Origin of the sequence: Rhizobium sp. BK060, from assembly GCF_014193145.1 — a bacterium.
In the GTDB taxonomy this organism is placed as follows: Bacteria; Pseudomonadota; Alphaproteobacteria; order Rhizobiales; family Rhizobiaceae; genus Rhizobium.
Genome location: NZ_JACHYW010000012.1, coordinates 113,928 through 171,598, shown reverse-complemented (window position 1 = coordinate 171,598; position 57,671 = coordinate 113,928). Strand labels below are relative to the sequence as shown.

Sequence of the window (57,671 nt, the reverse complement as noted above, 5' to 3'; positions counted from 1 at the left end):
GCTTGACGCACACAACCCATGCCCATTCGATTGAGCGATGCGGTGATATGTTCATCGGACCAGCGGGCCGGCCATGCTGCCTTACAAGATCGCTCCCTCCCATCGGCTTTATGACTTGCCCCGCCGCGCTCCGCCCGGCAGGGTCTATTCTTTATCACCGCAGGATGCCGAAGCAGGTCAAAGAAAAGGCGGCAGAGTTGTTGCAGCGGTCACCATGCGCCGTGGCTTTGGCGGGCCCCTCGTCGACGCCTGGCGGCCGTAGTGTTGCGTCGGCTCTAAACGATTTCATCAAGAACATAGCCATCCTGATCAACGGATGACCAGAACCCAGCGCTTCTTCCTGGAAATCGTCACGATCACCTCATCCCACACGTGGCTGCGGCTCGGCGGGTTCCGCCGCATACAGCCGGCATATCTTAAGCGAAACTTCTTCATTAGCAGCCAACCGCTTCGACCGCGTTGGTCAGCTGAAGTTGGGATCACGCATGAATAGCCCTAGGCTTGTTGCGCCGGTCGGAATGACTATTTTCCATCCGTATTTCCCGATTGTTTTGTGGCTGCCTTTAGCACTCCTTCGTGCAAATCCGCCTCATCGGCAAGAATGGCGCCGGCCTCGTCCAGCAAAACGTCTCTTGCCTTCTTGCGGGCATTTTCAATGGCAATGTCAGCGCTTAGGCTGCGCTCGTTTGCCTGCAGACCATCATCTTCACCGGTATCTTCGCCATCGCTTGATTGCGCTCGAGACTTGAGACGATTTTCTCGAGCGGTCAATTCTCTGCGACGTTCGGCTTCGTTGAGAGAGACAATCCCTTTCTCACGCTGCGCCTTCAGATCAGCAATGTCTTGTAACAGGCGTTGGAAGTCCGGATCGCTCTTAACCCGGGCATCATGGCGACGTTGCAGTGTCGGCAGCAAGGTCGTTACAGTGTCGTCGGGCGCGTAGGTCGCGGGCGTGATCTGCGCCCACGGCAAGGCATTGTCATAGCTGGTCTCGCCAAAACGTGTCGGATCCGAAAGTCCCGGCAAGCTGATATCAGGCGTCACACCGCGCAGCTGCGTCGTACCGCCATTGATCCGGAAAAACTGGGCAATCGTCACTTTCAGTTCACCGAATTCGGGCTTGTTGTTATGAACCATCTGGTCAAGATTAACGACAGTTTGAACGGTACCCTTGCCGAAACTGGGTTCGCCGACAATCACGCCTCGACCGTAATCCTGGATTGCCGCAGCAAAAATCTCTGACGCCGAGGCCGACCCGCGATTGATCAGGACACCAACGGGACCAGTCCAGACAGGCGCTGGAAGATCAGCGCTTCTTACCGTGACCTTACCGTCGCTACCGCGTTGCTGGACGACCGGGCCATGGCCGATGAACAGGCCGGTCAAATCGATCGCCTCGTCCAATGAACCGCCGCCATTGTTGCGCAGGTCAATGAGAACACTGTCGACCTTTTCTTGCTTCAGCTCGCCGAGAAGCTTGGCGACATCGCGGCTTGCGCTTCTGTAGTCCTTGTCTCCTTTGTGCCGGGCTCCGAAATCCTCATAGAATGCTGGCAGAGTAATCAGCCCGATTTTACGTGTCGCATCGCCCACTTTCACGGGCAGCACGGCCTTGCTGGCCGCCTGTTTTTCGAGGCTGATTTTATCGCGCACCAGGCTGACAACACGATGGGTGCCATCTGCTCCGGCATCGGCCGGCAGGATGTCCAAGCGCACGACAGAGCCTTTTTTCCCTCGTATCAATTGCACGACTTCATCAAGGCGCGTGCCCACCACTTCTTTGATCGCCCCATCCTTGCCCTGCCCAACGCCGGTAATGCGATCTCCGACCGAGAGCTTCCCGGACAACTGCGCCGGCCCGCCAGGCACGAGCTCGCGGATCGTCGTGTAGTCGTCGCGTTCCTGCAGGACCGCACCGATACCAAAGAGCGAAAGCTTCATCGCGATATTGAAATCGGCCGAAGCGTTCGCGCCAAAATAGTCCGTGTGCGGATCGATCGAGTTTGAATAGGCATCCATGAACGACTGGAAAACGTCGTCGCTTTTGTACTTATAAACGCGCTCGAGGGCGTTCGCGTAGCGTTTGTCGAGCGTTTCGCGAATAGCCGCGTCGGTTTTGCCGCCCAGTTTCAACCGCAACCAATCGCTTTTGACGCGCTTGCGCCACAGGTCATTGCTCGCCGCTTCCGACTGCGGCCAAGGAGCTTTGTCGCGCAGCACGGAATACGTTTCCTGCGCCTCGAAATCGAAGTCCTGCTTAAGCAAGTTGCGCGCGTAGTTCATGCGGTCGACAACGCGCTGTTCATACACGTTGAAGATCGCAAACGGGATCTTCAAGTCCTCCCGATCAATCCCATCGTCGATCTCGCTGCGCTCCGTCATGAACCTGTCGATGTCCGCTTGCAGGAAGAGCACGCGGTCGGGATCGAGTGATTTAATGAACCGATCCATGATCCTCGCCGACAAAGCGTCGTCGAGTGGAACAGGCTTGTAGCTGAAACGCGTGAGAAATTGTGCACTCACCTGAGCGGCTTGTGCCTGCTGCTTTAGCGGCGCCAAAACAGGCGGTGATGCGACTTCGGCATTTGCGGACTGTACGAGTGCAACAAATGCACAAAGGAAGACGTATGATATGCGCATTCAGCGTTGATCCAATTCTTAAGGCCGAGTGTCGGTGTCCTTTTAGGTGAAGCAATTGTGGTTTTTTGGCAACCGGGTGGATCATACGCGAAAATTCGCATGGCCGAAAAATCCGTTTAAGCGACAGACGGGGAGCACCCAAAAGAAGCCGCCACCGCGGCCGCCGAGCCGTTGTCGAACGTCCTCGGGCGAACGGCCTCCGGAAACCGTCACCTGAATGCATAGGTTGGAGCCGTTCATGCGCGAGAAAGTGTCGGACATGACACCAAGTTAGCTACCTCCTCGGTAAAACACCGTGCCGCCGTGATGCAGCACGCCGTCGATGAACTCGCCGTCGGCGGGAAAGCCGGTATCGTCCCAATAGTCGATATGATTGCCGGGATGACGTTGCGTCCCTGAAAGGCGCTGGTGCGGCTGCCCCTTGGCTCGTCATCGTCGGCATGGATGAAAGCTTCCGGCCGTCAGTTGCGTGTGGTGAACTCGCGCCCTTGCTTGACGTATTCTGCCGGCGCTTGTCTGGCTTTATCTCCACTGTCCGGGCCGGTGCAAGATGACAACGAAGCGACGCGCGCTGATGGACCGCCTGCGACGCCCGTCGGCGCCGGCATAAGGCGAGGTCTTTTCAGCGACTGAGCGGCAAGCTCATCGTTTACAAGTGCGGTGCGGGTTATCCACAAGGCGGTAAGTCGAAGGGGTGTAACCGGCCCCATTTAAGGCACGGAATGGATAAGACCCAAGAGAATGGCTATCTTGTCGCGGGCTGAACCAGACTTGACCGCGTGCCATGCCTGACGCCTTACTGAACGATACCTCAGCTGATCCGCTGGCTTGGGAGGGCACCCATTGACCTTGAGACACCAAATCATTGCGCTGGCGATCATTCCGCTCGTGATTGCCATCCTGGCGATCACGGCATTCATCACCTGGCAATCGGCGCACCTTACCCGGGACAATATTGCGACATTCGAGCAGAATATGCTGAAGGCCAAGGAGACGGAGATTCTCAATCTCACCAACCTCGCGCTGTCTGCAATCCAGGCGACCTATGGTGGTGCCGGTGCAAACGACCAGGTCGCCAAAGACAAGGTGGCGGCGATCCTGAACTCGCTCGACTACGGAAAGGACGGATATTTCTTCGTTTACGACTATGACGGAAACAACATCGTTCATCCGCGCCAAGGCTTCCGGCATGGGCAAAACTGGCTCAACCTGACCGATCCCGATGGCGACAAGGTGATCGCGGAACTGATCGCCACGGCCAAATCGGGCGGCGGCCTGCACCAATACAAATGGCAGAAGCCCTCGAGCGGCCAGATGGCAGACAAGCTGTCCTTCGTCGTCAGCCTCGACAAGTGGCATTGGGTCGTGGGAACCGGCGTTTATCTCGACGACGTCTATGCCCAAACGGCAGCCGCGAATGCAAGCATGCGCGCCAACATCAAGCGGACCTTCGTGATTGTGGCGCTGATCGCCGTGCCCGCTGTGCTGGTCGTCTTCACCACCTGCATGCTGGTGACCTTCCACGAGCGACGCATGGCGGACGGCAAACTCAAGGAACTAACGCAGCGGGTGATTAACACCCAGGAGGAAGAGCGCGCCCGACTTGCCCGCGAGTTGCATGACGGCATTTCGCAAAATCTCGTCGGCGTGCGCTATACGATGGATCTCGCGGGACGTAAGGTCAGGGCAGATGTCGATGACGCCGCACAGATTATCAATCGTGGCATCGAGGCCTTGAATGGCGCGATCAAGGAAGTCAGGCGGCTGTCGCATGATCTCCGGCCACGCGTGCTCGACGATCTCGGCCTGACGGCGGCGATCGAGGCACTCTGCTGCAATTTCGTCGAGCGGACCGGTATTCAAGCCGATATCGAAGCTTCGGGCTTCATCGAGATGCTAAAGCCGGAAGCCAGCACCGCACTTTATCGCGTCGCACAAGAGGCCTTCAACAATGTCGAACGGCATTCCGGCGCAACAAGGCTTTCCGTCAAGCTCTGGAGCGAGAAAGGCCGCGCCCGCATGATGATTTCCGACAACGGTTCGGGCTTCGGCAGCGGCGGAGACGGCCCCCCCAACCGATCCGGTCTCGGCCTGCGCAACATGCAAGAAAGGATGGCACATTTCCGCGGCCTGTTGCTGATCAATAGTGATGCAAGCGGCACAGTGTTGACCGCGATGCTGCCAAAATCGGCCAATCGTCCCGCCAACCAGCAGGCCGAAGCTGCATGACCAAGGGCGACAAAATCAAGGTCCTGTTGATCGACAACCATCCGCTCGTGCTGGATGGGTTGAAGGCCGTCCTTGAGACATTCGACCACATCGAAGTCGTTGGAACAGCCGGCCTCGCCGAGACCGGCCTCGAACTCGCCTACAAGGTCCGGCCGCATGTTTTGCTGATGGATATCAACATGCCGAAGCTCAGCGGCATCGACGCGATCGAGCTTTTCAAGAAACGGATCCCGGAAACGCGAATCGTGATGCTCTCCATGCATGATAGCCGCGAATACATATCCTCCTCGGTGATACGCGGCGCCGCAGGCTATATTCTCAAGGACGTATCGACCGACGAGATCATTTCGGCCGTCGAGACCGTTGCGGATGGCGGAAAGTATTTCTCGTCCGGTGTCTTTGACGTACTGATGGAGGGGGAAGCCAGTAATGTCGCCGATCCCCTCACGCCGCGCGAGCGTGATATCCTCAGCCTGCTCCTTGCCGGAAAGGCCAACAAGGAGATCGCCGAGGCACTCGGGATAACGCAGGCCACCGCCGAAACGCATCGCAAGAATCTCAAGAAGAAGCTCGGTATCGCGACAACGGCCGGCTTGATCCGTTATGCGCTCGATCACGGGATCCAGACCAAAACGACCTGAACTTGCGTCTACCCACTTATGGGTAGTCCCTTGCATTTCACCCCTTCCCTCCTCTTGTCGCATGCAAGGCTTCGCCATAGGACTTGCGCACGGCTCGCCGAGCGCAGCCGTTGGGAGGACTTTCAAATGCACAACGCTCTCTTCCGCCTTCGCGGAAAACCCGTTGCGAGAAGGCGGTTCGGGCTCATTCTGTCCAGCGACTGACAAACCACATTCACCACCGACACCTGCAACTTGGCGCCGATCGCACGGCGCCCGAGAGGTATCCGTCATGGAAAAACCAAAGAACAGGGCAGCCTGCTGGCTGCTCGTCATTCCGTATATCGGGCTGCTCTGGCCACCTTTCTACAATATCCGCGAACCGGCTCTCTTCGGCTTCCCCTTTTTCTACTGGTATCAGCTTGCCTGGGTGCCGGTTACCGCTTTCCTGACCTGGATCGCTTACCGGAGCATGCGCGATGACGACTGAACTCAACACAACCGCACTTGCCGTCTTCATCTTCTTCTTCGTGCTCGTCACGGTCATGGGTTTCGTTGCATCCCGCTGGCGTAAACCCAAAACGCTTGACCATATCGACGAGTGGGGTCTCGGCGGCCGCAGCTTCGGCACCTGGATCACCTGGTTTCTGGTCGGCGGCGACTTCTATACCGCCTACACAGTCATTGCCGTCCCGGCGCTGGTCTACACCGTCGGCGCTTACGGCTTCTTTGCGCTGCCCTACACCATCGTCGTCTATCCCTTTGTCTTCATGGTCATGCCTGTGCTGTGGAAACGGGCGAGGGATTTCGGTTACGTCACCGCAGGTGATGTGGTTCACGGCCAATATGGTTCGCGCGGGCTGGAGCTTGCGGTTGCCGCAACCGGCGTGATTGCGACAATGCCCTATATCGCGTTGCAGCTCGTTGGCATGACCGCTGCGCTCAAGGCGCTCGGTCTCCACGGCGAAGTACCGCTGGCGATCGCCTTCATCGTACTGGCACTCTATACCTATTCGGCGGGCCTGCGGGCGCCGGCGCTGATCGCCTTCGTCAAGGACATCATGATCTACATCGTGGTGATCGCCGCCGTGGCGCTTATTCCCTCGAAGCTCGGCGGCTATGCCAATGTCTTTGCGGCCGCCGATGCGGCGTTCCAGGCAAAGGGCTCCGGCAGCCTGCTCCTGCAACCCAACCAGTATGTCGCCTACGCGACGTTGGCGCTTGGTTCGGCGCTTGCGGCCTTCATGTATCCGCATACGTTGACCGGCATCTTCGCCTCCAACAGCGGCAACACGATCCGCAAGAACGCTGTGCTATTGCCGGCCTATACATTGCTGCTCGGCCTTCTGGCCCTGCTCGGCTACATGGGCCACGCCGCGGGCTTGAAGCTCGAAAGCGCCAACGATGTCGTTCCGGCGCTCTTCCAGACGCTGTTCCCGAGCTGGTTTGCGGGCTTTGCCTTCGCGGCGATTGCCATCGGCGCGCTGGTGCCGGCGGCAGTGATGAGCATTGGCGCGTCCAACCTCTTCACCCGCAATTTCTGGAAGGCCTACGTCAACCCGGCGTTGACGGATGCTGGTGAGGCCAAGGTCGCGAAGGTGACGTCGCTCGTCGTCAAGGTCGGCGCGCTTCTCGTCATCGTCTTCCTGCCGACGCAGTTTGCACTCGACCTTCAGCTTCTTGGCGGTATCTGGATCCTCCAGACGTTTCCGGCGCTGGTTTTCGGTCTCTACACCAACTGGTTCCGCGCGCCGGCACTGCTCGCCGGCTGGTTCGTCGGCTTCATCGGCGGCACCTATCTCGTCTGGGATGCAGGCTGGAAACCGCTGCACATGATCAGCCTCGGTGGCGAACCGTTCACCATCTACACCGGACTGCTTGCCCTTGCCGCAAACATTCTAGTCGCGGTGGCGGCCAATGCCATCGTTCCAGCAAGAACTCCGGCACGCGCATAAGCCTGTCAAGAGCGAGGGGCCTCGACCCCTCGCTCTTGACGCTGCTGATGACGACAATATCAGCGCCCGGCGTCGCCATTAATGGTCGTTTCGAAATCCAACCCCACACGGCAATTGAAGTCGTCATTGCGGAGCGATATCGGCACCGTGACACTTGGGCGGGCCGATCAGCCCTTGATGAAAGAACGCACGAGCCGTGCAGACGGTGGCAAAATCGACCTGAAACAGGTTCCTATCAGGCAAATTTGCGCGCCGCAGCCACGCAGGCAATGACAGCGGCGGTTGCAGCAAACATCGTCCAGGTCACCGTTTCATGCAGCAGCGTGGCTGCCAGGGTCAGACCGAGGAAGGGTTGCAGCAACTGTAGCTGTCCGACGCTGGCAATGCCGCCCTGGGCAAGGCCGCGATACCAGAAGACAAAACCTATCAGCATGCTAAAGAGCGAAACGTAGGCGAGGCCCACGAGTGCTGGCGCATCAATGTTCGAGAAGCTTGCGGGCATGAACCAGATCGACGAAAGGATCATCAGCGGGAGCGACAAGACGAGCGCCCAGGATATGACCTGCCAGCCCCCCAGCGTTCGCGAAAGTTTGGCGCCTTCGGCATAGCCGAGCCCACAGACGATGATCGCCGCCATCATCAGCGCGTCTCCGACAGGCGCGGCAGTCAGCCCCTGCGACAAGGCAAAACTGCAGACCAATGCACTTCCCGTCACGGCAAAGAGCCAGAAGACCGGCTTCGGGCGTTCTCCGCCACGGATGACGCCAAAGACAGCCGTCGCAAGGGGCAACAGCCCGACGAAGACGACCGAGTGCGCCGACGTAACGTGCTGCAGCGCAAGCGCGGTCAAGAGCGGGAAGCCCACCACCACGCCCGCGGCGACCACCATCAGCGACAAGATATCGCGTCTTGCCGGTCGCTTTTCTTTGAAAAAGAGCAGCAGCAGAAGCGCCAGCGCGCCCGCGATCCCCGCCCGCGCGACGGTCAAAAACACCGGATCAAATTGCATCACCGCCAAACGCGTGGCGGGCAGCGAGCCGCTGAAGATCACGACGCCGATCATGCCATTAAGCCATCCAGATGCTGTGCGGTCCATTTACACTGCCTTTCTCTGCTGCCGTCCTTATCGGACACAAGCCATGGCCACACCAGCGACGATCTGATACAGTTTTAAAAAACTGTTATGCTTGAGGTAGCAGTACGGATGGACCAAAATACGGAACGTGCCATCACCCGGGTGGCGATGGTCATGACCACAGTCCGGCAGCGGATTGCCAGCCGCAATTTGACGCCAGGCGCAAAACTGCCATCGGTTCGGGCAATGGCCGCAGCAGCAGGCGTGTCCACCTCGACGGTCGTCGATGCCTATGAGCGCCTGGTTTCCGAAGGTGTGATCCTGTCTCGACCGGGCTCCGGCTTTTACGTCGCAAACCAGGTCGCTCCATTTTCGCTTGCCGACGTTGGCCCGAAGCTGGATCGCGCAGTCGATCCCTTCTGGGTATCCCGTCAGTCGCTTGAGGCTGGGGAAAGTGATTTAAAGCCAGGCTGCGGCTGGCTGCCGCCATCCTGGCTTCCGGAAGACGGTATTCGACGGGCGTTGCGAACACTTTCGCGCGCCGACAATTCCGCGCTTGCCGACTACGGCTCGCCGCTTGGATTACCGCCGCTGCGCCAGCACATCGCGCGGCGTATGGCGGAGCGAGGCGTGGAGGCCTCGCCGGACCAGATCATGCTGACGGAATCCGGCACGCAGGCGATCGATCTCGTTTGCCGCTTCCTCCTCGAACCCGACTCCGTCGTGCTGGTCGACGATCCCTGCTATTTCAATTTCCAAGCGCTGCTGCGAGCGCATCGTGCCAGGATCGTCAGTGTTGCCTATACACCGTCAGGCCCTGACATAGACCTGTTCACCCGGGTCGTTGCAGTGCACCGGCCGCGCCTCTACATCACCAACTCGGCCATCCACAATCCGACCGGTGCCACGCTTTCTCCTGTCGTCGCCCACCGGGTCTTGAAGATCGCCGACCAGTTCGACGTTACGATCGTCGAAGACGATATCTTTGCCGATTTCGAGCACACGCCGGCGCCGCGTCTTGCAGCCTTTGACGGCCTGGACAGGGTCATCCATATCGGAAGCTTTTCGAAAACCCTGTCGGCCGCCGCCCGCTGCGGCTTTATTGCCGCCAAGCGGGACTGGGTCGATGGGCTGATCGATCTCAAGATCGCGACCTCGTTCGGCGGCGGGCGGCTTTCGGCTGAGCTTGTCTACAAGGTGCTCAGCGATAGCGGCCACCGCAAACACATCGAGGCGCTGCGCAGCCGGCTTTCGAAGGCGATGTTCGAGGCTTCGGCCAGGCTAAAGAACCTTGGAATAAGGCCCTGGCTGGAACCTTCGGCCGGCATGTTCCTTTGGTGCCGATTGCCGGGAGATACTAGCGCCACCGATATCGCGCGCGCAGCACTGGAAAGGAAAATTGTGCTGGCGCCCGGGAATGCGTTCAGCCTTTCCCAGACCGCCACGAATTTCATGCGCTTCAATGTGTCCCAGATGCCGGATCCGCGGGTCTTCGATGTGCTGCGCGAGATCCTGAAGCACTAGATGGTTGGGATATTGGGGCGCTGTTCTCTTGGCCTCAGCGATCGAACATGTCCTGCCATTGCCGCTCGCCGATCATGCAGTCGGTTGCCGGTTGATCCGCAATTTTTCCAACCGTGGGCGAAGCGGGAAGCCCGCTGACCTCAAGGACCAGCTTTCGGCGCACCGCCACAGCGAAGTCCTCAATTTTATAGACCGGCAAGACAAATGATCCCGGGCCGCCGATTACGCAATCGGCATAATACTTGTCGAGCCCACCCGGTGCGCCAGAGGGGCGCAACATCAGCGTCAGCCCATTGATGATGATGCCGGCCTCCACCGCCTTGTCACGCGTTGGCGCGACCGGATTGCCGGAATTGTTTGTACCGTCACCCGAGACATCGATCACCTGACGAATGCCTGAATAGGGACTGGAGACGATCATTGCAGCGCCCTGGGCAATCGCGGTGGAGATTGACGTGCGGCGCTGGGTGATGATCGGTCGCTGTTCAAGCTTGCTGGCAAAGGCAATCGCATCCTGCTCCGTCTCAATCAGATGCCAGTCGATGACGGAATCCGGCACGACATAGCCGGCCCATTCAAAATAGCTGATCGCAATGCGCCCAGTGAGCCCGCCGGCCACCGCCTCAATGAATTCCCTGTGCTTGAGCGCCTCGACATAGCCCTCGCGCTGAATGCGGACCTCTTCCTGATCCATGGACCGGGAGGTGTCGACAGCGAGGACCAATTTCACATCAACGTCGCTCGCCCCCAGTTGCGCAGCAACCGGGGTTGCACCAGAGAGGGTCAAGAGCATCGCAATCGTCGCCAACATTGGCGTTCCAAGTCCCGCCTCATTCAAGGAATGAAAAATGTAGCACAGCTTGGTAGGCAGGCGACGTCGCCTTGCACGCTACAGGTCAATTTTCAGTGATGGACATGGCGCGATATCGGCGCGGCGGAGTCAAGCCAATGCGACAGCCGGGAGCTGGACTTGATTTGAGTTGCGCGCAATCTCATCTGAATAGGACTGTTTCAATCTGTCGAACCGACAGCCTCTCGCCTCTGCAGCCGCTGCCGTTTCCAAACACGACGCTTGCGCGTCGGAAGGGTCTTTTCATGGGATTCCTAGATCGTGACATCCAGTCGTCTCAAGACGCCAGCCTGCTGGATGCCTATTCCCATTCCGTCTCGAACGCGGTCGACCTCGTTGGACCCGCCGTCAGTCGCATTGAACGCGTCGGCGGTCGCGCCGGACATGGTTCCGGATTTGCGATTTCGCCGGATGGTCTTGTCGTTACGAACAACCACGTCGTCGACGATGCCAAGGCGGTTCGCATCAAAACGCCTGATGGCACGGTGATCCAAGGCAAGGTGCTGGGCCGCGACCCGGACAGCGACCTCGCGCTCATTCGTGCGAACGACTGGTCGGGCGCCTGGGCCAAGCTTGGAGACTCCAAGACCCTGAAGCGCGGGCATATCGCAATCGCAATCGGTAATCCTCTCGGCTTCGAGTGGACGGTGACGGCCGGCATCGTATCGGCACTCGGCCGATCGATGCGCGCCGCCAGCGGACGCCTGATGGATGATATCATCCAGACCGACGCTGCGCTCAATCCCGGCAATTCCGGTGGTCCGCTCGTCTCGTCGGCAGGTGAAGTCATCGGCGTCAACACGGCCGTGATTGAGGGCGCGCAAAGCATCGCTTTTTCCGTCGCATCCAACACAGCCAAACATGTTGTGTCAGAACTTTTGCGCTTCGGTCATGTCAGGCGCGCCTATATCGGCATTGCAGCCGATACAGTGGAACTGCATCGTCGTGTGGCCCTGGAAGCCGGGCTTGCTCAGACAACAGCCGTGCGGCTGCGCCGGGTGGAAGCCGAAAGCCCGGCAGCGCGAGCCGGACTTCGGGAAGGAGACTATCTGCTGGCGATCGACGGCCATCCCACTTCCGGCATTGATGACGTGGTCAGGCTTATGGACGGGGACAAGATCGATGTGGATGTCGAGGTCTTGATCTTTACGGTTGCCGGTCGGATCGAACGCCACACGGTTCGCCCGACACATCGACCGAAATTGGCGTAGCCGACAACCCATGGCCTCCGCGGAGAGAGGTCTCTGACCGAGCCGCGGATCGTTTTCGCGAGACAGGTCGAGTTGGTGACACCGCGGATATTGCCGATTTCCTGCGCTATGCAGACGGCGCAGTCCAAGACCGCGGTTACCGCTGAGATCGATGCCATCAATGCCAGATCGCGGGTCGAAACCGAACCGCGTTGCGGTCGACGAGCAAGCGCTGGCCTTGAGGACTATCACCTGTCAGCCTTAAGCTTCTGCTTTCCCGTATTGGCCGCCGTGCCGAAGGAGAGCACCGCTACCACGATCTCGGCAACCGCCAATGTCGCAATGACGGCAGGACGTTTGTCCTTGATTGCGGTGCCACCGATCGGGCAGACGAGGCGATCGAAAAGCTCTGGCCTTCCGACTTCGCGCGAGAGCCAACTCTTGAAGGTCGCACGCTTGGTCTTCGAGCCGATCATCCCGACATAGGCAGCATCCTCCCGATGCAGTGCTTCGGTGGCAATCAAAAAGTCGAGCGCGTGGTCGTGGGTGAGGATGACGAACGCGCTTCCTGCCGGTGCATTGCGCACGATCATCTCGGGCATTGCGGTCAGGCACGTTTCGATGCCCGAAGCGCGCGACGCGGCAAGCTCGTCTTCGCGGGTATCGACCAGCACGGTGCGCAACGGCGCCAGCGACAGGGCCGCGGCCAGTGCGTCACCGACATGACCCGCGCCAAAGACGTAGACATGCGGACTCCGGGCAATTTCGGCGTCTGCTCGCGCAATCAGGTCGTCGGCCAGTTCGCGCGTTACCGCGGTGAAGGAAAGCCCAACCCGACCGCCGCAGCATTGGCCGATCTCCGGCCCAAGCGGAATGCTCATCGCTGAGGTCGGCTGGGACTGGCGCAGCGCTCGTCGCGCCTGGTCGATCGCCATATACTCCAGTTGCCCGCCGCCGATGGTTGAAAAGGAGCGGCTTTTGGAAACCAGCATCCAGGCGTCGGTATCGCGCGGCGTCGAGCCGACTGCTCCCGTCACTGCGACGAGAATGCAATCGCGCTCTTCGCGCAGAAAGTCCCGCAAACCGACGCGAGCGGCAGGCATAGCGATCAACCTTTCCTTTCAACAGCACGCATGCGTTCGATGGCCATCAGCATACGCTCCGGCGTGGCGGGCGCATCGACGCAGGGAGGAACATGATAGTCCGCAATGCTCGCCGCCGCCATCGAGATTGGCGAGCAATGCGCCCGAGACGGCTCGGCTTGCCGGATCAGCCAGCTGCGGATGTCCTGTGACGGTAAGGAAGACGAAGATCAGGCCAACCAAGCGCCTGTTGCCAGGTCAAGCCGAGAGAGCTGCAACGACAGTGAAAGCGAAGAAAGCGTTGAGACCCATTCCGGCACCATGTCGATCGGCCAGTTCGCGACAAAGGCCATGATAACCGGAGCCGAGCGCTGCCATAATACAGGTCACGACGAAGATGGCGTGCGGTTCATGCCTGTGGCCGACAGGATGTGTCGGCGTTCACGAAGTTGATGTACGACATCGTTTGTGATTCATTGTGGCGCGCAATCGAACCTGCTTTCGAGACACCTCGTCCGTGATCGATGGTCCCCCTCTGCCAAGGGGTCGGAGCCAAACCTGCATAATCTGTACCCAGTATCGATAGTGAGGGATTTGCGTCGCAGACGCGGTAAAGTCGACGCCATGCACGGTCAGCAGGATCGATCGGCAAGGCGCTGAGATTCGCGCGCATGCCTCGCGGCTGCCGCAATGCAGGCCACTCGACTTAATCAGAATTAATCACTATGATTAACGACGATTGAAAAAAGGAGCCGTCCGATGGAAACCAAGGTGCTGACCGCGCACGTGCCGCTGCCGCTTGCGGAGAAGGTTGATCAGCTGGCGACCCGGCTTGAACGCTCGCGCGGCTGGATTGTCAAGCAAGCGCTCGCTGCCTGGATCGACCAGGAGGAGGAGCGCCGGCGCCTGACGCTGGAGGCGCTGGCCGAGGTGGACAGCGGCGAGGTCATCGATCATCAATCGGTCCAGGCCTGGGCCGATAGCCTCGACAGCGACAAGCCGCTATCGCTGCCCCGCTGATGGAGCTGAAGTGGACGAGCAAGGCGGTCTCAGACCTCGGACGCCTCTACGACTTTCTGGCTCCGGTCAATCGGCAAGCCGCGGCCCGGACTGTGCAGGCGCTGACAACCGCCGCAACACGCCTGCTCGAGCAGCCGCGTCTTGGCGAGCGGCTCGAGGAGTTCGAGCCTCGGGAGGTACGCCGTATTCTGGTTGGCCAATACGAGCTGCGCTATGAAATTCAACAGTCGACCCTCTACGCGTTGCGGCTGTGGCATACGCGTGAGGAACGCTAGGCGGATGCATGTCGTTATCGCAAGAACCTGCACATTTTTGCGCGATATGCTTTATGCATGGCCTGCACGTACCGGGATCACGTCTACGTGCGCTTTGCGCTCGCGGAGCGCTGTTTCAGGCGTTTCCAGATGACCCTGAGGAAAGTCGCTTTCACCGGGAACGAGAACGACGCGTGTTCCAAAAAGGGAAACGCTCGGGTGGGGTGCGGACCGTCGTATTGTGCTCACCTAGTTTGAAGAGCCGTTCGTCCCGAAGCCACGGCCGCCTCATACTCGGCAGGACAATAGTGCGGAACGCTATCGCCAGCAGTGTATTTTCATGCCGCAGGCGAAAGACTTTTGAATTTTCAGTGAAATTCACGAAGCGAGATCCGAGAGAAATTACGCATATTCCGCAGGTTATGTCCACGCTACCCGGAGGCGACACGGCCTTCACGCCGGAACGCGTCGGGGCTTTTCGACATCCATTTGCGAAAGGCGCGAAAGAAGGCGCTGGGCTCCGAATAGCCAAGCTGGGCGGCAATATCGCCTATCGTCTTCGACGTGTTGAGCAGCATATCGACCGCAAGATCACGCCGTAGGTCGTCCTTGATGCCGGCGTAGCTTTGCCCCTCGTCGCGCAGCCGGTGACGCAAGGTCGAGGGCGGCATGCGCATCTCCGCGGCGAGATCCGAGAAGCTCTTCCATGCGGCCGGAGGCACCTTGTCCAAGCGCCGCCTGACGCTGGAAGCGAGCCCCGCGTCATAACGATAACGCACCAGGATATTGGCCGGCGCTCCCCGTAGGAACTGCTTCAGCGCCTGCTCCGTGCGCGTGACCGGCAGATCCAGCATCGCGCTGTCGAAGCCAAGGCGGCTGATCGGCTGCGCGAATCTGACCGGTGCACCGAAAAAGAGCCGATAGTCGGCCTCCTGCTTTGGTTCGGCGCAGCGGAAATCGACAAGCCGGATCGGAATGCGCCTCCCAACCAGCCAGCAGGTTATCCCATGGATGAGGATCCAGTAGGTGCGGTAGGCAAAGGCTGAGCGTGGTCGGCCGGCATCGGCCAACTCGATCTGGGCAAGCCCATCCCTGACGACAAGTCTACCGCGCGGATCGTCCAACACGACGTCGAGGAAACGCAGGGCCCGGCGCAGCGCGTGGCCGAGTGTCGGCGCATGCAACACACAATGGCAAAGCAGGGTGAAGCTGCCGCTGCGCATCGGCCGCCCGCCCATCGCGAAAAACTCGTCATCGAGCTCTTTGGCAATGGCAAGCCAGAGGGCGCCATAAGTCTCGGCCGACACCGGTTGGTCGACGACGGGCGGCAACCCTAGCGAAGAAAGCAGCGGCGCCGTCGGTCGTCCCATGCGACGTAAACTGTCCAGCGCCTCCTCGACGAATGCCGGCGCGATCATGCGCCTCTCGATGTCAGCCACCAGATCCTCCACCTATGGCAAAACTGTCCGAAACAATGCAGCACTTTAGTCATCGCTTGCAATATGACGACAGAATAGAATCGACATACTTGGGTCGTGCCGGGAGGACGGCGCGCCCAGCAGACGATCGCAAGGTGATGGGAGCAGACCGATGCTGATCCGTGGAGGAACCTTTATCGTCACCGGCGGCGGGTCAGGCCTCGGTGCAGCAACGGCGCGCATGCTGGTTGAAAATGGCGCATGCGTGATCATCGCCGACCTCAACAGTGCAGCCGGAGAGGCGATCGCCGCAGAACTCGGCGCGGATGCCCGCTACCTCAAGGCCGATGTAACAAGCGCAGAGGACGGAGCCGCGGTAGTGGCGACCGCGCTGGAGTCTTTCGGCGGCCTGAGCGGGCTCGTGAACTGCGCCGGCGTGGCGCCGGGCGAGAAGATCATCGGCCGCGACGGCCCACATGGCCTCGACAGTTTCGTGCGGACAATCGGCATCAACCTCGTCGGCACCTTCAACATGATCCGCCTTGCGGCGTCCGCCATCCTGCATCAGCAGGCGGATACCGAGGGTGAGCGTGGCGTCATCATCAATACAGCCTCGATCGCTGCCTTCGACGGACAAGTCGGACAGGCGGCATACGCCGCGTCCAAGGGTGGCATCGCCTCGATGACGCTTCCGATCGCACGCGAGCTGGCGCGTCACGGCATTCGCGTCGTGTCGATCGCCCCTGGCATTTTCGAGACGCCGATGATGGCGGGTATGCCACACGAGGTGCAGGAAGCGCTCGGCAAGAGCGTGCCCTTCCCGCCGCGCCTCGGTAGGCCGGCAGAATTTGCCGCTCTCGTGCGCCATATATGTGAAAACAACATGCTGAACGGCGAGGTCATCCGCCTCGACGGCGCGCTTCGTATGAGCGCGCGCTGAGTGTTCGGCACAGGAGGCTTGAACATGGTTATGCAGGACCCTGTCGTCATTGTCGGAATGGCGCGCACGCCGATCGGCGGCTTCCAAGGTGAGCTCAAGGAGGCAACGGCGCCCGACCTTGGAGCGGCTGCCATCCGCGCAGCGCTTCAGCGCGCGAAGGTGGCCCCTGAAGCCATCGACGAGGTCGTCTTCGGCTGCGTGCTGCCGGCTGGTCAGGGTCAAGCGCCCGCCCGGCAGGCAGCGATCGGTGCAGGTCTGCCCTTCTCCACCGGTGCAACGACCGTCAACAAGATGTGTGGTTCCGGCATGAAGGCAGTCATGTTGACCCATGACCTCCTGGCGGCTGGCAGCGCCACCGTCGGCGTCGCCGGCGGCATGGAAAGCATGACCAACGCGCCCTATCTTCTTGATCGTGCCCGTGGCGGTTACAGGCTCGGCCACGGCCGCGTCATCGATCATATGTTCCTCGACGGGCTGGAGGATGCTTATGACAAGGGACGTTTGATGGGCACCTTTGCGGAGGACTGTGCCGAAGCTTACCAGTTCACGCGCGAAGCACAGGATCGTTACGCAGTGACGTCGCTCACCCGCGCTCAAAAGGCCATCGATGCCGGCTACTTCAACGCCGAGATCACGCCGGTGACAATCACTGTGGGAAAGGCCGAACAAACGGTCAGCCGGGACGAACAGCCAGGCAAGGCGAAGATCGACAAGATCCCCCTCCTCAAGCCAGCCTTTCGTGACGGCGGGACCGTGACGGCCGCCAATTCCAGCTCGATTTCCGACGGTGCCGCCGCTCTCCTGTTGATGCGTCGTTCCGAAGCCGAACGCCGGGGATTGCGACCCCTTGCGACGATCACCGCCCACACCACCCATTCGCAGGCGCCCAGTCTTTTCGCCACCGCTCCGATCGGCGCCTTGCAGACACTCTCCGATCGCACAGGCTGGCCGCTTGATACGGTCGATCTCTTCGAGATCAACGAGGCATTTGCCGTCGTCGCCATGGCTGCGATGCGCGACCTCCAGCTGCCGGACGAAAAGGTCAATGTGCATGGCGGCGCGTGCGCGCTTGGCCACCCGATCGGCGCATCCGGCGCGCGCATTCTCGTCACACTACTTGCCGCGCTCGAGCGCTACGACCTGAAACGTGGCATGGCAGCACTATGTATCGGCGGCGGTGAGGCAACCGCTGTCGCCATAGAGCGTCATTAGGAAAGGCAGGGAGGAGACAAGCATGATCCTTTCCGAACTGCAGCAGCAAATCCGCGATCTCGCCAGAGATTTCGCCTGCGAGCGGCTTGCGCCCGGAGCGGCTGCCCGCGACCGCGAGCACAGGTTTCCGCGCGAGGAACTCGCAAAGATGGGTGAACTCGGCCTGCTCGGCATGCTGGTTCCGGAACAGTATGGTGGCTCCGACACCGGCACGCTTGCCTATGCAGCCGCACTGGAAGAGATCGCGGCCGGCGACGGACCATGCTCCACCATCATGAGCGTCCACAGCTCGGTCGCCTGCGTGCCGATCCTGAAGTTCGGTACCGAAGAGCAGAAGCAACGTTTCCTGCCGAAGCTTGCCAGCGGCGAATGGATCGGCGGCTTTGCGCTGACGGAATCCCAAGCGGGTTCGGACGCGTCCAATCTACGCAGTCGCGCAAGCCGCAATGGCGATCACTACGTTCTCGACGGCGCCAAGCAGTTCATCACCTCGGGCAAGAACGGCCAGATGATCATCGTCTTTGCGGTGACAGATCCGGACGCCGGCAAGAAAGGGATCACCGCCTTCATCGTGCCAACCGATACACCTGGCTACGAAGTGATCCGCGTCGAGGAAAAACTCGGGCTGCATTCGACCGACACCTGCCAGATCGCCTTCAACGGCATGCGCATCCCCGCTGATTTGAGGTTGGGCGCGGAGGGCGAGGGATACCGGATAGCACTGGCGAACCTCGAAGGTGGGCGTATCGGCATTGGCGCACAGGCCGTTGGCATGGCGCGTGCAGCTTTTGAGGCGGCGCGCGACTATGCGCGTGAACGCACGGCCTTCGGCAAGGCGATCATGGAGCATCAGGCCGTGGCCTTCCGGCTCGCCGACATGGCGACCCAGATCGAAGCAGCGCGTCAGCTCGTCTTTCACGCAGCCGCGTTGCGCGACAATGGTCTGCCGTGCCTTTCGGAGGCATCGATGGCCAAGCTTTTCGCATCCGAGATGGCAGAGCGGGTCTGTTCGGACGCGATCCAGATTCATGGGGGCTACGGCTACATGGCCGATTATCCCGTCGAGCGGATCTATCGGGATGTCCGCATCTGTCAGATTTATGAAGGAACGAGCGATGTTCAGAGAATGGTGATCGCGCGCAATCTATAAGAACAAGAACTGCGGCATCCCGTTTCTGAGGAGAGAAGCGGACATCGCAGCTGGAAGGGAAAAACGATATGACGGACACAGCTCAACTGAGCCTCCACGTTCCGGAACCTGCCGTCCGACCGGGCGGCCAACCCGATTTCTCCAACGTGAAGATTGCCAAGGCGGGCGTGGTGCCGCGCCCCGAAATCGACGTTGCGCCAGAGGAGATCCGCGACCTCGCCTATTCGATCATCCGTGTGCTCAACCGGGAGGGAGAGGCCGTCGGCCCATGGTCGGGTATGCTTTCCGACGAAGAGCTGTTGACCGGCCTGCGCAACATGATGAAGCTTCGCGCCTTCGATGCGCGGATGCTGATGGCACAGCGTCAGGGAAAGACGTCCTTCTACATGCAGCACCTTGGCGAGGAGGCCGTCAGCTGCGCCTTCCGCAAGGCGCTCCGGAAAGGCGACATGAACTTCCCGACCTATCGGCAAGCGGGCCTCCTGATTGCCGACGACTACCCGATGGTCGAGATGATGAACCAGATCTTCTCGAACGAAAGCGATCCGCTGCACGGCCGCCAGCTGCCGATCATGTATTCGTCGAAGGAGCACGGTTTCTTCACGATCTCCGGCAACCTCGCGACGCAATATGTGCAGGCAGTCGGATGGGCAATGGCGTCGGCCATCAAGAACGACAGGAGGATCGCGGCGGGTTGGATCGGAGATGGCTCCACTGCCGAATCCGACTTCCACTCCGCACTGGTCTTTGCCTCCACGTACAAGGCACCAGTGATCCTCAATATCGTCAACAATCAGTGGGCGATTTCCACTTTCCAGGGCATTGCGCGTGGTGGCTCCGGCACGTTTGCCGCACGTGGGCTTGGCTTCGGTATTCCGGCGCTGCGGGTCGACGGCAACGATTACCTCGCCGTCTACGCCGTCGCCTGCTGGGCGGCCGAGCGTGCCAGGCGAAATCTCGGGCCGACGCTGATTGAATATGTCACCTATCGCGTCGGCGCTCATTCGACGTCGGACGATCCAAGCGCCTATCGACCGAAGACCGAGTCCGAGGCTTGGCCGCTTGGCGACCCGGTACTGCGCCTGAAGAAGCATCTGATCGTCAGGGGTGTCTGGTCGGAAGAGCGCCACGTGCAGGCCGAAGCGGAAATCGTGGACGAGGTGATCGAAGCCCAGAAGCAGGCGGAGCATCATGGCACGCTGCATGCCGGCGGCAAGCCGTCCGTGCGCGACATCTTCGAAGGCGTCTACGCGGAAATGCCGCCGCACATTCGTCGCCAACGGCAGAAGGCAGGTTTCTGACATGGCCAGAATGACGATGATTGAAGCGGTGCGCAGCGCCATGGATGTGTCGATGGCACGCGACGACAACGTGGTGGTCTTCGGCGAGGATGTCGGATACTTCGGCGGCGTGTTTCGCTGTACCCAGGGACTGCAGGCGAAATACGGCAAGACACGCTGTTTCGACACGCCGATCAGTGAATCCGGCATTGTCGGTACTGCCATCGGCATGGCCGCCTACGGGCTCAAACCCTGTGTCGAGATCCAGTTCGCCGATTACATGTATCCGGCCTACGACCAGATCACGCAGGAGGCGGCGCGCATCCGCTATCGCTCGAACGGCGACTTCACTTGCCCGATCGTCCTTCGCATGCCGACCGGTGGCGGCATCTTCGGCGGCCAGACCCACAGCCAGAGTCCGGAGGCACTCTTCACTCACGTCTGCGGCTTGAAGGTCATCGTGCCTTCCAATCCCTATGATGCAAAAGGCCTGCTTATTGCCGCTATAGAGGATCCGGATCCCGTAATGTTCCTGGAGCCGAAGCGGCTCTACAACGGCCCGTTCGACGGGCATCATGAACGACCCGTCACACCCTGGTCGAAGCACGACCTCGGTGAGGTACCGGAGGGGCACTATTCAATTCCGATCGGCAAGGCTGAGGTCCGGCGCTCGGGATCTGCCGTGACGGTAATCGCCTACGGCACGATGGTGCATGTCGCGCTTGCCGCTGCTGAAGACACGGGCATCGATGCCGAAGTGATCGACCTGCGCAGCCTGTTGCCGCTGGATCTCGATACGATCGTGCAATCCGTCAACAAAACCGGACGTTGCGTGGTCGTTCACGAAGCGACGCTGACCTCAGGGTTCGGCGCGGAGATCGTATCCCTCGTGCAGGAACATTGCTTTTACCGTCTGGAGGCCCCCGTAGTGCGCGTCGCCGGTTGGGATACGCCCTATCCGCACGCACAGGAATGGGACTACTTTCCCGGCCCCGGGCGCGTCGGGCGCGCACTTGCAGAAGTCATGGAGGCCTGACGCAATGGGCGAATTTATTATCAAGATGCCCGATGTCGGCGAAGGCGTGGCCGAGGCCGAACTTGTCGAATGGCACGTCAAGGCGGGCGACCCGGTCAAGGAGGATATGGTCATCGCCGCCGTCATGACCGACAAGGCGACGGTCGAGATCCCATCGCCAGTCACCGGAACAGTTGTCTGGCTGGGCGCTGAAATCGGCGACAAGATCGCCGTCAAGGCGCCGCTTGTCCGGATTGAGACGAATGGTGGTAAGGCGACTAACCAGGTCGAAGCGCGCCCTGCCGAAGGACCGGCGGAAGCGCCCGACAGTCGGCCCCCTGCCATTGAGCCGGACACCACGCCTGCGCCGAAGGCCACCAGTGCTCCACGACCCGAGGCTCCGGCAGAAAGGCCGCTGGCGTCACCATCCGTGCGGCTCTTTGCAAGGGAAAGCGGCGTCGACCTGCGTCAACTGAAGGGATCTGGTCCGGCCGGCCGCATTCTTCGCGAAGATGTCGAACAATTCATCGCGCGTGGCGAGCTGCCTTCCCTTCAGCCGGCCATGGCGAAAAAGACCTCGGCCGAAGAGATCAAGCTCACCGGTCTCAGGCGCCGCATCGCTGAAAAAATGTCGCTCTCGACCTCCCGCATTCCTCACATCACCTATGTCGAGGAAGTCGACATGACCGCGCTTGAGGAGTTGCGGGCTACCATGAATCGCGACCGCAGGCCCGAGCAACCCAAGCTCACGGTCCTGCCGTTCCTGATGCGGGCGATCGTAAAGGCGGTCGCCGAGCAACCGAACATCAACGCGACCTTTGACGACGAGAAGGACATCCTCACCCGTCACGGTGCCGTCCATATCGGCATTGCCGCGCAGACGCCTGCCGGGCTTGTCGTCCCGGTGGTGAAGAACGCCGAGGCGCGCGGCATCTGGGATTGCGCCACCGAGATGGGGCGCCTGGCGGAAGCTGCGCGCGCTGGTACCGCGACCCGCGACGAGCTCAGCGGTTCGACCATCACCATCAGTTCGCTTGGTGCGCTCGGCGGCATCGTCTCGACACCTGTCATCAACCATCCGGAAGTCGCGATCGTCGGTGTGAATAAGATTGCCGTGCGACCGGCCTGGGATGGGACCCAGTTCGTACCGCGCAAGATGATGAATCTGTCCTCGAGTTTCGATCATCGCATCATCGACGGATGGGATGCAGCCACCTTCGTCCAACGCGTCCGGGTTCTTCTCGAAACGCCCGCCCTCATCTTCATCGAAGGCTAGGATCCATGAAAGAGATCGTCTGCAAGCTTCTCGTCATCGGCGCCGGACCGGGGGGCTACGTCTGCGCAATCAGGGCCGGACAACTCGGCCTCGACACCGTCATCGTTGAAGCCGATAAGCCAGGCGGCACCTGCCTGAACGTCGGCTGCATTCCGTCAAAGGCCCTCATTCACGCAGCCGAGGAGTTTGGCGCCACAAAACAGATGCTCTCCGGAAACAACACGATGGGCATCCGTGTCGAGGGTGCATCGATCGACCTTGCAAAAACCATCAGCTGGAAGGACGGCATCGTTGGCCGGCTGAATGGAGGCGTCTCCGCCCTGCTGCAGAAGGCCAGGGTCAAGATCGTTCACGGCCGCGCGGCCTTCCGCGATGGCAAAACGGTGGAGGTCGAGACCGAGGTCGGCATACAGGTCATTCGTGCCGAGACAGTGGTGATCGCTACGGGTTCCGAACCTGTGGAACTCGCAGCCCTGCCCTTCCAAGGTCAAGTCATCTCGTCCACGGAGGCGCTTTCCCTGGCCGAATTGCCGAGGCGATTAGTTGTCGTGGGCGGAGGCTATATCGGCCTCGAACTCGGTACGGCATTCGCCAAGCTGGGCTCGGACGTGACAGTCGTTGAAGCCATGCAGCAGATCCTGCCGCAATATGATGGCGATCTCGTGCGGCCGGTTGCACGACGGCTTGGCGAGCTTGGCGTTCGCGTCCTGACAGGTGCAAAAGCGAAGGGCCTGTCGGACGACGGCAATGCGCTGTCCGTCGAGACCTCGGACGGCCAGCAACAGCTGCTTCCTGCCGACCGCATCCTGATTACCGTTGGTCGCCGCCCGAAAATTGCAGGATCGGGGATCGAGGAGCTCGATCTCGATCGTACCGGGCCATACCTGCGCATCGACGATCTCTGCCGCACCTCGATGCGGGGCGTCTACGCGATCGGCGATATCACCGGCGAGCCGATGCTGGCCCATCGCGCCATGGCGCAGGGGGAAATGGTCGCAGAGATTGTTGCCGGCAAGAAGCGCGCCTGGGACAAACGCTGCATCCCAGCGATCTGCTTTACCGATCCGGAAATCGTAACGGCGGGGCTTTCACCGGACGAGGCTCGTGCTCAAGGCTACGCGATCCGTGTCGGGCAATTCCCGTTCAGCGCAAATGGCCGCGCAATGACGATGCTGTCCGAGGACGGCTTCGTGCGCGTCGTCGCGCGCGCCGATACCGGCCTTGTTCTTGGCCTGCAGGCCGTCGGTGCCGGCGTGTCCGAACTCTCGGCTGGCTTTGCGCTGGCAATCGAGATGGGGACGCGGCTGGAAGACCTCGCCGGCACAATCCACGCGCATCCGACGCGCAGCGAGGCTGTCCAGGAAGCAGCGTTGAAGGCCTTGGGGCATGCGTTGCACATCTGAACGCCGTTTTGACGCAAGGTAGGCTCTTTCGCAGAACGATATCTGTTTGGACACGCCGCATTATCTGCTAGCTGGCGCACCAATCACGACCGGAGCAATTGAGAATGGCCGCCGCATTCTACCGAGACTATATCGCTGACTTGAAAGTCAGGATCGACGATCTTCACGCCAACGCGCAGCGCTATCAAACCTACGAGTTGACGATGGAATTGCTGGCACAGAAGAACCTCGTCAGCTACACCGAGAAGAAGGCGAAGGGACAGACAGAAGGGCTGTCTTACCGTCGCGACTTCACGACCGGTCAAGCTGTCCATATGCAACAGCAAAACGCCCATGCCCTGTTTAGCGGATTCTTCAATCTCGGCCAGTTTCTGGCCTTTACCGGACAGGGACGTGAGCTGGACGCGAAGCAGTTTGCAGAGCTTTTGACCGACAACTGGCAGTATCCGACATGCGCCGTGCATTTCGTTTTCCGCCAGAAGGGACAGCCAAAGACTGCGTCGATGAAGATGCATTTTGTCGGACTGAACGGCGAGGCCGATGCAGCAGCCTACGAAGACACGGCTGAGCGGGCAAAGAGGCTGGTGCAACACCGCCCCTTCTCGTCAGATCTGTTCTGGGAATGGAAGTAAGGAACGGCCGCCGACCGGCTATCGACAGGACCGATAGATTTTTGCCGTCAACCACGCATCACGGATTGGCATTCATCGAACCATGATCGTGGTGGGCGGTCGTGTCTTCGTGGTGGTGAACATGGGTTGCTTCGGGTTGGGCGCGCAGGTCCGCGATCTCAGCCGATTTCTTTGCCAGATACGATATCAGATCTGCGGTATCGGTCGCCGACATGCCCAGGTTCGGCATACGCACGCCTTTGAACTTTGCATCGAGGTCCGCCAGCGTTTGATCATTCTCGGCCCTGAGCCGCGCGGGATTCATGATCATTTGCTCCAGCCATTGCCGATTGCGCCTGACAGTAACGTCAAGAAGGTCCGGGCCGATGCGGTCGCCAACTCCAACCGTGTGACAGGGCGCACAGATCTTCTTAAACAGGATTTGTCCCGGTTCCCGCTCCAGCTTCAGGCCATGATAGTCGGTGGCCGGAGCCAATGCCGTGGCCGGGGCGTAGTGGCCCTCGCGCCAGGCCGGATCCATGTCGCGGATCGCCAGTTCGACATTTTCGATGTCGGCAAACGGCGAGTTCCTGGCCCACTCTCCGGTGCTGTCGTTGCCGAGCACGATCTCGTTTCGATGGTCGGTTGCAACGTCGCTCTTGTTTCCAAGCTTCGCGTTGATGGCGCGAATCTCATCGGGCTTGCCGGTGATAAACGTCCACCCAGGCCCCTTGTAGAAGGCGTCGGCGAAAGCTTTCAATTTCTCGGGCGTGTCGTTTTCGGGATCGACCGTGATCGATATCACGAAAATCTTCTTGCCGATCTGATCTTGGATCCTATCAACGACCTGGGCTATGCGCGCGGTCGTCAGCGGACAAAGGTCGGTGCAGCTCGTGAAAATGAAGCTGATCAGGACGATCTTGCCCTTGATCAGGTCGTCATAGAAATGCACCGTCTCGCCGTTCTGGGTGAGAACCTCGCTGTTGGGAAAGTAGTCTTTGCCCCAACGTGAACTGGCGGCTGCAACATCTGCGCACAACGCGGACAGAACGGCAGCGACAGCCAGCAGAAACACAGACCCGCGCTTCATAAATGCCCTCCGGAACCGAATCAGTGTGATTGGGCTGCACATTTTGCGCAGCCCATCATGGCGTGGGGTTGGTATTCAGCTGCGCCTGAACCTGGGATTGGGTATTCGTCCATCCCTTCGGTGCGCCTTCCGGCAGAATTTCAGGCGTGGTGAAGAACACACCGTCCGGGGTCGGATTCGGTGTTGGCGTCACTGCGGCCTGCGGCGTTCCGGCAATACCGGTCAGCAACTGAATCCGCGCCAGCATCGCAAAATCCTCATGGACCGTATTGTGGCAATGGTTGACATAGGATCCACCGAACTCGCCGAACTGGATCTGGAAGGTAACGCTGCCACTTTCTCCAAGCCGCCAGACGTCCTTTCTCACCAAGTTCTCGGTCGGCGGCGGTGCCTGGCCGTTGCGCAGCATCGTTATGCCTTCCTCGAAGTGAAGATGAATGGGATGATCCCATCCGCCACCGCCATTCTTGTAGGTCCAGTGCTCGACTTCACCAGCTTTGGGAATGAGCAGGGAAATCCTGTTGGCGTTCATCGAATGCGAGGACTCGCCGTTGATACGAATGGTCCAGGGGAAACTTACATATTCACCGCAATCCGGCGTGCATCCGTTCGGCCCGCGCGAATCTCCGGTTCCCGACCTGCCGAATTCAACCATACGCGTGCGCACCGGGGTCACGATCGGGATCTGCTCCGTCAGTGCTGCCGGCACCTGGCTCTTGTCGGGATCGGTGGCGCGGTGAATGACGCCGGGGACATCGACACTTTCGACAGCGCCAACAATACGGAACTCCAGCATCGGCCCGACGACGGGATCTTCCGACGTGCCCTTAAGCGCTTTGGCGAGGCTGAGTTCCTCCTTGGGCCGCCGCCCGTCCTCATGGCGCAAATGATTGACCACCTTGATCCGGTCGCCGATCTTGAAGCCCGAGAAATCAACGATGAAGTCGTAGCGCTCTGCAATCCCCTGGACGGGAAGAGCCGTCATCATTATCGGGGTAACGACAAGGTTACCGTCATTGGCAATGAACTTGATGGGAACAGGATTGCCCTTCGCATCTGCCAGTCCGAGCTTCAGGAAGCGCGACATGCAGGCATTCAAGGCGCGGAATCGATATTTGCGCGGCAGCACCTCGAAGAAGGGCGCGAACGCGAAATTGACGAGCGGAACGTCGCCGAGCATCCCGTCGGTGTCGAAGATGTCGAAGTAGAGCTGACCGGCCGCATCGCACGCGCAATCCGAGAAGATCAGATTGACGTCGAAATCCGTGTTTCCCCAGCCGAGCAGCCTGCCGCTGGGCAGCCGAAGGTTCACGCCATCCGACAACTCTTCATTGCCGCGGTCGGGACCGCTGTAGTAGTTGATGGCGCCAATGTTGCCCTTGTAGACGTTTTCCGCCGTGAAGAAGAACCGGTGGTCGTGCGCCCACATCGATCCCTGCAACTCGCGGAAATCACCGGCGACGTTGACAAGGCCCGTGTTGTCGTCGGGACCGGAGGCGCGCCGGTCACCTGCCTGGGTGTTGATCTTGTCGCGCCGCGCAAGCGCCGTGCTCCAGCGATAGTCGTAGAAGGTGCCCGGGAAGTGGTGCACGTTCGCAGCACCGTCGCTCTCCGCACCATTGTGGGCATTGTGGAAATGCAGTTGCGTTTCGTTCCGCCCGAAGCCGTTGTTTGCTGCCCGGTCAACGGGCAGGTCGTTGTATATCCGCGTAATGATCGGTTCACCGTAGCGACCCTTGATCAAAAATGGCGGCAACGCGCACTCGCCGCCCCGTCCCGACGCATAGGTCCAGACACTATTGGGCTGCTGAAGTGGGAAACTGTCATGAAAATAGCCACCTCTGCCCGTTTGGGAAACCTGACCGAGCCGCATGATGTATCCGACCTTCGGGAAGAATTCGTCCCATCGCTGATGGGCAAAGACCTCGCCAGGCGGACGTCCCTCAATCGGTCCTCGATGTGTCAGTGGGTTTATGAATTGTTGATTCGCGGGATCGGCGGAGAAATCCGTATGATAGGAAAGTCGCTTGGCCGGCCGCTCGCCAAGGCTTGTCGGGAAGGCCGCATGCCCCTCGGCTGTCCGAGCAATCGGCAACGGCTTCAAGTGGTTCAGCCGATGCATAGGTTGGGTGAATTTCTGGATGCCGAACAGCGGCGTGCGTGGCGTCCCGGTCGGAACGGCAGCAAAGGCGCTCTTTGCAAACGGACTGAGGCCGTTCTTGCAGGCAAGATAGCCGCTCGCCGTAAAGATGCCCCATCGGAGTAATTCCCGACGGGTAACCTGCCCCTGATTCAGTGCCCTTACAATCTCTGCTCGATTTTCGCGAGCGCGTTGTGCTTCTCTTTGACGGATTCGTGACGCATCGTGAGAGATATACATTCGACCAGCCCCCAATCAAATGTAACTATTTCCATCTATATATGATGGCGATGCCATAATACGCCTTAACACTTCTAATCACAACGCTTATCGTAATAAGTCTGACAATATTCAGAAGTTCTTAAAATTAAATGCCGCAATTGTATTTTATAAATAGTAAGGCCGTTGAGATTTATCGCGGATTTTTGTATAGTTCACCTAATCTTATTTAAGACGCAATCAATCAACCCGATTCGATACTGCATATTTTTTCGACACATCAGGGGCGATTACGGCGATGCCGAACTTCAGGTACCGGGCGATCGATCTCTCGGGGCAGATGCTCGAGGGTGTTTTGCAGGCAAACTCCAGCGCGCTGATGGCCGCGGAGCTCGAGCGCCGGTCCCTGCTTCCAGTCGACATCGAAGAGGTGAAGCGAACCGGCGCTGGATTGAGCCTGTCATTCCAATCCACCCCGTCCTACGACGACGTGACGGCGTTCACCGAGGATCTCGCCGCCCTGCTTTCGGCAAGCGTCGCCCTGGATCGGGCCTTACAGATCATCCATCAATCCACAAAACGGCATGCCCTCAGCAACATGACGCGTTCGCTTTGGGAAGTCGTTTCGAAGGGACACAGCTTCGCCGAAGCGATCGCGGCCTATCCGGCAGCGTTTCCGCAAACCTACATCAAGATGGTCGAGGTCGCAGAAGTCGCTGGCAATCTTGACGTCACGCTGCAAGTGATTGCGCAGGAGCGCCGCCGCGGACGGGAACTGAGGCAGCGTCTGACGTCAGCACTCGCCTATCCCGCATTTCTGGTACTTGCAGCGGCAGGCGTCATGTTTTTCGTCCTCACGGTTGTCATTCCCGAATTCGACAAGGCACTCGTTGGCATGGGCCAGGCAGCAAACGGACCGACATCCGTCGTCTTTGCCCTGTCGCGTGCGACCGCAGCCAATAGCACCTTGATTTCCGCCATGGGCGCGGCGGCGCTCTGCAGTATCCTCTTCATCAGCCGCAGCAAGATAGCAAAGACGATCATCGTTTCGCTCATCGGGCATCTCCCCGGCTTCGACACGCTGCTGATGCAAGAGCGCGCCGTCGTCTTCTGTTCGACATTCGCCATGCTGAACAAGAGCGGCGTCGACCTTCCGACATCCCTTCGCCTTATCCGTGGCCTGATGCGCGATGGGCACTCGGCGGAGCTCGTCGCTGACGTTCTTGCCAGGGTCAGAGACGGAAGCCAACTCACGGACGCGCTTTCACGCGTCGCTTTCCTTCCTCCCTACGGGCTGCAGATGCTGCGCGTCGGCGAAACCACAGGAGATACCGGCAAAGCCGCATTAAGGGTCGCAACATATTACGAAACGCGACTCGATCGCTCGATCGCGCGTGCCACGGCGATCATCGGCCCGCTGGTTCTATTGACTGTCAGCGCGCTCATCGCCTGGATCATCGTCTCGGTTATCACGGCGTTGCTCAGCCTGAACGAACTACTGTTGTGATCGCCATGCAAAAGCTACTGCCACGCCCCTTGCCGACCAACCGCAAATCCTCCCGCCGCAAGGACAGAGGCGACGGTGGTTTCACGCTTTTGGAGCTGCTGGTCGTGCTGGTGATCCTCAGCCTGGTTGCCAGCATTGCCGCTCCGCGCGTGCTTGGGTACCTCTCTGAGGCGCGTGTCCGGGCAGCACGGCTGCAGATCGAAGCGCTGACCTCAGCATTCGATCTTTTCTATCTCGACACGTCGCGCTACCCGACGGAACGCGAGGGCCTCACGGCCTTGGTCAGCGGCACAGCGATCAAGCGCTGGAAGGGTCCCTACATTCAGCAGGCCTCGGTGCCGTTGGATCCATGGGGCCACGAGTATCAATATCGCATTGGTGACAAGGGGCGACCCCAGATCATTTCCTTTGGTGCCGATGGCGTTGAAGGGGGGGTCGACAATGCCGCAGACATCGCGATCCAGTAGTCATTCTTCGAGCGATGGCGGTTTTGCCCTGCTGGAACTCCTGGCGGCACTTGCAATCGTGGCCTTCGTCGGGGCGATCGCTCTGCCTTACATGATCAACACCGGACAAACGATGGGGCTGAAGGTTCAGGCTGCGCAGATTGCAGCTCTCCTGCGCCAAGACCGGAATATCGCGATTGCCGAAGGCCGGACCGTAGTCTCGACGATCGACGCTCGTCGCGGCACCGTTTTATCGGGTTCTTCCGCAAGAAGGGTCATTTTGCGCGAGGGGTCTGCGATCCGGGGAGAGCGCGCGTTGCACGCCGGCGTGGTGGCCTTTCAGGCCAACGGCCTCTCATCCGGTGGGACATTTGACATCCAGGGACCGCGTGCGACCTTTCGCATATCGGTGAACCCACTGACCTCGGGCATCATGCTGTCAACGATCGAATGAGGCCCCGCATGCGTGCGAATCCCACTCACGGTGCTCCAAGGATACGCGATCGGCGCGATCAGGGCTTTACGCTGCTCGAGGTTCTGGTGGCGGTGGCGATCCTTGCCGCCCTGCTCTACGTCGTTCCGAGAAGCCTGGTCTCGGCACGCACCTTTATCGTCCAGTCCCATGCCTGGCTGGAAGCGCGGCTGGTTGCCGAAGAAGTCCTGGCCGAAGAGTTACACAGCGGAGCCATCCGCCCCGGTACCTTTGGCGGCGTAAGCCATGGGCGCAGATGGCGCGCCATTGTCACACCATCTGCAATCGCTGAAGGGCGTGGGCCAGAGGGACAGATACTGCTCGAGGCAAGGCTTTCCGTCGACGTATCGCCTTCCCGCAGGCTGGCTGTCGATCGGCTGCTGATCGGGGTGGCAGAATGAGGAAGAAGCGAGAGAGAGGAGACGGTGGCTTTGCTATGCTGGAGGCGCTGGTTGTCCTCCTGCTGAGTGCGCTCGTATTCCAGGCGCTCCTGCTGTCGGCCTATCTTGTGACCCGATCTTCTGCCGCCGCTAGCCGGGACGCGGCAAGCGTCGAGCGGCTGGCGACCGGGCTTACCGCCCTGCGGCGCGACTTGTCGCAGGTCGCGGCAATCAAGACGAGCGAGAGAGCCGGCGCACCCTTGCTGTTTTACGGCAGCGAACAGGCCGTGGGGCTCGCGACCGGCTCGGCGTCGGATCAACTGGTGTGGATCTCGGTCAGGTCGGGCGACCTCGTTCGGTCGGCAATTGCGCGGCTTCCCTCGGCAACCAGCTTTGAAAAAGTACGTGTCGCGACCCCGACAGCAGTGCTGCAGGGCGGGTGGGACTATCGCTTCTCCTTTGCCCAGAACACTGAAAAGGGTGTCGTATGGAAAAGCTCCTGGGCCGATCGTCCACGGCTTCCCGATATCATTCGCCTACAGATATGGAACAGATCCGATCGCAGGCGCCAACCTTTGACGCTCGTGGTTTCGCCACATGTCGATCCGCCGCGGCTGTGCCCGGATGGAGCGACCTGCGAGGGAGGCCCGGATGCAACGTGACAGCGGATATGTCACGCTGGCGACCCTCGTCGTATGCGGCTTGCTGGCGGGAATTGTATCGACACTGGTGTTGTCAGCGCAGCCGACCCTGGTCCTTACCCGATTGGGGGTTGACGATCTCGTGACGGAGAACCTGCTCGACAGTGGCGCCACTGCGTCCGCCTATCTCCTTTTTGCCGAAGGCAAGGATGCTTCGGTGGTCGATGGTCGCATCATCACTTTGCCGACAGGCAGCGTAACACTACACGTTGCGGCCGAGGCAGGCCGGTTCGATCTCAACGCCTCGCCGCCCGAACTGCTCAAGGGCCTCTTCAAAGCAGTGGATGGCCAGTCCCTTTCACCGGACGCATTTGCGGCGCGGATCGTTGACTGGCGCGACGGAAATGACGAGCGGACGCCCGAAGGCGCCGAGCGCTCCGACTACCGCGGGGCCGGAGCAAGCGGCCTGCCAATGAACGCCAAATTCCAGTCGGTCGGCGAGTTGCGTTTCTTGAAGGGACTGAGCGAGAATGACTACATGAAACTCGAGTCGTTCCTCACGGTGCACAACCGGGGCGGCATGCTTTATCCGAAAGCCGCATCCCGGAAGGCTCTGCTAGCAATCCCTGACATGAGCGAGGCGGACGCATCGGCCCTTGCCGAACTGCGTGGCGCCGAAGACAACGACGAGCGGCGAGCCCTTTTGAAGAAATACGAAAGCTTCCTGACGCAGGAGACGCCCACGGTTTATCGCATCACGCTTGTCGCACGCAGCAAAAGCGGCCGCACCGGAACTGCCGAGATGATTGCGGGCGATGCCAAAGACAGCCCAAAAGGCTATGTCGTCCACTCGTGGAACCTTGCCGGACCGGCGGCTCATTGATGGCGGGGAGTATCGAATGACCGGCCTTGCTACATCGATCAGACGCGGCGGTTCGGCACTGCTGGGCGAGATGGTTTCCTGGCAGGCAGCAGCCAATATCCCCCGCCGAAATCGTGGGACATTCCTCGTTGTCGAAGAGCCGGCCAAGCTGGTCTGCTACCGCGCCTCCAGGGCGGGACCGATCCACAAAGCCGAGGGACCGCGTGACGATCTCGCCTGGCTCAGCAAGGTCGTCGGAAATCAACCGGTCGAAGTGCGCCTTGGCGCCGATCGTGCGGTCGTTCGATCCCTCACGCTTCCGGCGGCCAGCAGAAATCATATCGATGCAATCATCCGTCACCAGCTCGAACAGCTTGTTCCCTGGCCTGCGGACAGGATGACGTTCGACTACGACCTGCAGGACGACGAGGCGGCAAGCCCTTCTGATCAGCTCCACCTGCGGGTCGTTGCTGTGTCCCTGTCCGCGATGCGGTCGGCAATCGACCCCTTCAGTGCCGCCGGCGTCAAGCCCGTTGTCGTCGGCCTGGCGGCCGATCCGCTCGGAAAAGCCAGTGCAATCAATTTACTACCGGGCGCGAAAGCGGCGCTCACGGAGCGGCGCTCGCGCATCGCGCTCCTTTCCCTTTGCGTCTTGGCAGCCATCGGGACATTCATGATCACGGCAGGCGGCTGGCGGCTCTACCAAGAGACGCAGGAAGCCAAGCGAATCGAAGCCTCGCTCGTCAGTCTTCGCAGCACAATCGATAAAGCTCGCCAGAAGGCCGAGCAGGCGGACAGCTCCAGCGTGAAGCTCGCGCGCAAATGGGATCAGGCCCCCATGGTCGTCCTGATGGATGAGCTGTCGAAAATCATTCCGGAAACCACCTATCTGACCACACTTGATGTTGGCGATCGGGATGTGCGGATTGCAGGGTTTTCAACCGATGCTGCCAGCCTGATCAGGGTCATCGAGGACTCGGATATGCTGGAAGCGGCAAATTTCTCCGCGCCGGTCGTCCGTGATGGCGACAACGGCAAGGAGCGGTTTGAAATCCTGGCCCGTCTTGTGGGAGCGAAAACACCATGAACCGCAAAAGGGGTAGCGCGAAGAACGTTAGGGCGGCCGTCATTGCGGTCCTTGCAGCTCTGCTTTTGGTTCCGGGCGCTATTGCCGCATGGAGCTTGATGGAAGCACGCCACCTGTCACAAGCAAATGCCGAACAGCAACTGTCCCTCGACGCGCTGAAAGCCAAGCTGGCAGCGCTCGAAGACAGCAGCGCAAACGATGCAGATGGAGATGGCGCCGCAATCTACCTGGCGGGCGATACTTCCGCTGTCGCTGGTGCCGAGTTGCAACGGCTGATGACTGAAATGATCAGTCAAACCGGAGCAAAGATTGCTCAGTTTGAATTCGTGGAGCCGGCGGAAGGTGCATCCGACGACGGCACCGTCGAAATGCGCGTTCTTTTTGAGACCACGACAGAGCCGTTGCAGCAAATTCTCTTTGCCACCGAAAGCAACCGGACAGCGCTCGTCTTCAAATCCATCACTATCGAGAGCGCCGAATCGAGCGTAGACAATAAAGAGCCGCCTTCTCTGCGCGTTTCGGCCTCGGTTGAGGGCTATTGGCGAAGGAGCAAGCTGTGAACGGTCGGGCAAGACTTGGTACCGCGACAGGCGTCATCGTGCTGGCAATGGTGCAAGCGGCCTTGTCGCAATCAGAGCCGGACACAGCAGCACCATGGCTGAGCGGTGTTACACTGGACAAGCTTGAGGCGACACGGCTTCATCCGCTTTTTTCACCGCTAAGGCAGCCTCCAGTCATCGACGAGCCGGTCGTCGAAACTGCCCCGGTGGTTGCGAGTATATCGGAAGCATCTGCATCGCCGCCTGAGATGAAGCTCGTTGGAATAATTTCGGCGAGCGGAAAACGCCAGGCACTCCTTCAGGACCCCGCAAGCGGCCAGATCCATCGCTTGAAGAGCGGCGACAGGCTTCAAAACTGGGTGGTGTCCATCGTCGACAATCGCACCGTCCAGCTCGAGAAGAATGGCCAGCACCAGGACTACCGGATGTTTGCCCCGACCCAGTAGCGTCACTCAAACCGTAACGCGCAGGACCTCCTCGATCGAGGTGATGCCCTTGCGGTATTTCGCAAAGCCATCGTCGAGCATCGTGGTCATGCCGGCGCGCACAGCTGCAGCCTGGATCTTCTGCGGATCGACGTCCTCACGGATCAGCCCGCTCAACTCGGCATCAACAGGCAGAACCTCGAAAATTCCGATGCGTCCGCGATAACCGCTCTCGCCGCAATAAGGACAGCCGACCGCTCGGAAACAAGTATCTCCGGGGCGCGACACGAAACCGCGGCGTGCAAGGGCGGCATGCTCAACGCCCGCGCCATCGGCCACAGGCGACCTGCAGCGTTCGCAGAGCCTCCGGACAAGCCGCTGGGCAATGACGCACCTAAGGGCGGACGCAAGGAGGAAGGTTTCGACGCCAAGATCCATTAGTCGTATGATCGCATCTGCCGCGCTGTTCGTGTGTAGGGTCGTCAGCACCAGGTGGCCCGTGAGGGCCGCCTGGATGCCGATCGACGCCGTCTCGCTGTCGCGCATCTCGCCAACCATCATGATATCGGGGTCCTGGCGCAGGAAAGAGCGCATCGCATTTGCAAACGTCAGGTTGATCGACGGCTTCACCTGAGTCTGGCTGACACCGGCGATCTGATACTCGATCGGGTCTTCGATCGTCATGATCTTGCGCTCGGGACTGTTGAGGCTCGACAGCGCCGCCGTCAGCGTCGTTGTCTTGCCGCAACCGGTCGGGCCGGCAACGACGATCAGGCCATGCGGTTCGGCAACCTGCGTGCTCAAAATGGAAAAATCGCGCGGCGCCATGCCGAGGCGCGAAAGATCGAGAGCCTCGGCACCCTTGACGAGAATTCTCGCAACAAGCGCCTCCCCATGCAGCGTCGGCATCGTCGCCACACGAAAATCGGCGCGCGTGGTGTTAATCGTGATCCGCGCACGCCCATCCTGCGGCAACCGGTGCTCGGCAATGTTAAGACCCGCAAGGATCTTGATGCGCGAGATGACACCTCGTGCAATGTCGTTCGAAAGCGGCTGCATCGTCCTCAGCATACCATCGACGCGCATTCGCAACCGCACGCCATCCGATTGCGGCTCGATATGGATGTCCGTTGCAGACAGGTTGAGCGCGGTCTCCAGCAACTGGTCGACGGCCCGAACGATCGGCGCGCCGCTGGCGAGATCATGAAGGCGATCAAGATCCTCGTCCGTGCTCTCCGGACGCGCGGCCGCTCGTTCGGTTGCCGCCGAGGCAGGTGTCCGATCCTTGGAAAGCAAGCGTTCGAAGAGCATCGCCATTTCTTCGAATGTCGCGACCCTCATCTCCACGCGTTGCCCGAGGGCTGCCAACGCGGCCTCGATGGCCTCCTCGCGCGTCGGGTCGGCTATGACAAGGATCTGCTGGCCTCTTTCTAGCGCTGGAAGGGCCCAAGCTGCACGAAGAAATCGCGGCGACAGGTCCTCGGTAAATTCGGGACGGAACTCGATCTGGTCAACGGCAGCACGAGCCAGCCCATGAAACTCAGCAATCGCCTTGGCGAGTTGATCCCCTGAAAGAATGCCCGTCTCCCAAAGCCCGCTGTAGCTCGAAGGCGGGTCCTTGAGCATTCGCTCAAGCGACAACCGCTCGGATGGCCCGATGAGGTCATCGTTCATTGTGAGGTATCGGACAAAGTCGATCGAAGTCATTGCGGCAGCCATTTCGAGCTCTCGCCCTGGGTCTCCTGCCCACGTTCCCTGCGGTGAGCGATGAGGACAGCTTCCGCGAAGTTCAACGGCAAGTCCATGCCAACCTTTGCGGTAACGAAGAAGGCCCTTGCACGCCGCGTACCGTAAGATGTGAATAGCCGCCATTAGACGATAGTGCCCCCTCTGAAAAATGCTAGGCTCAACCACTGAAAGCTGGAGAATCAGTCGAGGGGAGATGAAACCTAGCAATACAATTGGTCGGGCAGGATTGCTTTTCGGATGGTGTCTGCTGGCCACTGGATGCGTGCTACCCGATCACGGCTCGATGGATAGTTCCAAGTCCATCCTCGGATCTGTGACCAATGCCGACCTCTCGGCTCGCTCGCCGCGTCCCGACGGGATGGCAGCAGCGAGCAATGGAGGCAGGCCCAGCTCCGTTCAGGGTGTTACCTATGTGACCCCGGGTGATGGCGTCGTTGATCCCATGCACACGGGCCAGACGCCTGCCACCGGAAACGAAGTGAACCTGAACTTTCAGGGCGCCGACCTCAAGGACGTGGTGCAGGTGATCCTTGGAGATACCCTTGGCCAGACCTATACGATCGATCCGAAGGTATCGGGCAGCGTGACGCTCTCGACCGCCCGCCCGGTGGAAAAGGGCGAGCTGCTGTCGATCCTGGAAACCCTTTTGAACATGAACGGCGCCGATCTCGTCCGGCGCAACAACACCTACCAGATCGTCGAGGCCGGTTCGGCGGTGGCAGGTCAGGCAAGCATGAGGGGAAGCGGGCCGGGCTTTGGGCTCACGATCATTCCCGTCCGGTACATTGGCGCACAAACCTTGGCCCGACTGATCGACGGTTTCGGCGCGAGGCCGGGCGCAATTCGCGTGGAAACTACGCGGAACCTCCTCGTTATCGCCGGAAGCGGCGCTGATCGTCAGGCAGCGCTGGAAACGGCAAGCGCGTTCGACGTTGACTGGATGAAGGATCAGGCCGTCGCCATTCTGCCCCTGCAGAATGCCCGCCCGGAGGCCGTCATTCCCGAGCTCGAACGCATTTTTGCAGCCAAGGGCACGGAAACCGGCGCAATTCAGTTCATGCCAATGCCTCGGCTTCGCGCGATCCTGGCCGTGTCGCAAACCCGCACGCTTGCTGAGCGTGCACAGACCTGGGTCCGTCGGCTGGACCGGGAGAACCCTGACTTCGGCCAAAGCGTTCACGTCTACCGCGTGAAATACCGGGACGCGACGAAGATTGCCGAACTCCTGCAAAAGCTGTTTTCGAGTGGCGACGACACGGAAAACGGGGAAAAGCCGGCAGCGGGCGAAGCTTCGCCTGAGACGGCCGATGCGGCTGCTGCCCCAACAGCGGCGGCGAGCACAGCCACCGGCGCTGGAACCGACACGGCCGAGATAGATCCTGCGCGCTTCGGTGCGCCGACATCAAATGAACTGGGTGCTGACGCCGTGCGCATTCGCGCTGACCCTTCGAACAATTCGATCGTGATCTACGGCGATCTCGAAATGCGCCAGCGGGTGCTCGGAGCGCTGACTAGGATAGATGTGCCGCAGCTGCAGGTCGCAATCAGCGTGACGATGGCCGAGGTGCGCTTGACCGACGATATGCGTTTCGGCGTCCAGTACTTCGTCAAGAGTCATCACCTTGGAGCCGGAAACGACAACGGTTCGGTTGGGCTCTTCAACGTCCTGGCCGACAACATCGCGCGCGAAGTGCCCGGTTTCAACTTCGTTTTGGGCAGCGAAAGCAGCCCGGATATCATCATCAGCGCCTTGGATAAGGTCACCGACGTTCAGATTCTCTCGTCGCCATCCCTGGTCGTGCTGGAAAACGAGGTTGCGCGCTTTCAGGTCGGCGACCAGATCCCGATCATCACACGCACCGTTACACCGGTCGATTCGGCCGACGCTCCTGTCAGTAACGAGGTGCAATATCGCGATACCGGCATCATAATGAATGTGCGTCCACGAATTGCTGAGAACGGTGTCGTGGCGATGCGCATTGAACAGGAGATCTCCTCGTCTTCGTCGCCGGACAGCCTGACGCCGACAATTTCCAACCGGAGCATTTCCAGTTCCGTTTCCGTCGTCGACGGCCAGACCGTCCTACTCGGCGGCTTGATCAGCGAACAAGCGCAGCGCGCAAAGGACGGTATCCCGGGCCTCAACCGGATGAAGGTCGTCGGCAACCTGTTCGGCAGCAAGAACCGCGCCAATACGCGGACCGAGCTCCTGATCTTGATCAGGCCCATGGTCATTCGCGACGGGCGAGACGCGCAGAGTGTTGCCCAGGAGCTGCAATCAAAGATGTGGGGCATGGGCGGGCGTAAGATCAAATAGTGCTGTGGCGAAGGACCATCATGACCGATCTGGCGGCAGTCGCTTTGGTAACACTGGCGGCACTTGCGATCGGATGGACGACACTGCCACTGCCCCGTGCGCTTCTCGCCGCAGCGCTTGCCGCCATGATGGCATCAGTCACGATCGAGGACTGGCGGAATTTCAGGGTCCGTGACTCTATGAATATCGCTTTGGCGGCGGTGGGAATCGCTGTCTTTCACCTCGGTATCGATCCTTTGGGCCCGGATGCCGTACGATCCCTTCTCACCGTCATCATAGATGCGGCGCTGACCGGTGGCGCGCTGCTCTTCGTACGGGAGGCCTATTTCAGGCTTCGTGGCATGGAGGGGCTGGGGCTCGGCGATGTAAAATTGGCGGCGGCGGCGGGGATATGGGTAGGCTGGCAGCAATTTGCCTTGGTCGTCTTCTTCGCAACCCTGGCTGCGCTTCTCTTTGTCCTCGTCAGCACCAGGCGTCAGGGCCACTGGCGGGCAACGGCCCGTATTCCCTACGCGTCATTTCTGGCGCCGGCAATCTGGCTCGGCTGGTACTTGGCGCAATGGGGCGAGATCACCCTTCCTTGAAGTACACCCGCCATTCCCTTGTTGGCTCGCTCTAGCCGCCTCTGATCGAGCCCCGCCAAACCAATTCGGCATGAAGCCGGATCGACTGCTCACTATTTTCTGGCTGGGGATGCGAAAGCCACTCGACCGCCCTGGCAGCAATCACCGAAATCGGCTGGGCGAAGGTTGTCAGGTCATAAGAAGACCATGCGGCCTGTTCGATATCGTCGAAGCCGGCAATGCAAAGCTGGCCCGGCACCGAGATCGAGAATTGATGGCGGGCGGCATCCATGAAGCCACAAGCCAGGAGATCGGTTGCGCAGAAGACGGCATCCGGCCGCTCGGTGCGCGTCAGCATTCGCTGCGCCAGGACTTTTCCCGCCTCGTAGCCCGTCCAGCCGTGGCGTTCGACGGAAACCTCCATCCCGAGCGCGGCGGCCGCTGCAACAAACCCGCGCTCTCTGGCCATCAAACTCGGTGTTCCCACTTCCGAATTGGCAAAGGCCAGCGTTCGGCATCCGGCTCTGACGAAGGCCGTAGCCACGCGTCCGCCCGCCTCGTCATCGTCAAGGTTGATCCGCAAAGGACCGGGCTGCTCGTCGTCGCGATTGATGAGGACAAGCCGCTGTCCGTTGCGCAAGCACAGTTGCACGATGGACTTGTCAGGCATGCCCGAGAGGATGATCGAGGCATCAGCGCGATAGCGGATCGCCTGACGAAGAGCGTGGTCAACACCGCCGTCCGAGCGGTCCGTATTGATCAGCATCGCGACCTTGCCGCTATTTTGGAGCAGCAACGTCACTTCGCGCAGCAGTGCAGAACGGTACGGCGTCGCGACATCGGAGACGATCAGACAGACGATGCCGCTCTCATTGCGCATGAGACCGCGCGCAAGCTCATTGACATGGTAGCCAAGCGCCTCGGCAGCTTCGAGAACGCGCCGTCGCGTTTGCGCTGAAACGCTGGCACCCGGCGTGAACGTCCGCGATACGGCGGATCGTGAAACCCCTGCCCTGTCTGCGACTTCCTGGGCGCTTACAAACACCTTTTCCGACACGCGGTTCAATCTCCGTTTGCAACAACTCTGCACATTGCTGCAATAGTGTGCAAGCACCTGGCTCAGCAGCGCCGTATGAAACTTTTATGAACAACAGTGTTGAGCCTATCTGCGGGGCCAAACCTGCGCCTGCACGCGATTGCAACAGGAGCCAACGTGGTACCGTCGTGGCGGGAACGAAGGAAGCGCTCCGAAAAAGCGGAAGGCCAATCGATGATCCGCGTGAAAATGGTGAAGCTATTGGGCCAGTTCGCGGATCGTCAACGGAACGATGCCGATCACAACCATAAGCGGTCTATTTCCGACAATTGGCTGCAGACAGTAACCGGTCGGCTTTCCTCCCACACGCATGAATAAGCCTATCGGGGTATGCCCCGCCATGCAGCATACCGCAGATTACTGTCGTTCTCTCTCGCCACAAACATGACAGGATAGTGCCTCTGGACACATGTCGCATTGCGATTGGGGGCGTTCTTAATGCTGAGGATTAACATCAAGAACCGCGATTATTTGAGCGCGTATGGTGGCACCTCGAGTGTTTACAGCGCAGCCGCAACGGGCAGCGCTCTTCTCGTGAACGCAACAGTAGGTTCGTCAGTCGGCAGCGACCGGCCAATTGCCGATCTGGACGCTGTTGGCTCGGTGAACCTCTCACTCACGGGATCCCAGACGACATCTCCTTTGACGAATGATGCAGCAGCGCCGCAGGTGTCGCCGGCAGCAGGTGCCGTCTCTCCTCTCGACTCGCCCAGCGGTGCCGAATTCGCTTTGGGCGACGCCGCAACGTCGACAACAAGTTCTTCGACGACGGATCCACAACCGGCAACAAAGCCACGCACCGTCCTGCCTGCCGACCCCTCCACGCTCATCGCCACGACGTCTGTGGAGCCCGATTTGTCGGATGCTCCCACTGCCACGCTCACTGTCTCAGACGTGAGTGACACATCGAGTATTCCGGTCTTGAGCTTTGCGAGTACAAATATCGGAACGGCAGAGCAGGATAGTTCATCCGCGCCGGCGACCATGGCGACAACGGCCTCGGTGGCCACAGTGACGACAGTGGCTGCAGTTGTTGCTCCAGAGCAGGATAGTTCATCCGCGGTGACGACAGTGGCTCCAGTTGCCGCTCCCGTCACGCTGAACAAGACCGCTCTCGAAAACATGAAGCAGGGCAATCCGATCAGCGAATGGGGCATTGACGGTGACGGCGGCGGCACCATCCAAGGCTTTGCAACCGAAATCAGCACCAATGTCGGCCAGACCGTCGATTTCAAGATTGCCACAGATTCGACCCACTACCGCATCGACATCTATCGCTTGGGCTATTATGGCGGCGACGGTGCGCGCAAAGTTGCCTCGATCGACAAATCGCTGACGACAGCGCAAATCCAGCCTCACCCAATCGTAGATATGTCCCTCGGTTTGATCGACTGCGGCAACTGGTCGGTTTCGGCGAGCTGGCAGATCCCGGCAGACGCTGTATCAGGTGTCTATTTCGCCAAGCTGGTGCGTGAGGACGGCACGGAAGACGCAAGCATCATTCCGTTCGTCGTGCGTGACGACGCCTCAACGAGCGACATCGTCTTCCAGACCTCAGACACCACCTGGCAGGCCTACAATGCATGGGGTGGAGCAAGCCTCTACTACGGAGAGGTTCCCACTGATCCTGCAAATATGATCGGATACCTGCCTCCGAACTGCAGCTGCGGTTTGACGGCGATCGGTCGCGCATCTGCGATCAGCTACAATCGACCGATTATTACCAACACCAGCCCGATTGGCGGCACACACGACTTCATTTTCGGCGTCGAGCATTCCGCTATCCAGTGGTTGGAGCAGAATGGCTACGACGTATCCTATGTCACGGGCGTCGATGCCGCCCGAAATGGCAGCCTGCTGCTCAACCACCAGGCCTACCTGTCGGTCGGGCACGACGAATACTGGTCTGCCGAGCAGCGCGCCAATGTCGAGGCCGCACGCGACAGCGGCGTCAACCTCGCATTCTGGAGCGGCAACGAATGCTACTGGAAGGTCCGCTGGGAAAGCAGCATTGACGGCAACGGCCAAGCTTATCGGACGATGGTCTGTTACAAGGAAACCTGGGGAACCAGCACTGATCCGAGTAACATCGGCACCGGAACCTGGCGCGATCCGCGTTATGCCGACCCAGGACAGGAGCCGGAAAACTCCCTCACCGGCACCATGTTTACCGTCGACGGCTACCGTTTGGATACAATCTCCATCCCTTATGATTACTCGAACCTGCGCTTCTGGCGAAACACCGATGTCGCCAACCTCCAGCCCGGGCAAACGTACAATCTCGTGCAGAATTTGCTGGGCTACGAGTGGGATTCCGACGTCCAAAACGGGTTTCGACCGGACGGCCTGATAAACCTTTCGCTCTCTAGCGTGTCGGTCAGCAGCTATTTGCGTGACTACGGGACAACAGTTGGCGACGCCGTGGTTGAACACAGCCTGACGATGTACCGGGCAGAAAGCGGCGCATTGGTCTTTGGCGCAGGCACCGTTTTCTGGTCCTGGGGTCTGAACGACCAGCATGAGGGGGCAGCAACGCCAACAGATCCGAACGTCCAGCAGGCCATGGTCAACATGTTCGCGGACATGGGTATCCAGCCGACCACCCTGGATGCCAGCCTGATTTTGGCAACGCAGTCGACAGATACTCTAAAGCCAACATCGACGATCACCTCGCCGGTCATTGGCGCAAGCTTTGTCGAAGGACAGCATGTTACGATCACCGGCACGGCCCTGGATTTCGGCGGCGGCATCATTGCCGGCATCGAAGTTTCCACGGACGGCGGGCAACACTGGTTCAAGGCCACCGGCCGCGAGAACTGGAGCTACAGCTGGAATGTGCAGGCAAGCGGCACGTATACCATCATGTCGCGCGCAGTCGATGACAGCGTCAACATGGAAACCCCTTCCGTCGGCAAGCAGGTCACCGTCGTCCTGCCGGCGACATCAAGTCTGTGGACGCTTGCATCAAAGCCGACCGTGGAAACCGCGATCGATCGCGATCCCGTGGAGCTTGGCGTGCGCTTCCAGGCTACAACGGGCGGCTTTGTACAGGGTGTCCGTTTCTACAAGGGCTTTTATAACACTGGCGAACATGTCGTCAGTCTCTGGACCAGCACCGGAACGCTGATTGCGACCGGCGTCTCCGTCAACGAGTCACTCTCGGGTTGGCAGACCGTCATGTTCTCCAGCCCGATCGCCATTTCGGCTGGCACGACCTATGTCGCATCCTATCATAGCAACGGGTTCTTCTCCCTTACCGAGAACTATTTCGGTTCGACTTACAGCAATGGAGCGCTGAAGGCCGTCGATGGTGGTGGTGTCTATGCTTACAGTGCCAGTGCCGGCACCTTCCCGGGCAATAGCCCAGGAGGCTCCAACTATTGGGTTGACGTCATTTTCGACGCTGGTCCGAACAGCGTGCCCGTTGCCACCGATGACAGCGGCTTCTCTATTTCCCGCAACGGTACGCTGACGATTTCTATCGCTTCGCTTGTTGCCAACGACGTCGATCCAAACGGTGACGCGCTCACCATCTCGGCGGTCGGGAATGCCACGAACGGCACGGTCTCGCTCGATACACAGACAGGCAATGTCATCTTCACACCGAATGCGAACTACACCGGCCCGGCAAGCTTCAACTACACCCTTTCTGATGGGCGCGGCGGCACCGACGAAGGCAACGTCAGTCTGACCGTCGAAGAAGGACCGGTCGGCCAGACGCTGTTCCAGCCCGGCGACGGCCCGAGTGGCGCCGGTATCCATGAAAATGCGCCGCTGGAACTGGGCATGAAGTTTACCGCCTCGACAAGCGGGACCCTCACCGGCATTCGCTTCTACAAGGCTGCCAGTGATACAGGCGCCCACACCGGCTCAATATGGGCTGCGGACGGCACGCTGATCGGCACAGTCACATTCACAAGTGAGTCCCTGAGCGGTTGGCAGACGGCCAAGTTCTCCTCGCCGATCCAGATTACCGCCGGAACGACCTACATTGCTTCCTACCATACGACGGGCAGTTATGTCGCAACCACCAATTACTTTTCGACTGCCCACACCAGCGGCGCGCTGACGGCCTTGGCAAGCTCTGCCAGTGGCGGCAACGGCGTTTTCTCCTATGGGACGAACACGACGTTCCCCACCTCCAGCTACCAGGCAGCGAATTACTGGGTCGACGTCGTATTCAACCAATCAACGGTCAATAGTGCGCCGGTTGCGGCCAACGACAACGGGTTCACCACCTATTCGAACACGGCCCTGTCAATCGCGGCGGCAAGTCTGCTTGCCAATGACACGGACCCTGACGGCGATGGGCTGACGATCACAGGGGCGAATGGTGCAACAAATGGCACTGTGGCATTTGATAGCCAAACCAACTCCGTCGTCTTCACACCAACGACGGATTACGTGGGCGCGGCAAGCTTCAGCTACTCGATTTCCGACGGTCGCGGCGGAACGTCGAGCGCCACCGTTTCTCTGAACGTCGGAGCCCAAGCCAGCGGCGCAGGCCTGTTTGCAACCTCAGACACGCCAAGTATTGCCGCCGAGAACGATTCCTCCTCCGTTGAACTGGGCGTCAAGTTCGTGGCATCTGCGCGCGGCGAAATCACCGGCTTGCGCTACTATAAGAGTGCTCAGGACGTCGGCACCCATATCGGCTCACTCTGGAGCAGCACCGGCCAACTTCTCGCGACGGCAACCTTCACCAACGAAACGGCAAGCGGGTGGCAGACCGTCACCTTCTCGCAGCCGGTGAGCATTTCTGCAGGCGTGACCTATGTCGCAAGCTATCATTCGAATGGCTTTTATGCAGCGACGCCCAACTACTTCACGACGAGCCATAGCAACGGTGTGTTGACAGCGCCGTCCAGTTCGGAAAGCGGCGGAAATGGCGTTTACGCATATGGGAGCGGCAGCCTGTTTCCAACCGCGACCTACAATTCGGCCAACTACTGGGTCGACGTCCTCTATCAACAGTCGTCACAAAACACTGCGCCGGTTGCCGTCAACGACAATGGAATTTCCACGGGGGTTGGAACGCCGGTCGTCATCCAGGCATCAAGCCTCATTGCCAATGACAGCGATCCAGACGGGGATCAGATCTCGGTTGCCAGCGTTGCCAACGCGATCAATGGTACGGTGGCTTTCGACAGCCAATCCGGCGCGATCACCTTCACCCCCCTGGCCGGGTACTCCGGTGCAGCCAGCTTTGACTACACGATCAGGGATTCTCAAGGCCAGACCTCAACGGCCAATGTCGCGGTTAGCGTGACCAACCAGGGTCCCGAGCAAAATGTCTTTACCGCCGGCACGACCCCCGCAATCAGCTCGGTCAACGACAGCAGCCCGGTCAATCTCGGCATGAAGTTCCAATCGGATGCAGCCGGCTGGATCACCGGTATTCGCTTCTACAAGAGCGAGGAAAATACCGGACCCCATACGGGCTATCTGTGGACGGCAAGCGGCACATTGCTTGCAAGCGCGACCTTCACCAACGAGAGCGCAAGCGGTTGGCAGTCCGTCAATCTTTCGCAACAGGTCGCAATCGATGCCGGTACGACATACGTCGTCTCCTACAGCACCAACGGCAACTATTCGGCAACAGGCAACTACTTCGCGGACACGACGACAAACGGCAACCTGCAGGCCATGTCGTCAGCGCTCAGTGGTGGCAACGGCGTCTATGGCTACGGCTCCAGCGGGCTGTTCCCGACAAGTACATTCAACAGCACCAACTACTACGTGGACGTGGCATTCAGGCAGCAGCTCGCAGCGTAACAGCGGGTGGGGGAGTATCAATGACAGGTGGCGACAAGCGCCTCCCAGTAACGGTTTTGGCGGGTTTCCTCGGCGCGGGAAAAACAACCATCCTCAACCATGTATTGCGTAACCGGGAGGGTCGCCGGGTCGCTGTCATCGTCAACGACATGAGCGAGATCAACATCGATGCCGAGCTCGTTCGTGATGGCGGCGCCAACCTCTCGCACACCAATGAAACGCTGGTTGAACTCACCAATGGGTGCATCTGTTGCACGCTGCGCGACGATCTCTTGAGCGAGGTGCGTCGGCTTGCTGCCGATGATCGCTTCGACTACCTGCTGATCGAGGGCACCGGGATCGCCGAACCTCTGCCGATCGCCGCCACATTTTCCTTCCGCGACGAAAATGGCAGTGCGCTCTGCGACGTCGCGCGGCTGGATACGATGGTTTCCGTCGTCGACGCGGCAAACCTCCTGGCGGATTACGCGAGCGCAGATTTCCTCAGTGATCGCGGTGAAACTCGTGACACCGATGACGAACGAACACTCGTCGATCTCCTCGTGGAACAGATCGAGTTTGCCGATGTCGTTGTGATCAACAAGGTCTCGGAGGTCAGTTTAGAAACACGCGCGATGGTGCGCCAGATCGTTGCCGCGCTTAATCCCGATGCCCGTGTCATCGAGACGGACTTCGGCGATCTGCCGCTTTCCACCATTCTGGATACCGGTCTTTTCAGCGAGGCGAAGTCTGCTCGTCACCCGTACTGGCACAAGGAGCTCTACGGTTGGGGCGATCATGTCCCAGAAACCGAAGAGTACGGTATTTCCAGCTTCGTCTATCGCGCACGCCGCCCCTTTGACCCGGCTGCACTCGATCGCTTTCTCGCGCAGCAATGGCCGGGCCTCATCCGCGCCAAGGGGCACTTCTGGCTGGCAACACGACCGAACGAAATCGGCCTGCTTTCCATCGCCGGCACACAGCGGCGCACCGACAAAAAGGGCTTCTGGTGGGCGAGCGTGTCCAAGGCACATTGGCCACGTTATCCGCAATTCCGCCAGCTGCTCGACCGCCATTGGGACGCAGTCTGGGGCGATCGCCGCCAGGAACTCGTGTTCATTGGCGCGGGTTTCGATCAGCAGGCAATCAGCGCCGCGCTCGACGACTGCCTGATCGGAGAAGAGGCAAGCTTTGACCCCGATCTCGGCAGAGGTCTCACGGATCCGTTCCCGGCCTGGCAACACGCGCAGCATCACCATCCATGATCACTCATCAAAACGAGGAGACGACAATGAGCAATGAACTCTATGCAGACGGAATTGGCGAAATCACCATCACCGGCACCATCGTGCGCATCGATCTGATGTCGCTGTCGGCCACCGAGCGCGATGCGAGCAACAACCCGAAGCCCGTCTTCCGCCAGCGCATCATCATGCCGGTCGACGCTTTTGCGAACGCAGTCGACCTGATGCAGAAGGCACTGGGTGGATTGGTGGAGGCGGGTGCCGTGCGCCGTATCAACGATCAGCCATCAGGCCCGAAGGCTGAAATCATCCAACCGTCGGGTAGCGCGGTAAACGCCTCACCCAATTTCAACTGACCAAAAAGTTCCTCTTCAACGCAGACACTCGGGTGGGCCATGAGTACATTTTTGCACACCAATCTACACTGCCTTGCACTCGTCGCGCGCCATCACGGCGTCGATCTGTCCCCCGAACGCCTACAGCACGACTATGCTGTCGACGAGCGGCCGGTCGAAGTCCGGCAACTGCTGCGCATGGCCAAGGATGCTGGACTGCGCGCACGGCAGATCAGCCTCTCCTGGACTGCGCTGCTCCAGTTGGGGGAGGCCTTCCCGGTTCTAGCGGAACTCGAAAACGGCAACTGGGTGGTCATTGCCGGCCCCGCCATGGGTGAGGAGGAGGCCAAGATCAGGGTTCTCGACCCCCTGGCCGTGCGCCCTGACTTCATTCTCCTGAACGAGGAGCAGTTCACCAGATCCTGGCGTGGATCCGTGGTGATGCTGAAGCGAAACTTCAGTCTCAATGATGCCGACCAGCCCTTCGGCTTCCGCTGGTTCATTCCCGAGATCATCAAACAGCGCAGCTTCTTCCGCGATGTTGCCCTTGCCGCCATCGTCCTCTACGGCCTTGGCCTGATGACCCCGATCTTCTTCCAGCTCGTCATCGACAAGGTGCTGGTTCATCAAAGCTATGCAACGCTGACGGTACTGACCATTGGCATCGCCATTGCCCTTGTCTTCGATGCTGCCTTCAGCTTCCTGCGCCGCTACCTGTTGCTCTATGCCACGAACAGGATCGATATCCGTATTGCAACCCGCACCTTCGGGCATCTGCTCAATCTTCCAATCGCTTTGTTCGAGCAGGCATCTGCCGGTGTTCTCGTCAAGCACATGCAACAAACCGGCAGGATTCGCGAGTTTCTGACAGGCCGCCTCTTCCTGACGCTCCTCGACGGCGTTTCCTTGTTGGTCTTCATTCCGATCCTGCTTCTCTACAGCGTGAAGCTGACGCTCGTCGTCATCGGCTTTGCAGCGCTTGTCGGCCTCGTCGTCATGCTTCTTGTCGGCCCATTCCAGCGCCGTCTCCAGGCGCTCTACAAGGCTGAAGGCGACCGGCAGGCCCTGCTTGTTGAAACCGTTCACGGCATGCGGACCGTCAAGTCGCTGGCGCTTGAACCGCGCCAGCGTCGCGCCTGGGATGACTATTCGGCGCAATCGATATCCGTGCGTTTCCGTGTCGAGAAAATCTCCACCGTCGCTCAGTCGATGACCGGGCTTCTCGAGAAACTGATGAGCGTCGCCATTATCGGGCTCGGTGCCCTTGACGTCTTCAGCGGCGCCATGACGATTGGCGCCCTGGTTGCATTCAACATGCTGGCTGGGCGGGTTTCGGGTCCGCTTGTCCAGATCGTCACTATGGTGCATGAGTACCAGGAGGTTGCGCTTTCGGTGCGTATGCTGGGCGAGATCATGAACCAGCGTCCGGAACAAGCCGGTCGCGGTCGCGGCATCCGCCCGCATCTCAGAGGCAACATCGAATTCGACAAGGTAACGTTCCGCTATGGGCCGGATGGGCCCCCTGCGCTCGACGACGTCTCCTTCAGTATTCCCGCCGGCTCCGTATTTGGCGTCGTTGGCAAGAGCGGTTCTGGCAAAACCACGATCACTCGCCTGATCCAGGGTCTTTATCAGAACCAGCAGGGCATCGTTCGAATGGATGGTTATGACAGTCGGGAGATCGACCTCGTGCATCTGAGAACGAGTACTGGCGTCGTGCTCCAGGACAACTTCCTGTTTCGTGGCACCGTTCGCGAGAACATCGCGGCAGCAAAGCCCGATGCAAGCATCGAGGAGATCATGGAGGTCGCGCGTATTGCCGGCGCCGAGGAGTTCATCGAACGGCTTCCTCGTGGTTTCGACACAATGCTGGAGGAAAACGCCTCGAACCTGTCCGGCGGGCAGAGGCAACGCCTGGCCATAGCCCGCGCACTCATCACCGATCCGAAACTCCTGATCCTGGATGAGGCCACCAGCGCGCTTGACCCCGACAGCGAGACAATCATCCGCCAGAACCTCAGCCAGATTGCGGCCGGGCGAACGGTGGTCATCGTTTCGCACCGCCTCTCCACGCTTGTCGATGCCGATGCCATCCTCGTCGTCGAACGGGGCAAGATCGCCGATATCGGCAGGCATGATCAACTCGTGACGCGCTGCATGACATACCGTCACCTGTGGTCTCAGCAGATGAGGCAGGTAGCATGAATACGCGCGCTGAAAAACCAAAGGAGAACCTGCCTGTTCCGACGGCGGCCCAAGTCACGCAACCAGCCCTCAGGCGCTCGTTTCCAGCTGCAATCGCAGAGTTCCAGTCAGATGCTGTGGAACTTGAAGAGCGCGCGCCGCCAAGGGTCGCACGCATGACGCTCTACGGCATTACTGCGCTGATTACCGCGGCAATCGTCTGGGCGTCGGTATCGTCGATCGATGAGGTCGTCGTCGCACCCGGCAAGCTGATTACGACCCAGCCGACCATCGTGGTGCAGCCGCTGGAGACATCGATCATCCGGACAATCAATGTCACCGCCGGGGAGATCGTGGAAAAAGGTCAGGTACTTGCTACGCTCGATGCGACGTTCAGCCAGTCTGACGTCGATCAGCAGCGAGCCAAATTCGTAGCCCTCGACGCCCAGGTAAAACGCCTGGAAGCCGAGCTTGACGGCACGGACTACACCAAGACTGCCGGCCTGTCGCGCGACGAACTGCTTCAGATGCAGTTGTTTGGGCAGCGCCGCGCCTATCATGCGGCGCAGTTGCAGAACTACGATCAGCAAATTGCGGCCCAGGCGGCGACGATTGCCTCAAGCCGGAACCAGGAGGCAGTCCTTGCCAATCGACGCGAAACGCTGTCGCAGATCGAAGGCGCCAGGGAACGGCTATATGATCGCGAGAGCGGATCTTTGATAACACTCCTGGGATCGCGTGATGCCCGTCTTGACGTTGAGACCAGCCTTACGGCTGTCCGGGGCAAGGCCGATGAAGCCGAGCATACCTTCGCCAAGCTCAGGGCGGATCGACAGGCATTCATTGAAGACTTCCGACGCGCCGCCATGGAGCAGCTTGTAGACCTGCGTAGCCAGCGCGACACTGCGGCCGAGGAACTGAAGAAGATGGAACTCCGGCGCGACATGGTGGCACTGACGGCACCAGCCAATGCCGTCGTGCTCGACTTGGCGGCGCGCTCGGTCGGCTCGGTGGTTCGAGAGGCCGAGCCCATCGTGACGCTGGTTCCTCTCAATGTACCGCTGGAGGCCGAGGTCTCGGTCAATACGCGCGACATTGGCCGCATCACCACGGGCAAGGAAGCGCGGATCAAGTTCGATGCCTATCCGTTCCAAAAATTCGGGACCGCGTCGGGAACGGTTCGAACGGTGAGCCGTGACGCGTTCACGCCATCTCAGCAAGAGGCAGCGACTCAAACAACCGCGCCTTACTTCAAGGCACGTATCCCGTTGGCGGATCCAAGGCTGAAAGGCTCCGACGAGCCCGTGCGACTTTTGCCCGGTATGACCGTTTCAGCCGAGATCATGGTCGGTCATCGCACCGTCATCTCATACTTCCTCTATCCCATCCTGCGAGGACTGGATAGCGCAATTCGGGAGCCGTGATACGAAGGGAGGCACCATCGGTGCCTCTCGAACAACAGCTGCATCGCGATTTCGCCCCCCACGACGCGGTGGGGGTGCGGCGGCCTGCTGAATATGATAGATCGCACCGCCACCATCCAAGGAGGAGCCGGTGACGGCAGCGACCACCCAGGCAGATGTCCAGGCCAGCGACCTGATCCGACGGATTCTTGCCGAAAGCCCGCTGAAGGCAGCGGGCTTTATCGTGACAATCTACGGCGATGTCGTCGAGCCGCGTGGCGGCATCGCATGGATCGGCAACCTGATCGAGACCTGCGCAGAAGTCGGCATCAGCGAAACGCTCGTGCGCACTGCCGTCTCTCGGCTTGTCGCCGCCGGCCAGCTCTCCGGAGAAAGAGAGGGTCGACGCAGCTATTACCGGCTGTCGCGTTCGGCCGGCAGCGAGTTCGCGGCCGCGGCACGCGTGCTTTTCGGCGTTCCCGAAGAGAGCGGATGGCAGTTCGTTCAGGTGATGGGACCGGCCGTCGAAGAGGCCATGCAGTCGCTCAGGCGTGCCGGCCATGCGCGTCTCAACACCCGCCTTGCAGTTGGTCCTGCAAGGCCGATGGCAGCCGCAATTCCTGCCTTGATTTTCCGCGCAGACGTCCCGCAGGACCACAATGCCTTGCAGGCGTTTGCCTCCGAATATTGGGATCTTGCAGGTCATGCGGAGGCATACCAAACATTCCTGACGCAGTTCCGCGCCCTATCCGATTCGCCCAGCGCCCCCGGTTTTTCGCCCTTGATGGCGCTGACGATCCGGCTCCTCCTCGTGCATCGCTTTCGCACAGTTCATCTGCACGATCCAAGGCTGCCAGCCGCTGCACTTCCCGACAACTGGCCAGGCAAAGCGGCGCGGCAGCTGTTTGCACAGCTTTATCGAGGGCTTTCACCCGCAGCTGATGCGTTCGTAGCCCACACCTTTGTGACAGCCTCCGGCCCCCTTGCCGCTTCAACGCCTACAACAGACTTTCGCCTCGAGATGCTAGCCCACGAGGCCATTTAGCTCTCCGTTCCTAGGCTTTTCAGGTCGGTTCGCGTCTTTTGTGCTAGAATTTTCCTCGTTAACATTAAACATCACACATCTGCGCAAAAAATCCATTGATCTGTGACATATCGCATGATAAATACATGACCGATCGGTCGGTTAATCAATACTAGATCGATCGGTATCGTGGGAGCAGAAGGAAATCGCGCATGTCGGAAGCGTTCATCTGTGATGCCGTTCGCACACCTATCGGCCGCTATGGCGGTGCGCTTGCTGCGGTTCGCGCAGACGATCTGGCAGCCCTCCCCCTCACTGCGCTGATGGAACGTAACCCTGAGGTCGACTGGAGCAAGGTCGACGATCTCATCTACGGCTGCGCCAACCAGGCTGGCGAAGACAATCGCAATGTAGCCCGCATGGCCGTGCTGCTTTCGGGCATGCCGATCACCATTCCCGCGACCACCGTCAACCGCCTGTGCGGCTCCGGCATGGATGCCGTCGGCATGGCGGCAAGGGCGATCCGCGCCGGCGACTGTGACCTCGTGATCGCCGGTGGCGTCGAGAGCATGAGCCGGGCACCTTTTGTCATGCCGAAGGCAGACAGCGCTTTTTCGCGTGCCAATGCCGTCTACGACACGACGATCGGCTGGCGCTTCGTCAATTCGAAGATGAAGGCTGAGTTCGGCGTCGATTCGATGCCGCAGACCGCCGACAATGTGGCGGCCGATTTTGGCGTGACCCGCGCCGATCAGGACGCGTTTGCGGCCCGCAGTCAGGCCCGCTGGGCGGCGGCCCAGGAAGCCGGCCTGTTCGTTGACGAATTGGTCAGCGTCAAGGTTCCGCAGAGAAAGGGCGATCCTGTTGTCGTCGACCGCGACGAGCATCCGCGCCCCGGTACGACCGTCGATCAGCTTTCCAAGCTCAAGGGCGTCAATGGCCCGGACCTCAGCGTCACCGCTGGCAACGCCTCAGGCGTCAACGATGGTGCTGCGGCCCTTGTCCTCGCAAGCGAGGCGGCCGCGAAGGCGCAAGGTCTGACACCGAAGGCCCGCATCGTCGCAATGGCGGCGGCCGGTGTCGAGCCGCGGATCATGGGCGTTGGTCCAGCACCGGCCGCCCGGCGTGTGCTCGAACGCGCAGGACTGACCATCGGCCAGATGGATGTGATCGAACTAAACGAGGCATTTGCCGCCCAGGCGCTCGCCGTGCTGCGCGATCTGGACCTTCGCGACGATGCACCCCATGTCAATCCGAACGGCGGCGCTATTGCGATGGGCCATCCGCTGGGCATGAGCGGCGCCCGATTGGTCACGACGGCAACCTACCAATTGCACCGTCAGGGCGGTCGCTATGCGCTTTGCACCATGTGCATCGGTGTCGGCCAGGGCATCGCCATCATTCTCGAGCGCGTCTGACGCGCGAAGGCAAGGAGACGAACCATGTACGCACAGATGGTCAAAACCGACAGCGCCCGCGTCAAAACGCTTGATGAGATGGATCCGGTCGAACGTGCCTTTCAGGTGCGCATCGATGCTGGCCAGAAGATCGAGCCGAAGGAATGGATGCCGGAAGGCTATCGCAAGACGCTCATGCGCCAGATCAGTCAGCATGCGCATTCCGAAATCGTCGGCCAGCTGCCGGAAGGCAACTGGATCACCCGCGCCCCGACGCTGGAGCGCAAGGCGATATTGCTCGCCAAGGTGCAGGACGAGGCCGGCCACGGTCTTTACCTCTACTGTGCCGCCGAAACGCTCGGCATCAGCCGGGACGAGATGTATGAGCAACTGCATAGCGGCAAGGCAAAGTACTCCTCGATCTTCAACTACCCGACGCTGAGTTGGGCCGACATCGGCGCAATCGGTTGGCTGGTTGATGGTGCGGCGATCATGAACCAGGTGCCGCTGCAGCGCTGTTCCTACGGGCCTTATGCCCGCGCCATGGTCCGCATCTGCAAGGAGGAAAGCTTCCATCAGCGGCAGGGCTTCGACATCCTGATGAAGATGGTGAAGGGCACGCCCGCCCAGAAGGAAATGGTCCAGGACGCGCTGAATCGCTGGTGGTGGCCGTCGCTGATGATGTTTGGTCCCTCTGACGACGCATCAGTGCATTCGGCCCAGTCGATGTCCTGGAAGATCAAGCAGAACTCCAATGACGAGCTGCGCCAGAAGTTTGTCGACCAGACAGTCCCGCAAGCCGAATATCTCGGCCTGACGGTACCGGATCCGGATTTGAAATGGAACGAGGAAAAGGGCGGCTATGATTTCGGTGAGCCTGACTGGACCGAGTTCTTCGCCGTCATCGCCGGCAATGGCCCATGCAATGCCGAGCGCCTCAGCGCCCGACAGAAGGCATGGAACGACGGCGCGTGGTTCCGCGATGGTCTCGTCGCCCACGCCGAAAAGGCAGCCGCGCGCCGCACCGCCAGCCGTATCGTCGCCGATTAAACAGGAACACAAGGCGGGCCCGGGACGAGGAGCCCGGAGCACCGCGCATCAGGGAGAAATATCCGATGTCCAGCGAATGGCCTCTTTGGGAAGTCTTCATCCGCGGCCAGCACGGCCTCAATCACCGGCATGTTGGCAGCCTGCATGCACCCGATGCCGAGATGGCCGTCAACAACGCCCGCGACGTCTACACCCGTCGAAACGAGGGGGTGAGCATCTGGGTGGTTCGTTCCAGCGACATCACGGCAAGCGCACCGTCGGACAAGGGCCCGCTGTTCGATCCGTCGAACTCCAAGGTCTATCGCCATCCGACGTTCTTCGACATTCCCGATGAAGTGGGGCATATGTGATGAGCGCCATCTCCAATACGACCGTCAGCCCGACGGCACTCTTTGAGTTCCTGACGCGGATCGGCGACAACACCCTGATCCTCGGTCATCGCGTATCCGAGTGGTGCGGGCATGCGCCGGCACTGGAAGAGGACATTGCTCTCTCCAACACCGCGCTTGATCTGATCGGACAGACCCAGCTCTGGCTCGGCCTTGCCGGCGAGATCGAAGGTAGGAGGCGCAGTGCCGACAACCTTGCCTATCTGCGCGATACCCGCGATTTCCGCAACGTCCTGCTCGTCGAGCGCCCAAACGGTGATTTCGCAAAGACGCTGATGCGTCAATTCCTGTTCGACGCCTGGCATTTCCTGACGCTGAAGGCACTGTGCGCCTCGACCGACAAGCGCATCGCCGACATCGCCGAAAAAACCTCGAAGGAAGTTGCCTACCATCTCGATCGCAGCCGCGATCTGATCATCCGTCTTGGCGACGGCACCGCTGAAAGCCACCGGCGAATGCAGGAGGCGCTTGACGATCTGTGGGCTTATACCGGCGAGCTTTTCGTGGGCGACGCCTCAGATGCCGAGCTTGCTGCGGCCGGCGTTGCACCGGAACCCGAAAGCCTCAAGGCCGCGTGGGACGAGCTGGTTGATGACGCGCTTTCAGAAGCGACGCTGAAGAAGCCGGCCGACGGCTTTATGCATAAGGGCGGCAAGCGCGGCGTTCATACAGAGCACATGGGCTTCATCCTCGCTGAACTGCAGTTCCTGCAGCGCGCCTATCCGGGCGCGAACTGGTAACCGGAAGGAGGCGGTTATGATAGCCGCGACTTTGCCTTCGATCGCCGATGTCTGGCAATGGCTTGAGGAAGTCCCGGATCCGGAAATCCCGGTGATCTCGCTTGTCGATCTCGGCATCATCCGCGGTGTCGCCTGGAAGGAGGACACACTGGTCGTGACAGTGACGCCGACCTATTCCGGCTGCCCGGCAACTGCGATCATCAACCTCGATATCGAGCAGGCACTCAAGGAAAAGGGGATCGACAAGCTGCGGCTGGAACGCCAGCTTTCGCCTGCCTGGACAACCGACTGGATCAGCCCGGCGGGTCGCGACAAGCTGCGCACCTACGGCATTGCCCCGCCGGTGGACGGCACCGCGATAGACGGCATTTTGCGCCAGCGTATCGACCGGCTGTCCGGCCGCTCCAATCTGACAATCGCCTGTCCGCGCTGCGGATCGACGAACACGGAAAAGATCAGCCAGTTCGGCTCGACGCCCTGCAAGGCGAGCTATCGCTGCACCGACTGTCTTGAACCATTCGACTACTTCAAGTGCATCTGACCCTTTTGCCCAGTGAGGTCCGCAATATGGCGCGTTTCCATTCCCTTCAAGTCACCGACGTCAGGCGCGAGACGCGCGATGCCGTGGTCGTCACGCTCGCTCCGCAAGACGAGGACCGCGGTGCGTTCGATTTCACGCAGGGCCAGTACCTGACGTTCCGCCGCAAGTTCGACGGCGAGGAGCTGCGCCGGTCTTATTCGATCTGTGCTGGACGTGATGAAGGCGTCCTGAGGGTCGGCATCAAGCGGGTCGATGGCGGCTGCTTCTCAACCTGGGCGAATGAAGAATTGCGGATCGGTGATAGGCTGGAAGCGATGCCGCCGATGGGCGCATTCTTCACCGCGATTGAACCTGAGGTCTCCAAAAGCTATCTCGGCTTTGCCGGCGGCAGCGGCATCACGCCGGTGCTGTCCATCATCAAGACGACGCTTGCGCGCGAGCCCCGCTCGCGCTTCACGCTCGTCTACGCGAACCGCCAGATCAGTTCGATCATGTTCCGCGAAGAACTGGAGGACCTGAAGAATACTTATCTTGGGCGGCTCTCCATTCTGCATGTGCTGGAAAGCGAAGCCCAGGACATCGATCTCTTCACGGGCCGTATCGACGCTGACAAATGCGCAGCACTGTTCAAACACTGGATTGAGCTCAAATCAGTCGACACCGTCTTCATCTGCGGTCCCGAACCGATGATGCTGACGATCGCAGCCGCCCTTCGCGATCGCGGCATGCGCGAGGAGCAGATCAAGTTCGAGCTCTTTGCGTCCTCGCAGCCCGGCCGCGCACGCCGAAAGCGCGAGAGTGCTGTCGCTGCCGACAGGGGAGCGGCATGCGAGGCGACAGTTACCCTCGACGGCGCGACCCGCGTCTTCCAGATGCCGAAGCAGGGACAAACACTGCTCGAGGCCGCTCTTAAGAACAGCATGGACGCGCCCTATGCCTGCAAGGCAGGTGTCTGTTCCACGTGCAGGGCCAAGGTGATTGAGGGCGAGACCGAGATGGAGGTCAATCATGCGCTGGAGGACTACGAGGTCCGCCAGGGCTACGTGTTGACCTGCCAATGTTATCCGCTGAGCGACCGCGTCGTGGTCAGCTACGACCAGTAAGGTGGCGAGAGCGAGGGAGGAATGCCGATGTCCGATACGATGCCGATCGAGGAATATCTGCTCAAGGGCGGCGTGCTGACGTCGCCTGACAATGTGACCCCGCGCTATCGCGGCGAGCTTCTGCGCCTGATGGCGAGCTTCGTCGACAGCGAGCTTGCGGGTGCGGCCGGCTTTGCAGACACGATCAACGATGCGCCGGGCATCAAGGA

Annotated in this window: 49 protein-coding genes and 3 pseudogenes (1 of these 52 only partly in view); 40 read left to right on the top strand and 12 right to left on the bottom strand. The window is 60.1% G+C overall.

Going from position 1 to position 57,671, the window contains the following annotated elements; all coding sequences use genetic code 11:
• Positions 1-278 precede the first annotated feature (278 nt).
• From FHT71_RS31685 to FHT71_RS15455, 3 genes and pseudogenes are all read right to left on the bottom strand, one after another.
• A pseudogene (locus FHT71_RS31685) lies at positions 279-387 on the bottom strand (IS6 family transposase); the annotation flags it as partial.
• A 135-nt stretch (positions 388-522) separates the two neighbouring features.
• On the bottom strand, positions 523-2,640 hold the full coding sequence (locus FHT71_RS15460; RefSeq protein ID WP_183720755.1) for a carboxy terminal-processing peptidase: 2,118 nt from the start codon (positions 2,638-2,640) through the stop codon (positions 523-525).
• 270 nt (positions 2,641-2,910) lie between these two features.
• Positions 2,911-3,018: pseudogene (locus FHT71_RS15455) on the bottom strand (Atu4866 domain-containing protein); the annotation flags it as partial.
• Positions 3,019-3,483: 465 nt separating this feature from the next.
• Here FHT71_RS15455 and FHT71_RS15450 point away from each other — a divergent pair.
• The 4 genes from FHT71_RS15450 to FHT71_RS15435 all read left to right on the top strand — a co-directional run bounded on the left by FHT71_RS15450 (position 3,484) and on the right by FHT71_RS15435 (position 7,444).
• On the top strand, positions 3,484-4,869 hold the full coding sequence (locus FHT71_RS15450; protein WP_132590126.1) for a cache domain-containing protein: 1,386 nt from the start codon (positions 3,484-3,486) through the stop codon (positions 4,867-4,869).
• Positions 4,866-5,510, top strand: a complete 645-nt coding sequence (locus FHT71_RS15445; protein WP_132590128.1) for a response regulator transcription factor — start codon at positions 4,866-4,868, stop codon at positions 5,508-5,510. Before FHT71_RS15450 ends, FHT71_RS15445 begins: the two co-directional genes overlap by 4 nt.
• A gap of 271 nt (positions 5,511-5,781) precedes the next feature.
• Positions 5,782-5,979, top strand: coding sequence for a DUF3311 domain-containing protein (locus tag FHT71_RS15440; protein WP_007800082.1), 198 nt, complete (start codon positions 5,782-5,784; stop codon positions 5,977-5,979).
• Complete coding sequence (locus tag FHT71_RS15435) at positions 5,969-7,444, top strand: sodium:solute symporter family protein (RefSeq protein ID WP_132590130.1); 1,476 nt, start codon at positions 5,969-5,971, stop codon at positions 7,442-7,444. Before FHT71_RS15440 ends, FHT71_RS15435 begins: the two co-directional genes overlap by 11 nt.
• 235 nt (positions 7,445-7,679) lie before the next feature.
• Here the strand turns inward: FHT71_RS15435 and FHT71_RS15430 are convergent, their stop codons facing one another.
• Complete coding sequence (locus FHT71_RS15430; RefSeq protein WP_183720752.1) at positions 7,680-8,540, bottom strand: DMT family transporter; 861 nt, start codon at positions 8,538-8,540, stop codon at positions 7,680-7,682.
• Positions 8,541-8,627: 87 nt separating this feature from the next.
• On the opposite strand from FHT71_RS15430, the gene FHT71_RS15425 reads away from it, so the two are divergent.
• A complete protein-coding gene (locus FHT71_RS15425; protein ID WP_183720749.1) occupies positions 8,628-10,043 on the top strand; it encodes a PLP-dependent aminotransferase family protein in 1,416 nt (471 codons plus the stop codon).
• Positions 10,044-10,077: 34 nt separating this feature from the next.
• On the opposite strand, the gene FHT71_RS15420 is transcribed toward FHT71_RS15425, so the two are convergent.
• Positions 10,078-10,854: a DUF1194 domain-containing protein gene (locus tag FHT71_RS15420; RefSeq protein WP_183720746.1), complete on the bottom strand. Its 777-nt coding sequence runs from the start codon at positions 10,852-10,854 to the stop codon at positions 10,078-10,080.
• 284 nt (positions 10,855-11,138) lie between these two features.
• Between FHT71_RS15420 and FHT71_RS15415 the strand changes: the two genes are divergently transcribed.
• Positions 11,139-12,104, top strand: a complete 966-nt coding sequence (locus FHT71_RS15415) for a trypsin-like peptidase domain-containing protein (RefSeq protein WP_132590138.1) — start codon at positions 11,139-11,141, stop codon at positions 12,102-12,104.
• Positions 12,105-12,331: 227 nt separating this feature from the next.
• On the opposite strand, the gene xdhC is transcribed toward FHT71_RS15415, so the two are convergent.
• Together xdhC and FHT71_RS31680 are read right to left on the bottom strand one after the other, a co-directional pair.
• Complete coding sequence (xdhC, locus tag FHT71_RS15410) at positions 12,332-13,186, bottom strand: xanthine dehydrogenase accessory protein XdhC (RefSeq protein ID WP_183720742.1); 855 nt, start codon at positions 13,184-13,186, stop codon at positions 12,332-12,334.
• Positions 13,187-13,350: 164 nt separating this feature from the next.
• Positions 13,351-13,631, bottom strand: a pseudogene (locus tag FHT71_RS31680) (NCS2 family permease); the annotation flags it as partial.
• 293 nt (positions 13,632-13,924) lie between these two features.
• Here FHT71_RS31680 and FHT71_RS15400 point away from each other — a divergent pair.
• Positions 13,925-14,185: a ribbon-helix-helix domain-containing protein gene (locus tag FHT71_RS15400; RefSeq protein ID WP_183720739.1), complete on the top strand. Its 261-nt coding sequence runs from the start codon at positions 13,925-13,927 to the stop codon at positions 14,183-14,185.
• Positions 14,185-14,460, top strand: coding sequence for a type II toxin-antitoxin system RelE/ParE family toxin (locus FHT71_RS15395; RefSeq protein WP_183720736.1), 276 nt, complete (start codon positions 14,185-14,187; stop codon positions 14,458-14,460). Before FHT71_RS15400 ends, FHT71_RS15395 begins: the two co-directional genes overlap by 1 nt.
• Before the next feature lie 410 nt (positions 14,461-14,870).
• On the opposite strand, the gene FHT71_RS15390 is transcribed toward FHT71_RS15395, so the two are convergent.
• Positions 14,871-15,878, bottom strand: coding sequence for an AraC family transcriptional regulator (locus FHT71_RS15390; RefSeq protein WP_132590146.1), 1,008 nt, complete (start codon positions 15,876-15,878; stop codon positions 14,871-14,873).
• Positions 15,879-16,029: 151 nt separating this feature from the next.
• Between FHT71_RS15390 and FHT71_RS15385 the strand changes: the two genes are divergently transcribed.
• The 8 genes from FHT71_RS15385 to FHT71_RS15350 all read left to right on the top strand — a co-directional run bounded on the left by FHT71_RS15385 (position 16,030) and on the right by FHT71_RS15350 (position 24,765).
• Complete coding sequence (locus FHT71_RS15385; protein WP_183720733.1) at positions 16,030-16,797, top strand: 3-hydroxyacyl-CoA dehydrogenase; 768 nt, start codon at positions 16,030-16,032, stop codon at positions 16,795-16,797.
• A 24-nt stretch (positions 16,798-16,821) separates the two neighbouring features.
• A complete protein-coding gene (locus tag FHT71_RS15380; protein ID WP_183720731.1) occupies positions 16,822-18,009 on the top strand; it encodes an acetyl-CoA C-acyltransferase in 1,188 nt (395 codons plus the stop codon).
• A 22-nt stretch (positions 18,010-18,031) separates the two neighbouring features.
• Complete coding sequence (locus tag FHT71_RS15375; protein ID WP_132590152.1) at positions 18,032-19,159, top strand: acyl-CoA dehydrogenase family protein; 1,128 nt, start codon at positions 18,032-18,034, stop codon at positions 19,157-19,159.
• Between the two features lie 68 nt (positions 19,160-19,227).
• A complete protein-coding gene (locus tag FHT71_RS15370) occupies positions 19,228-20,460 on the top strand; it encodes a 3-methyl-2-oxobutanoate dehydrogenase (2-methylpropanoyl-transferring) subunit alpha (protein ID WP_132590154.1) in 1,233 nt (410 codons plus the stop codon).
• A gap of 1 nt (position 20,461) precedes the next feature.
• Positions 20,462-21,475, top strand: a complete 1,014-nt coding sequence (locus FHT71_RS15365; protein WP_007800058.1) for an alpha-ketoacid dehydrogenase subunit beta — start codon at positions 20,462-20,464, stop codon at positions 21,473-21,475.
• A 4-nt stretch (positions 21,476-21,479) separates the two neighbouring features.
• Positions 21,480-22,730, top strand: a complete 1,251-nt coding sequence (locus tag FHT71_RS15360) for a dihydrolipoamide acetyltransferase family protein (protein ID WP_183720728.1) — start codon at positions 21,480-21,482, stop codon at positions 22,728-22,730.
• 5 nt (positions 22,731-22,735) lie between these two features.
• Positions 22,736-24,133 carry a dihydrolipoyl dehydrogenase gene (gene lpdA, locus FHT71_RS15355; protein ID WP_132590158.1) on the top strand — a complete coding sequence of 466 codons (1,398 nt, stop codon included), beginning with the start codon at positions 22,736-22,738 and terminating at the stop codon, positions 24,131-24,133.
• 104 nt (positions 24,134-24,237) lie between these two features.
• The gene (locus FHT71_RS15350) at positions 24,238-24,765 is read left to right on the top strand and encodes a hypothetical protein (RefSeq protein WP_007800053.1); all 528 of its coding nucleotides are present in this window, start codon (positions 24,238-24,240) and stop codon (positions 24,763-24,765) included.
• Positions 24,766-24,823: 58 nt separating this feature from the next.
• Here the strand turns inward: FHT71_RS15350 and FHT71_RS15345 are convergent, their stop codons facing one another.
• Complete coding sequence (locus FHT71_RS15345) at positions 24,824-25,834, bottom strand: SCO family protein (protein ID WP_132590160.1); 1,011 nt, start codon at positions 25,832-25,834, stop codon at positions 24,824-24,826.
• 55 nt (positions 25,835-25,889) lie between these two features.
• Positions 25,890-28,214 (bottom strand): multicopper oxidase domain-containing protein, encoded by a 2,325-nt coding sequence (locus tag FHT71_RS15340; protein WP_183720725.1) that lies wholly within the window; start codon positions 28,212-28,214, stop codon positions 25,890-25,892.
• Positions 28,215-28,491: 277 nt separating this feature from the next.
• Between FHT71_RS15340 and FHT71_RS15335 the strand changes: the two genes are divergently transcribed.
• From FHT71_RS15335 to FHT71_RS15295, 9 genes are read left to right on the top strand one after another with little or no spacing between them, the layout of a single operon-like run.
• A complete protein-coding gene (locus FHT71_RS15335) occupies positions 28,492-29,700 on the top strand; it encodes a type II secretion system F family protein (protein WP_132590164.1) in 1,209 nt (402 codons plus the stop codon).
• 5 nt (positions 29,701-29,705) lie between these two features.
• Positions 29,706-30,167, top strand: coding sequence for a type II secretion system major pseudopilin GspG (gene gspG / locus FHT71_RS15330; protein WP_132590166.1), 462 nt, complete (start codon positions 29,706-29,708; stop codon positions 30,165-30,167).
• Positions 30,142-30,600 carry a prepilin-type N-terminal cleavage/methylation domain-containing protein gene (locus FHT71_RS15325; protein ID WP_132590168.1) on the top strand — a complete coding sequence of 153 codons (459 nt, stop codon included), beginning with the start codon at positions 30,142-30,144 and terminating at the stop codon, positions 30,598-30,600. The genes gspG and FHT71_RS15325 overlap by 26 nt, the downstream gene beginning before the upstream one ends.
• Before the next feature lie 8 nt (positions 30,601-30,608).
• Entirely contained in the window at positions 30,609-31,019 is a 411-nt protein-coding gene (locus FHT71_RS15320; RefSeq protein WP_007800041.1) for a type II secretion system protein, read from the top strand.
• Positions 31,016-31,660 carry a hypothetical protein gene (locus FHT71_RS15315; RefSeq protein ID WP_132590170.1) on the top strand — a complete coding sequence of 215 codons (645 nt, stop codon included), beginning with the start codon at positions 31,016-31,018 and terminating at the stop codon, positions 31,658-31,660. The genes FHT71_RS15320 and FHT71_RS15315 overlap by 4 nt, the downstream gene beginning before the upstream one ends.
• Positions 31,650-32,522 (top strand): type II secretion system protein GspK, encoded by an 873-nt coding sequence (locus FHT71_RS15310; RefSeq protein ID WP_132590172.1) that lies wholly within the window; start codon positions 31,650-31,652, stop codon positions 32,520-32,522. Before FHT71_RS15315 ends, FHT71_RS15310 begins: the two co-directional genes overlap by 11 nt.
• Positions 32,523-32,538: 16 nt before the next feature.
• Positions 32,539-33,588, top strand: a complete 1,050-nt coding sequence (locus tag FHT71_RS15305) for a PilN domain-containing protein (RefSeq protein ID WP_183720722.1) — start codon at positions 32,539-32,541, stop codon at positions 33,586-33,588.
• Positions 33,585-34,148, top strand: a complete 564-nt coding sequence (gene gspM, locus FHT71_RS15300; protein WP_132590176.1) for a type II secretion system protein GspM — start codon at positions 33,585-33,587, stop codon at positions 34,146-34,148. Before FHT71_RS15305 ends, gspM begins: the two co-directional genes overlap by 4 nt.
• Positions 34,145-34,594 carry a hypothetical protein gene (locus tag FHT71_RS15295; RefSeq protein WP_132590178.1) on the top strand — a complete coding sequence of 150 codons (450 nt, stop codon included), beginning with the start codon at positions 34,145-34,147 and terminating at the stop codon, positions 34,592-34,594. Before gspM ends, FHT71_RS15295 begins: the two co-directional genes overlap by 4 nt.
• Positions 34,595-34,600: 6 nt before the next feature.
• Here FHT71_RS15295 and FHT71_RS15290 read toward each other — a convergent pair whose 3' ends face one another.
• Complete coding sequence (locus tag FHT71_RS15290) at positions 34,601-36,247, bottom strand: GspE/PulE family protein (protein WP_246699471.1); 1,647 nt, start codon at positions 36,245-36,247, stop codon at positions 34,601-34,603.
• A 358-nt stretch (positions 36,248-36,605) separates the two neighbouring features.
• Between FHT71_RS15290 and gspD the strand changes: the two genes are divergently transcribed.
• Both gspD and FHT71_RS15280 read left to right on the top strand, forming a co-directional pair.
• Positions 36,606-38,639: a type II secretion system secretin GspD gene (gene gspD / locus FHT71_RS15285; RefSeq protein ID WP_245505463.1), complete on the top strand. Its 2,034-nt coding sequence runs from the start codon at positions 36,606-36,608 to the stop codon at positions 38,637-38,639.
• Between the two features lie 20 nt (positions 38,640-38,659).
• Complete coding sequence (locus tag FHT71_RS15280) at positions 38,660-39,223, top strand: A24 family peptidase (protein WP_183720716.1); 564 nt, start codon at positions 38,660-38,662, stop codon at positions 39,221-39,223.
• Positions 39,224-39,254: 31 nt separating this feature from the next.
• Here the strand turns inward: FHT71_RS15280 and FHT71_RS15275 are convergent, their stop codons facing one another.
• Positions 39,255-40,259, bottom strand: coding sequence for a substrate-binding domain-containing protein (locus tag FHT71_RS15275; RefSeq protein ID WP_183720713.1), 1,005 nt, complete (start codon positions 40,257-40,259; stop codon positions 39,255-39,257).
• Positions 40,260-40,736: 477 nt separating this feature from the next.
• Between FHT71_RS15275 and FHT71_RS15270 the strand changes: the two genes are divergently transcribed.
• The 13 genes from FHT71_RS15270 to FHT71_RS15210 all read left to right on the top strand — a co-directional run.
• A complete protein-coding gene (locus FHT71_RS15270; protein WP_183720710.1) occupies positions 40,737-46,073 on the top strand; it encodes a DUF4082 domain-containing protein in 5,337 nt (1,778 codons plus the stop codon).
• A gap of 20 nt (positions 46,074-46,093) precedes the next feature.
• A complete protein-coding gene (locus tag FHT71_RS15265) occupies positions 46,094-47,317 on the top strand; it encodes a GTP-binding protein (RefSeq protein WP_183720707.1) in 1,224 nt (407 codons plus the stop codon).
• Between the two features lie 26 nt (positions 47,318-47,343).
• Positions 47,344-47,652 (top strand): hypothetical protein, encoded by a 309-nt coding sequence (locus FHT71_RS15260; RefSeq protein ID WP_183720704.1) that lies wholly within the window; start codon positions 47,344-47,346, stop codon positions 47,650-47,652.
• A 39-nt stretch (positions 47,653-47,691) separates the two neighbouring features.
• Positions 47,692-49,836, top strand: coding sequence for a peptidase domain-containing ABC transporter (locus tag FHT71_RS15255; RefSeq protein ID WP_132590194.1), 2,145 nt, complete (start codon positions 47,692-47,694; stop codon positions 49,834-49,836).
• Positions 49,833-51,239, top strand: a complete 1,407-nt coding sequence (locus FHT71_RS15250) for an HlyD family type I secretion periplasmic adaptor subunit (RefSeq protein WP_183720701.1) — start codon at positions 49,833-49,835, stop codon at positions 51,237-51,239. The genes FHT71_RS15255 and FHT71_RS15250 overlap by 4 nt, the downstream gene beginning before the upstream one ends.
• Positions 51,240-51,369: 130 nt before the next feature.
• Positions 51,370-52,263 carry a PaaX family transcriptional regulator C-terminal domain-containing protein gene (locus FHT71_RS15245; protein ID WP_183720698.1) on the top strand — a complete coding sequence of 298 codons (894 nt, stop codon included), beginning with the start codon at positions 51,370-51,372 and terminating at the stop codon, positions 52,261-52,263.
• Positions 52,264-52,454: 191 nt separating this feature from the next.
• Entirely contained in the window at positions 52,455-53,660 is a 1,206-nt protein-coding gene (gene pcaF / locus FHT71_RS15240) for a 3-oxoadipyl-CoA thiolase (protein WP_183720695.1), read from the top strand.
• 24 nt (positions 53,661-53,684) lie between these two features.
• A complete protein-coding gene (gene paaA, locus FHT71_RS15235; RefSeq protein WP_183720692.1) occupies positions 53,685-54,689 on the top strand; it encodes a 1,2-phenylacetyl-CoA epoxidase subunit PaaA in 1,005 nt (334 codons plus the stop codon).
• Positions 54,690-54,754: 65 nt separating this feature from the next.
• Positions 54,755-55,039, top strand: coding sequence for a 1,2-phenylacetyl-CoA epoxidase subunit PaaB (gene paaB / locus FHT71_RS15230; protein WP_016557520.1), 285 nt, complete (start codon positions 54,755-54,757; stop codon positions 55,037-55,039).
• The gene (gene paaC, locus FHT71_RS15225) at positions 55,039-55,818 is read left to right on the top strand and encodes a 1,2-phenylacetyl-CoA epoxidase subunit PaaC (protein WP_183720689.1); all 780 of its coding nucleotides are present in this window, start codon (positions 55,039-55,041) and stop codon (positions 55,816-55,818) included. Before paaB ends, paaC begins: the two co-directional genes overlap by 1 nt.
• 16 nt (positions 55,819-55,834) lie before the next feature.
• Complete coding sequence (paaD, locus tag FHT71_RS15220) at positions 55,835-56,359, top strand: 1,2-phenylacetyl-CoA epoxidase subunit PaaD (RefSeq protein WP_132590204.1); 525 nt, start codon at positions 55,835-55,837, stop codon at positions 56,357-56,359.
• 26 nt (positions 56,360-56,385) lie between these two features.
• Positions 56,386-57,462, top strand: coding sequence for a 1,2-phenylacetyl-CoA epoxidase subunit PaaE (gene paaE / locus FHT71_RS15215; RefSeq protein WP_183720686.1), 1,077 nt, complete (start codon positions 56,386-56,388; stop codon positions 57,460-57,462).
• A gap of 27 nt (positions 57,463-57,489) precedes the next feature.
• On the top strand, positions 57,490-57,671 hold the 5' portion of the coding sequence (locus FHT71_RS15210) for a Phenylacetic acid catabolic protein (RefSeq protein WP_183720683.1). It continues 574 nt past the right edge of the window; only the first 182 of its 756 coding nucleotides appear in the window; its start codon is at positions 57,490-57,492; its stop codon lies off the right edge, out of view.

What these genes read in the sequence shown, in the direction of transcription:
- FHT71_RS15320 (WP_007800041.1), top strand. Translation starts at nt 30,609, where the DNA reads ATGCGTGCGAATCCCACTCACGGTGCTCCAAGGATACGCGATCGGCGC.
- FHT71_RS15435 (WP_132590130.1), top strand. Translation starts at nt 5,969, where the DNA reads ATGACGACTGAACTCAACACAACCGCACTTGCCGTCTTCATCTTCTTC.
- paaB (WP_016557520.1), top strand. Translation starts at nt 54,755, where the DNA reads ATGTCCAGCGAATGGCCTCTTTGGGAAGTCTTCATCCGCGGCCAGCAC.
- FHT71_RS15250 (WP_183720701.1), top strand. Translation starts at nt 49,833, where the DNA reads ATGAATACGCGCGCTGAAAAACCAAAGGAGAACCTGCCTGTTCCGACG.
- FHT71_RS15345 (WP_132590160.1), bottom strand. Translation starts at nt 25,834, where the DNA reads ATGAAGCGCGGGTCTGTGTTTCTGCTGGCTGTCGCTGCCGTTCTGTCC.
- FHT71_RS15415 (WP_132590138.1), top strand. Translation starts at nt 11,139, where the DNA reads ATGGGATTCCTAGATCGTGACATCCAGTCGTCTCAAGACGCCAGCCTG.
- gspD (WP_245505463.1), top strand. Translation starts at nt 36,606, where the DNA reads ATGGATAGTTCCAAGTCCATCCTCGGATCTGTGACCAATGCCGACCTC.
- FHT71_RS15400 (WP_183720739.1), top strand. Translation starts at nt 13,925, where the DNA reads ATGGAAACCAAGGTGCTGACCGCGCACGTGCCGCTGCCGCTTGCGGAG.
- FHT71_RS15445 (WP_132590128.1), top strand. Translation starts at nt 4,866, where the DNA reads ATGACCAAGGGCGACAAAATCAAGGTCCTGTTGATCGACAACCATCCG.
- FHT71_RS15385 (WP_183720733.1), top strand. Translation starts at nt 16,030, where the DNA reads ATGCTGATCCGTGGAGGAACCTTTATCGTCACCGGCGGCGGGTCAGGC.
- gspM (WP_132590176.1), top strand. Translation starts at nt 33,585, where the DNA reads ATGAACCGCAAAAGGGGTAGCGCGAAGAACGTTAGGGCGGCCGTCATT.
- FHT71_RS15260 (WP_183720704.1), top strand. Translation starts at nt 47,344, where the DNA reads ATGAGCAATGAACTCTATGCAGACGGAATTGGCGAAATCACCATCACC.
- FHT71_RS15370 (WP_132590154.1), top strand. Translation starts at nt 19,228, where the DNA reads ATGACGGACACAGCTCAACTGAGCCTCCACGTTCCGGAACCTGCCGTC.
- FHT71_RS15420 (WP_183720746.1), bottom strand. Translation starts at nt 10,854, where the DNA reads ATGTTGGCGACGATTGCGATGCTCTTGACCCTCTCTGGTGCAACCCCG.
- FHT71_RS15340 (WP_183720725.1), bottom strand. Translation starts at nt 28,214, where the DNA reads ATGTATATCTCTCACGATGCGTCACGAATCCGTCAAAGAGAAGCACAA.
- FHT71_RS15425 (WP_183720749.1), top strand. Translation starts at nt 8,628, where the DNA reads ATGCTTGAGGTAGCAGTACGGATGGACCAAAATACGGAACGTGCCATC.
- FHT71_RS15280 (WP_183720716.1), top strand. Translation starts at nt 38,660, where the DNA reads ATGACCGATCTGGCGGCAGTCGCTTTGGTAACACTGGCGGCACTTGCG.
- FHT71_RS15325 (WP_132590168.1), top strand. Translation starts at nt 30,142, where the DNA reads ATGCCGCAGACATCGCGATCCAGTAGTCATTCTTCGAGCGATGGCGGT.
- FHT71_RS15255 (WP_132590194.1), top strand. Translation starts at nt 47,692, where the DNA reads ATGAGTACATTTTTGCACACCAATCTACACTGCCTTGCACTCGTCGCG.
- FHT71_RS15315 (WP_132590170.1), top strand. Translation starts at nt 31,016, where the DNA reads ATGAGGAAGAAGCGAGAGAGAGGAGACGGTGGCTTTGCTATGCTGGAG.
- lpdA (WP_132590158.1), top strand. Translation starts at nt 22,736, where the DNA reads ATGAAAGAGATCGTCTGCAAGCTTCTCGTCATCGGCGCCGGACCGGGG.
- FHT71_RS15310 (WP_132590172.1), top strand. Translation starts at nt 31,650, where the DNA reads ATGCAACGTGACAGCGGATATGTCACGCTGGCGACCCTCGTCGTATGC.
- FHT71_RS15395 (WP_183720736.1), top strand. Translation starts at nt 14,185, where the DNA reads ATGGAGCTGAAGTGGACGAGCAAGGCGGTCTCAGACCTCGGACGCCTC.
- FHT71_RS15265 (WP_183720707.1), top strand. Translation starts at nt 46,094, where the DNA reads ATGACAGGTGGCGACAAGCGCCTCCCAGTAACGGTTTTGGCGGGTTTC.
- FHT71_RS15440 (WP_007800082.1), top strand. Translation starts at nt 5,782, where the DNA reads ATGGAAAAACCAAAGAACAGGGCAGCCTGCTGGCTGCTCGTCATTCCG.
- gspG (WP_132590166.1), top strand. Translation starts at nt 29,706, where the DNA reads ATGCAAAAGCTACTGCCACGCCCCTTGCCGACCAACCGCAAATCCTCC.
- FHT71_RS15430 (WP_183720752.1), bottom strand. Translation starts at nt 8,540, where the DNA reads ATGGACCGCACAGCATCTGGATGGCTTAATGGCATGATCGGCGTCGTG.
- FHT71_RS15290 (WP_246699471.1), bottom strand. Translation starts at nt 36,247, where the DNA reads ATGAACGATGACCTCATCGGGCCATCCGAGCGGTTGTCGCTTGAGCGA.
- FHT71_RS15305 (WP_183720722.1), top strand. Translation starts at nt 32,539, where the DNA reads ATGACCGGCCTTGCTACATCGATCAGACGCGGCGGTTCGGCACTGCTG.
- FHT71_RS15460 (WP_183720755.1), bottom strand. Translation starts at nt 2,640, where the DNA reads ATGCGCATATCATACGTCTTCCTTTGTGCATTTGTTGCACTCGTACAG.
- pcaF (WP_183720695.1), top strand. Translation starts at nt 52,455, where the DNA reads ATGTCGGAAGCGTTCATCTGTGATGCCGTTCGCACACCTATCGGCCGC.
- FHT71_RS15380 (WP_183720731.1), top strand. Translation starts at nt 16,822, where the DNA reads ATGGTTATGCAGGACCCTGTCGTCATTGTCGGAATGGCGCGCACGCCG.
- FHT71_RS15365 (WP_007800058.1), top strand. Translation starts at nt 20,462, where the DNA reads ATGGCCAGAATGACGATGATTGAAGCGGTGCGCAGCGCCATGGATGTG.
- paaD (WP_132590204.1), top strand. Translation starts at nt 55,835, where the DNA reads ATGATAGCCGCGACTTTGCCTTCGATCGCCGATGTCTGGCAATGGCTT.
- paaE (WP_183720686.1), top strand. Translation starts at nt 56,386, where the DNA reads ATGGCGCGTTTCCATTCCCTTCAAGTCACCGACGTCAGGCGCGAGACG.
- FHT71_RS15350 (WP_007800053.1), top strand. Translation starts at nt 24,238, where the DNA reads ATGGCCGCCGCATTCTACCGAGACTATATCGCTGACTTGAAAGTCAGG.
- paaA (WP_183720692.1), top strand. Translation starts at nt 53,685, where the DNA reads ATGTACGCACAGATGGTCAAAACCGACAGCGCCCGCGTCAAAACGCTT.
- xdhC (WP_183720742.1), bottom strand. Translation starts at nt 13,186, where the DNA reads ATGCCTGCCGCTCGCGTCGGTTTGCGGGACTTTCTGCGCGAAGAGCGC.
- FHT71_RS15335 (WP_132590164.1), top strand. Translation starts at nt 28,492, where the DNA reads ATGCCGAACTTCAGGTACCGGGCGATCGATCTCTCGGGGCAGATGCTC.
- FHT71_RS15360 (WP_183720728.1), top strand. Translation starts at nt 21,480, where the DNA reads ATGGGCGAATTTATTATCAAGATGCCCGATGTCGGCGAAGGCGTGGCC.
- FHT71_RS15270 (WP_183720710.1), top strand. Translation starts at nt 40,737, where the DNA reads ATGCTGAGGATTAACATCAAGAACCGCGATTATTTGAGCGCGTATGGT.
- paaC (WP_183720689.1), top strand. Translation starts at nt 55,039, where the DNA reads ATGAGCGCCATCTCCAATACGACCGTCAGCCCGACGGCACTCTTTGAG.
- FHT71_RS15375 (WP_132590152.1), top strand. Translation starts at nt 18,032, where the DNA reads ATGATCCTTTCCGAACTGCAGCAGCAAATCCGCGATCTCGCCAGAGAT.